Origin of the sequence: Paraburkholderia xenovorans (assembly GCF_046030735.1) — a bacterium.
GTDB lineage: Bacteria > Pseudomonadota > Gammaproteobacteria > Burkholderiales > Burkholderiaceae > Paraburkholderia > Paraburkholderia xenovorans_A.
Window position 1 is genome coordinate 1 of the sequence record NZ_JAQQBV010000044.1, and the last position, 49,392, is coordinate 49,392.

At 62.2% G+C, this 49,392-nt stretch carries 42 protein-coding genes and 3 pseudogenes; 16 read left to right on the forward strand and 29 right to left on the reverse strand.

The features are described from left to right. The 4 genes from PQQ51_RS30085 to PQQ51_RS30100 form a co-directional block, all read right to left on the reverse strand. Positions 1-1,005, reverse strand: a 1,005-nt coding sequence (locus PQQ51_RS30085; RefSeq protein ID WP_408500842.1) for an OTU domain-containing protein, incomplete at its 3' end; no start/stop codon positions are given. A 509-nt stretch (positions 1,006-1,514) separates the two neighbouring features. Then, the gene (locus PQQ51_RS30090; RefSeq protein WP_408500843.1) at positions 1,515-2,834 is read right to left on the reverse strand and encodes a cytotoxic necrotizing factor Rho-activating domain-containing protein; all 1,320 of its coding nucleotides are present in this window, start codon (positions 2,832-2,834) and stop codon (positions 1,515-1,517) included. A 487-nt stretch (positions 2,835-3,321) separates the two neighbouring features. After that, the gene (locus tag PQQ51_RS30095; RefSeq protein ID WP_459252353.1) at positions 3,322-4,200 is read right to left on the reverse strand and encodes a lipid A biosynthesis lauroyl acyltransferase; all 879 of its coding nucleotides are present in this window, start codon (positions 4,198-4,200) and stop codon (positions 3,322-3,324) included. A gap of 362 nt (positions 4,201-4,562) precedes the next feature. Continuing rightward, a complete protein-coding gene (locus PQQ51_RS30100) occupies positions 4,563-7,064 on the reverse strand; it encodes a penicillin-binding protein 1A (protein ID WP_408500844.1) in 2,502 nt (833 codons plus the stop codon). A gap of 484 nt (positions 7,065-7,548) precedes the next feature. Between PQQ51_RS30100 and PQQ51_RS30105 the strand changes: the two genes are divergently transcribed. The 3 genes from PQQ51_RS30105 (at position 7,549) to PQQ51_RS30115 (ending at position 10,579) form a co-directional block, all read left to right on the forward strand. Next, positions 7,549-8,196 carry a hypothetical protein gene (locus tag PQQ51_RS30105; protein WP_408500845.1) on the forward strand — a complete coding sequence of 216 codons (648 nt, stop codon included), beginning with the start codon at positions 7,549-7,551 and terminating at the stop codon, positions 8,194-8,196. 426 nt (positions 8,197-8,622) lie between these two features. Continuing rightward, on the forward strand, positions 8,623-9,303 hold the full coding sequence (locus tag PQQ51_RS30110; RefSeq protein ID WP_408500846.1) for a PspA/IM30 family protein: 681 nt from the start codon (positions 8,623-8,625) through the stop codon (positions 9,301-9,303). A gap of 79 nt (positions 9,304-9,382) precedes the next feature. Then, complete coding sequence (locus PQQ51_RS30115) at positions 9,383-10,579, forward strand: tetratricopeptide repeat protein (RefSeq protein ID WP_408500847.1); 1,197 nt, start codon at positions 9,383-9,385, stop codon at positions 10,577-10,579. Between the two features lie 125 nt (positions 10,580-10,704). On the opposite strand, the gene PQQ51_RS30120 is transcribed toward PQQ51_RS30115, so the two are convergent. Further along, positions 10,705-11,364: a TetR family transcriptional regulator gene (locus PQQ51_RS30120; RefSeq protein ID WP_408500848.1), complete on the reverse strand. Its 660-nt coding sequence runs from the start codon at positions 11,362-11,364 to the stop codon at positions 10,705-10,707. Positions 11,365-11,517: 153 nt separating this feature from the next. Between PQQ51_RS30120 and PQQ51_RS30125 the strand changes: the two genes are divergently transcribed. The 4 genes from PQQ51_RS30125 to PQQ51_RS30140 all read left to right on the forward strand — a co-directional run bounded on the left by PQQ51_RS30125 (position 11,518) and on the right by PQQ51_RS30140 (position 17,123). Continuing rightward, positions 11,518-13,026 carry a flavin-containing monooxygenase gene (locus PQQ51_RS30125; protein ID WP_408500849.1) on the forward strand — a complete coding sequence of 503 codons (1,509 nt, stop codon included), beginning with the start codon at positions 11,518-11,520 and terminating at the stop codon, positions 13,024-13,026. A gap of 47 nt (positions 13,027-13,073) precedes the next feature. Continuing rightward, positions 13,074-14,024: an alpha/beta fold hydrolase gene (locus PQQ51_RS30130; RefSeq protein ID WP_408500850.1), complete on the forward strand. Its 951-nt coding sequence runs from the start codon at positions 13,074-13,076 to the stop codon at positions 14,022-14,024. Positions 14,025-14,361: 337 nt separating this feature from the next. Continuing rightward, on the forward strand, positions 14,362-15,765 hold the full coding sequence (locus PQQ51_RS30135; protein WP_408500851.1) for a methyl-accepting chemotaxis protein: 1,404 nt from the start codon (positions 14,362-14,364) through the stop codon (positions 15,763-15,765). Continuing rightward, positions 15,762-17,123: a DUF3443 family protein gene (locus tag PQQ51_RS30140; RefSeq protein WP_408500852.1), complete on the forward strand. Its 1,362-nt coding sequence runs from the start codon at positions 15,762-15,764 to the stop codon at positions 17,121-17,123. Before PQQ51_RS30135 ends, PQQ51_RS30140 begins: the two co-directional genes overlap by 4 nt. 51 nt (positions 17,124-17,174) lie before the next feature. Here PQQ51_RS30140 and PQQ51_RS30145 read toward each other — a convergent pair whose 3' ends face one another. The 4 genes from PQQ51_RS30145 to PQQ51_RS30160 form a co-directional block, all read right to left on the reverse strand. After that, positions 17,175-17,993, reverse strand: a complete 819-nt coding sequence (locus PQQ51_RS30145; RefSeq protein WP_408500853.1) for an ABC transporter permease subunit — start codon at positions 17,991-17,993, stop codon at positions 17,175-17,177. After that, positions 17,990-18,922 carry an ABC transporter permease subunit gene (locus tag PQQ51_RS30150; RefSeq protein WP_408500854.1) on the reverse strand — a complete coding sequence of 311 codons (933 nt, stop codon included), beginning with the start codon at positions 18,920-18,922 and terminating at the stop codon, positions 17,990-17,992. Before PQQ51_RS30150 ends, PQQ51_RS30145 begins: the two co-directional genes overlap by 4 nt. Further along, the gene (locus PQQ51_RS30155) at positions 18,919-20,085 is read right to left on the reverse strand and encodes an ABC transporter ATP-binding protein (RefSeq protein ID WP_408500855.1); all 1,167 of its coding nucleotides are present in this window, start codon (positions 20,083-20,085) and stop codon (positions 18,919-18,921) included. The genes PQQ51_RS30150 and PQQ51_RS30155 overlap by 4 nt, the downstream gene beginning before the upstream one ends. A gap of 92 nt (positions 20,086-20,177) precedes the next feature. Then, positions 20,178-21,278, reverse strand: a complete 1,101-nt coding sequence (locus PQQ51_RS30160; RefSeq protein WP_408500856.1) for a polyamine ABC transporter substrate-binding protein — start codon at positions 21,276-21,278, stop codon at positions 20,178-20,180. A gap of 240 nt (positions 21,279-21,518) precedes the next feature. Here PQQ51_RS30160 and PQQ51_RS30165 point away from each other — a divergent pair, with 240 nt between their 5' ends. From PQQ51_RS30165 to PQQ51_RS30175, 3 genes are all read left to right on the forward strand, one after another. Next, positions 21,519-21,680: a hypothetical protein gene (locus tag PQQ51_RS30165; protein WP_408500881.1), complete on the forward strand. Its 162-nt coding sequence runs from the start codon at positions 21,519-21,521 to the stop codon at positions 21,678-21,680. A gap of 251 nt (positions 21,681-21,931) precedes the next feature. Then, a complete protein-coding gene (locus PQQ51_RS30170; RefSeq protein WP_408500857.1) occupies positions 21,932-23,257 on the forward strand; it encodes a phospholipase A in 1,326 nt (441 codons plus the stop codon). Between the two features lie 144 nt (positions 23,258-23,401). Further along, the gene (locus tag PQQ51_RS30175; RefSeq protein WP_408500858.1) at positions 23,402-23,605 is read left to right on the forward strand and encodes a DUF1289 domain-containing protein; all 204 of its coding nucleotides are present in this window, start codon (positions 23,402-23,404) and stop codon (positions 23,603-23,605) included. A 91-nt stretch (positions 23,606-23,696) separates the two neighbouring features. Here the strand turns inward: PQQ51_RS30175 and PQQ51_RS30180 are convergent, their stop codons facing one another. The 4 genes from PQQ51_RS30180 to PQQ51_RS30195 form a co-directional block, all read right to left on the reverse strand. Next, a complete protein-coding gene (locus PQQ51_RS30180) occupies positions 23,697-24,350 on the reverse strand; it encodes an OmpW/AlkL family protein (RefSeq protein WP_408500859.1) in 654 nt (217 codons plus the stop codon). Between the two features lie 70 nt (positions 24,351-24,420). Continuing rightward, positions 24,421-25,611, reverse strand: a complete 1,191-nt coding sequence (locus PQQ51_RS30185) for an NAD(P)H-dependent flavin oxidoreductase (RefSeq protein WP_408500860.1) — start codon at positions 25,609-25,611, stop codon at positions 24,421-24,423. A gap of 242 nt (positions 25,612-25,853) precedes the next feature. After that, a complete protein-coding gene (locus tag PQQ51_RS30190; protein WP_408500861.1) occupies positions 25,854-27,446 on the reverse strand; it encodes an ABC-F family ATPase in 1,593 nt (530 codons plus the stop codon). Between the two features lie 92 nt (positions 27,447-27,538). Further along, positions 27,539-28,513, reverse strand: coding sequence for an NAD(P)-dependent oxidoreductase (locus PQQ51_RS30195; protein ID WP_408500862.1), 975 nt, complete (start codon positions 28,511-28,513; stop codon positions 27,539-27,541). Between the two features lie 231 nt (positions 28,514-28,744). Here PQQ51_RS30195 and PQQ51_RS30200 point away from each other — a divergent pair, with 231 nt between their 5' ends. Continuing rightward, positions 28,745-28,951, forward strand: a complete 207-nt coding sequence (locus tag PQQ51_RS30200; RefSeq protein ID WP_408500863.1) for a dodecin — start codon at positions 28,745-28,747, stop codon at positions 28,949-28,951. A 64-nt stretch (positions 28,952-29,015) separates the two neighbouring features. Here the strand turns inward: PQQ51_RS30200 and PQQ51_RS30205 are convergent, their stop codons facing one another. The 4 genes from PQQ51_RS30205 to PQQ51_RS30220 are packed head-to-tail and all read right to left on the reverse strand — an operon-like array spanning position 29,016 to position 33,876. Next, positions 29,016-30,110, reverse strand: coding sequence for a BMP family ABC transporter substrate-binding protein (locus tag PQQ51_RS30205; protein WP_408500864.1), 1,095 nt, complete (start codon positions 30,108-30,110; stop codon positions 29,016-29,018). A 57-nt stretch (positions 30,111-30,167) separates the two neighbouring features. Next, positions 30,168-31,097, reverse strand: a complete 930-nt coding sequence (locus tag PQQ51_RS30210; RefSeq protein WP_408500865.1) for an ABC transporter permease — start codon at positions 31,095-31,097, stop codon at positions 30,168-30,170. A gap of 19 nt (positions 31,098-31,116) precedes the next feature. Then, positions 31,117-32,223, reverse strand: coding sequence for an ABC transporter permease (locus tag PQQ51_RS30215; protein WP_408500866.1), 1,107 nt, complete (start codon positions 32,221-32,223; stop codon positions 31,117-31,119). Positions 32,224-32,265: 42 nt separating this feature from the next. Next, on the reverse strand, positions 32,266-33,876 hold the full coding sequence (locus PQQ51_RS30220; protein ID WP_408500867.1) for an ABC transporter ATP-binding protein: 1,611 nt from the start codon (positions 33,874-33,876) through the stop codon (positions 32,266-32,268). Between the two features lie 250 nt (positions 33,877-34,126). On the opposite strand from PQQ51_RS30220, the gene PQQ51_RS30225 reads away from it, so the two are divergent. Continuing rightward, complete coding sequence (locus tag PQQ51_RS30225) at positions 34,127-35,059, forward strand: LysR substrate-binding domain-containing protein (protein WP_006051768.1); 933 nt, start codon at positions 34,127-34,129, stop codon at positions 35,057-35,059. Between the two features lie 67 nt (positions 35,060-35,126). Here the strand turns inward: PQQ51_RS30225 and PQQ51_RS30230 are convergent, their stop codons facing one another. Further along, positions 35,127-36,530: an 8-oxoguanine deaminase gene (locus PQQ51_RS30230; RefSeq protein WP_408500868.1), complete on the reverse strand. Its 1,404-nt coding sequence runs from the start codon at positions 36,528-36,530 to the stop codon at positions 35,127-35,129. A gap of 538 nt (positions 36,531-37,068) precedes the next feature. On the opposite strand from PQQ51_RS30230, the gene uraH reads away from it, so the two are divergent. The 3 genes and pseudogenes from uraH to PQQ51_RS30245 all read left to right on the forward strand — a co-directional run. Further along, positions 37,069-37,422, forward strand: coding sequence for a hydroxyisourate hydrolase (gene uraH / locus PQQ51_RS30235; RefSeq protein WP_012433320.1), 354 nt, complete (start codon positions 37,069-37,071; stop codon positions 37,420-37,422). 296 nt (positions 37,423-37,718) lie between these two features. After that, entirely contained in the window at positions 37,719-38,912 is a 1,194-nt protein-coding gene (locus tag PQQ51_RS30240) for a urate hydroxylase PuuD (protein WP_408500869.1), read from the forward strand. Between the two features lie 130 nt (positions 38,913-39,042). Continuing rightward, positions 39,043-39,174: pseudogene (locus PQQ51_RS30245) on the forward strand (transcriptional regulator); the annotation flags it as partial. A 145-nt stretch (positions 39,175-39,319) separates the two neighbouring features. Here PQQ51_RS30245 and PQQ51_RS30250 read toward each other — a convergent pair. The 11 genes and pseudogenes from PQQ51_RS30250 to PQQ51_RS30300 form a co-directional block, all read right to left on the reverse strand. Further along, a complete protein-coding gene (locus PQQ51_RS30250; RefSeq protein ID WP_408500870.1) occupies positions 39,320-39,832 on the reverse strand; it encodes an ureidoglycolate lyase in 513 nt (170 codons plus the stop codon). Next, positions 39,829-40,842: an allantoicase gene (alc, locus tag PQQ51_RS30255; RefSeq protein ID WP_408500871.1), complete on the reverse strand. Its 1,014-nt coding sequence runs from the start codon at positions 40,840-40,842 to the stop codon at positions 39,829-39,831. Before alc ends, PQQ51_RS30250 begins: the two co-directional genes overlap by 4 nt. Positions 40,843-40,919: 77 nt before the next feature. After that, positions 40,920-41,441, reverse strand: a complete 522-nt coding sequence (gene uraD, locus PQQ51_RS30260; protein ID WP_408500872.1) for a 2-oxo-4-hydroxy-4-carboxy-5-ureidoimidazoline decarboxylase — start codon at positions 41,439-41,441, stop codon at positions 40,920-40,922. Further along, positions 41,438-42,388: an allantoinase PuuE gene (gene puuE / locus PQQ51_RS30265; protein ID WP_408500873.1), complete on the reverse strand. Its 951-nt coding sequence runs from the start codon at positions 42,386-42,388 to the stop codon at positions 41,438-41,440. Before puuE ends, uraD begins: the two co-directional genes overlap by 4 nt. A 101-nt stretch (positions 42,389-42,489) precedes the next feature. Then, positions 42,490-43,362: an aspartate/glutamate racemase family protein gene (locus PQQ51_RS30270; RefSeq protein WP_408500874.1), complete on the reverse strand. Its 873-nt coding sequence runs from the start codon at positions 43,360-43,362 to the stop codon at positions 42,490-42,492. 26 nt (positions 43,363-43,388) lie between these two features. Beyond that, a pseudogene (locus PQQ51_RS30275) lies at positions 43,389-44,871 on the reverse strand (NCS1 family nucleobase:cation symporter-1). Between the two features lie 361 nt (positions 44,872-45,232). Further along, positions 45,233-45,961: a GntR family transcriptional regulator gene (locus PQQ51_RS30280; protein ID WP_408500875.1), complete on the reverse strand. Its 729-nt coding sequence runs from the start codon at positions 45,959-45,961 to the stop codon at positions 45,233-45,235. Between the two features lie 317 nt (positions 45,962-46,278). Then, complete coding sequence (ldcA, locus tag PQQ51_RS30285) at positions 46,279-47,205, reverse strand: muramoyltetrapeptide carboxypeptidase (RefSeq protein ID WP_408500876.1); 927 nt, start codon at positions 47,203-47,205, stop codon at positions 46,279-46,281. A gap of 36 nt (positions 47,206-47,241) precedes the next feature. Beyond that, positions 47,242-47,901 carry a tRNA adenosine(34) deaminase TadA gene (gene tadA / locus PQQ51_RS30290; RefSeq protein ID WP_408500877.1) on the reverse strand — a complete coding sequence of 220 codons (660 nt, stop codon included), beginning with the start codon at positions 47,899-47,901 and terminating at the stop codon, positions 47,242-47,244. Next, positions 47,898-48,299: a DnaJ family domain-containing protein gene (locus PQQ51_RS30295; protein WP_408500880.1), complete on the reverse strand. Its 402-nt coding sequence runs from the start codon at positions 48,297-48,299 to the stop codon at positions 47,898-47,900. The genes tadA and PQQ51_RS30295 overlap by 4 nt, the downstream gene beginning before the upstream one ends. A gap of 95 nt (positions 48,300-48,394) precedes the next feature. Beyond that, positions 48,395-48,994 carry a 2'-5' RNA ligase family protein gene (locus PQQ51_RS30300; protein ID WP_408500878.1) on the reverse strand — a complete coding sequence of 200 codons (600 nt, stop codon included), beginning with the start codon at positions 48,992-48,994 and terminating at the stop codon, positions 48,395-48,397. Positions 48,995-49,185: 191 nt separating this feature from the next. On the opposite strand from PQQ51_RS30300, the pseudogene PQQ51_RS30305 reads away from it, so the two are divergent. After that, a pseudogene (locus tag PQQ51_RS30305) lies at positions 49,186-49,392 on the forward strand (putative DNA modification/repair radical SAM protein); the annotation flags it as partial.

Consider the following 49,392-nt stretch of genomic DNA (forward strand, 5'->3'; position numbering starts at 1 on the left):
AGATTCGACCAGGGAAGCATTCCATCGAACGGTTTTCCGCGCGCGGGGACTTTCGCTGGCACACAGGGTGGGACGTTTGTACAGAATGGAGCGACGGTTGACGCCTGACATAGGGGTCTGACTATTTTCCGGCGTCAGAAGCCCGCCCTCTGGACCGGCTGCATGTACCGCTGGCCGCCCAGCCTGGACTAGCCATTCGGCGGTGTCCGGTGCGTCAAAAAATTCATCGATATCCGTTTCGTCCAGATCGCCTGGTACTCCGGATGTCTCCACCACCGGCGCACGATTGCGAATAAGGGAGTGGGCCGGAAGCGCTTTACCATTTACCACTGGGCTGTACCGGTTGTTTTTCAATCTGATTCTGATAGCACTGCCGGCAACATCTCCCACTTTCGACGATTTGCACTCCGGCTGAGCGTCTGGCTGGCGCAAACCGGGTGGGCTTCGCCGCGCACGCCAGGGATCGGCCGGACCGTCGGCGTCACCCAACAGTATCGCCTCGAGCTCCGGATGATCGAACGCGTAGCGCCGGATCTCGCGACGGAAGTAATCGGAGGCCTCCCGCTCGTTGGCCGGCACGTTGCCCCGGAAAATCCGCCTGACCGCATCCATATCCCCGCAAGCCTGCAGCGACTTCCAGATGGCGTTGAAAAAGCAGTTGCCGTCTGCTGGAATCCAGACTTTTTCTCCATTGATCAGTGCCCAGTAGTGCCCCCCCGCCACTTCGATATACACATTGCCGGCGCTACGCGTCGATTCGCCGAAAGACGTATGATTTCCACCGTTCCAGACGTAAAGCGCCAAGCCGCCTTCCTTCCAGCAAGGAAGTTCCGAAATCAGAAAAGGCATGGAATCGGCCAGTTCGAAGTTCCACTCGCCATTGCGACCGATGCGCTCCGCCTGGTCGAACCACCTCGATTCCGCAATATCGTGCTGCCCCTCCAATTCATCATCCCGACGTCGCTTCGTTTTGCTCGTCGAATCCTTTTCTGCGTAACTGCGCATAAACCACCTCGGAATCGGATAGTTGTTTTTGAGCAGAACCGTGCGGTGCCCGGTCGCAACGTGCGCCGTTCTTGCAACAGCACCACTATGCAATGACGCTTTTCATAACGGACCCGGTTCTATCAGGAAAATTAGGCACAAGCGATTTCGGGCTTATGCCGGCTAACCGCTCGTTGGCGAGGACGCACCTGCCGGTGCTTTGTATGGGCCGCACCTAAGCTTCGACGTCGTCGAAAACAGGGGGATTTGAGTTGAAATATAGCCAGTGCAAAGGACCGGCTACATGATGGCCGCATGACAATTCCGTCACGATTGCTGCGCGACCGGCCCGACATTCAGACCGGATCGACGCGTCTTTATCGCAACCGCTGTTTCGCGGCGGCGCGCTGTTTGCGCAGCAGCGCGCGGCGGTCGACATGTATGACGCCGCCCTATGTAGTACCCGGCGCAAGCATTGAGGCACCATCGACAAAGCGCGCCACGCCGCTTTACGTTCGCCACAAGGCCAGTCAAAAGTCTTTAAGAACGAACTCGGATTTGTCGAGTGTCCTGATTTTGCATTTATCCTCTTTAATCCTGATCGACATATCCTCGGAGTACGTTATCACTCGCACTTTTCCATTTTTTCTAACAAGTACCGCATAAGCAATACCCACCCTGGGGTCGCAAGACGCTGGATTAATCCGGTTATAATCAAAAATATTTACATTTTTCTTTACTCTCACTGCCCTCGTATTCACACCGCCAGCCCCCGTTTTCCCAAAATAATTCATGGTCCCCCGGCGGTACGTCGACACCATATCGACAAGGGTGTCATTACCGTGCAATGGCGTCCCAGACTTATCCATCAATATTCCATTGCTTACCTCGACATCGGGCAATGACTTTCCCGAAAGGGAAAGGTGAGCGTTATAAGCGCTTGCCGCACCCTCGCGACTGGTTAACCATTGCTCGTCTCCATCCTTCTTTCCCGCGTGGTATGCGTAAAAGTTATCGTCATCGACGGCGTAAATCATCGAACAGCCACTCAACTCACCGGCCGATACAATAAGAGGTTTGCCCTCCAGTAATTGATTTAAATTTATTTTAATCCCGACCGTCCCTGATAGGCCGTTCGATATCTCGAAGATTCTCACGTCCTCGTCCAGTACATTCTTCCCTCCCCACACGCCGATGACTGTCCCATTTCGGGATCTAGATGTAACCTTGTTGCCGGCTGACGTGTCGAAGACTCCTTGCAGCCGGCCTCCTTGAGCAACTTCAGCCCCAGAAAATTTTTGTGGCGGCAACCCGGATGTATCGACAACCGAGTCAGTTCGCACAAAATCAAACTCGATATCGGGCTCGTCGGCCACTGCACCGAAGATCAAGCCCCTTCCCTTAAGTTGCCGCACCTCACCATCTTTCAACAGATCTCCGGCAAACAGTGCTTTCATCGACAGCGCGCGGTCGTCCACCCAATCGCCGACCCGACTTCCGACATTGTGGAAGGTGTGGGAAATTTCTCTCGAAATTGGGCGCTTCTGACCCTCTGCAGGTCCTGTAACTGGTGTCGGATAGTCCTGTTCCGGCGGCAGGCCGCCGCTGTCCGGCCCGGCGGAGTGTCCCGACATGTCCCTTGACAGGTGCTCGTCTCGCGCGACGTAGTCAGCCACCGCATTCCGCGAGTAATCCTCAGCCTCTTGCCAGGTTAACGGTTTATATAATAATGCTTGTGCGGCAGTCTCATCGGCGTCATCCTGTAATGCGTCTTGCGCCAGGATATCGCTGCGCCCTTTTCCGATATTCCTTTGACAATCCAAGAATTTAGGAATTATATAAAATGGCATAGCAAATCTCCAGATCGCAATCCAGTTTCATATTCAGAGATATCCCGCGTTCTCACCGCGACAAGATTATTCTCACGAGGTTTAACAGGATTTTTCCGAACACCGCAGCACAACACCGCATCTTTTTCGGCACGACGAAATCAAGAACTGGTTAGCATCAACGATTGACAACCGCATTCACGGTTAAACCATTTCGCATGACTTAAATTTATCCGAAGCAGTTTAAATTAAGTCTAGCAGGATCGACCTTCAGCAGAATGACGGCCAGATGACAACTTTTTCATGCGACAACGCCCCGCTTCACGACAATGCCGGGATGCATCACGCGTAGGCGGATAAAATATTGATGGATTTTTATGGGAAGCATGATCCACCGTGCCGGTGGAGAAACCTGTTGCTGACGCCGGAACAAAAATCATAAGTCATCGGACCCGATCATAATTCGGGCCCTGCAAAAAGACGGGACAGACGCAATGCGTCCGATACGTCAATAAACCCCCGCCTCCCCCACAGGCCGATTCTTAAACCTCTTATGCACCCAATAATACTGATCAGGAATCCGACGCACCTGCGTCTCCAGAAACTCGGTAATCCGCCGGGCATCGACAGAAACATCATCCGAAGGAAAATCCGCTAAAGCGTCAAAAATAGTGAGCTTATACCCCCGATACCCCGGCAAAACCTCAGTCACAAACGGCACAACCCGCGCATTCCCCGCCCGCGCCATCCGCGAAACCGAGGTCAACGTGCACGCCGGCACGCCAAAAAACGGCACAAATACCGAATCCCGCAGACCAAAATCCATATCGGCCGCCAGCATCACCGGCTTGCCCTCCCGCAGCACCCGCAACGCGCGCCTCACACTATCGTTGCGCGGAATCATCTCGGTGCCGAAGCGCCCGCGCTGGCGCTTGGCCATCGCGTCGAGCAGCAGATTCGACATCGGCGTGTACAACGAAGCCACCGGATGCCGCGTCGAATACATCATGCAACCCGCCTCGATGCCGACGAAATGGAAGCCGACAAAAATCGTCGGATGTGTCTCCATGTCGCTCAGATCGATCGCGCTCTCCACCTCGACCAGTCGTGCCAACGCCTGCGCATTGCCGAACCATTGCGGACCACGCTCCACGTAACTGCGAATCACATGGCAGAAATGCGCGCGTGCAAGACGCTCGCGCGCGTCGTCGCTCATATCGGGAAAACACAGCTTCAGATTGGTATGCACGACGCGCCGGCGCGTACTCGGGATCCGGTACAGCAACGCACCGATCCCCGTCCCGATACGCGCAACAACGCCATACGGCAGGAATGCGAACGCGCGCAACAAACCTGTCATCAGACAGATGAGAATTCGACTTTTCACGAGGCGGGAAACCCGTTGGGTGCTGTGTGGCAAACACGCCGCCCGCGCAATCTCAGTTGCAAACGGACGGGGTGACGTGCACGCGCGTCAAACCGGGAGTCGCGCGGCGCAGGGGTGAAGATCGACGCCTCGCTCGTGGCAAGACGTACGGTGCTGGAAGCCGAAACGGCCGGGAATCGGAGGCCCCTGTCGGACCCCCATGCAAGCAACGCGGGTGTGATTAAAACACACCGCGACAGCCGGGAACAAAATCTGCTAAACGGGCCACCGTGATAGCCGTCTGAAAGCCACGCCAGGCAGCGCTTGCGACTTTTCAGAAAACGCGTGGGCGTGGGCGCCGCGCCCACGCACGTCGACTTGCATCAAGGCTTGTTCGACTCGAACAGGTCCATGATCTGTTTCTTTTCGTTCGACGACACGCTCGGCGGCGGCACCGCAGGCGGCGTCATTCCAGCAGGGCCGACGCCGCCCACCGCATCGCTCGCGCCGGCAGTCGGATTCGCCGAATCCAGACCGATGCTGGCGACAAAGCCGTTGCCCGGCGTCATGTCCGTGTAGAACAGTTCGCCGTCGACCGCGGTCACGCCGTCGGGCTGCCCGGGCTCGGCTTGCGGCACGCCACGCAACGCGCGCTGCATGTACTCGACCCAGATCGGCAACGCAAGCTGCGCGCCGAATTCGCGGCTGCCGAGCGTCTTTGGCTGGTCGTAACCCATCCACGCGACCGCCACCAGCGACTGCTGATAACCGGCGAACCAGCCGTCCTTTGCGTCGTTCGTCGTGCCGGTTTTGCCCTGCAAGTCCGAACGGTGCAGCACATTGGTGCCCGCCCCCGTGCCGGCCGTCGCGACCGAGTGCAGCAGGCTGTTCATGATGTACGCGTTACGCGGCTCGAGCGTGCGCGGCGCGTCGCGGCCGGCGGTCAGCGGCTGCGCCTTCGACAGCGGCTCGCCGCGCGCGTCCGTCACTTCATTGATCAGATACGGATTGATCCGGTAGCCGCCGTTCGCGAACACCGAATACGCACCCGCCGACTGCAACGGCGTGACGAGCCCCGCGCCGAGCGCCATCGGCAAATACGGCGGCGTCTTGTCGGCATCGAAACCGAAACGCTGCGTAACGAAATCCTGCGCGTACTTGGTGCCGATGAACGACAGGATCCGGATCGACACCAGGTTCTTCGACTTCTGCAACGCGAGGCGCATCGGCATCGGCCCTTCCGGCTGATCGTCGTCTTTCGGCTCCCACGCGTCGCCGCCCGGCGTGCTCGGCGGGAAATACAACGGCGCGTCGTTGATGATCGTCGCCGGTCCGAGGCCCTTGTCGAGCGCGGCCGAATAGATGAACGGCTTGAAGCTCGAACCCGGCTGGCGCCACGCCTGCGTGACGTGGTTGAACTTGTTCTTGTTGAAGTCGAAGCCGCCCACCAGCGCGCGAATGGCGCCGTCCTGCGGCGTGAGCGATACCAGCGCGCCTTCCACCTGCGGCAGTTGCGTGATCTGCCAGTTGCCCTTGTCGTCCGCGAGAACGCGCACGATCGAGCCGACCTTGATCTTCGTCGCGGCCGTGGCGCGCGCGCTCAATCCGCCCGCGACGAAACGCAAACCGTCGCCGGTAATCGTGAGTTGCGTACCGTCGACCAGTTGCGCCTTCACCTCTTTCGGGCTCACGTCGGTCACCACGGCGGCGATGATCTCGCCGTTGTCCGGATGATCGGTGAGCGCGTCGTCGATCGTCTGATCGCGGTCGTCGCCCGGCGCGGGCAATTGCACGAAGCCTTCCGGCCCGCGATAGCCGTGGCGCCGCTCGTAGTCCATCACGCCCTTGCGCACCGCGCGGTAGGCGGCGTCCTGGTCGGCGGAATCGATCGTGGTGGTGACGTTCAGGCCGCGCGTGTAGGTCTCGTCCTTGTATTGCGCGTACATCATCTGCCGGACCATTTCGGCGATGTACTCGGCATGCACGCTGTATTCGTTACCCGGATTCTTCGTGTGGATCTCTTCCTTCACCGCCTGGTCGTACTGCTCCTGGCTGATGTACTTCAACTCGAGCATGCGCTTCAGGATGTATTCCTGACGGATCTTCGCGCGCTTCGGATTGACCACCGGGTTGTACGCGGACGGCGCCTTCGGCAGGCCGGCCAGCATCGCGGCCTCGGCCAGCGTGATGTCTTTCAGATCCTTGCCGAAGTACACGCGCGCGGCCGCGGCAAAACCGTACGAGCGCTCGCCCAGATAGATCTGGTTCATGTAGACCTCGAGGATCTGATCCTTGGTCAGCGCGCGCTCGATCTTGTACGCCAGCATCATTTCGTAGATCTTGCGCGTGTAGGTCTTCTCGCTCGACAGAAAGAAGTTGCGCGCCACCTGCATCGTGATCGTGCTCGCGCCTTGCGACGCGCCGCCGTGCGTGATGTCGGACACGCCCGCACGCAGAATGCCGACGAAGTCGACGCCGCCATGCTCGTAGAAGCGATAGTCCTCGATCGCGAGCACGGCTTTCTTCATCTGGTCGGGAATGTCCTGAAAGCGCACGATGCTGCGCCGCTCTTCGCCGAATTCGCCGATCAGCACGTGATCGGCGGTGTACACGCGCAGCGGCACTTTCGGCCGGTAGTCGGTCAGCGCGTCGAGCGACGGCAGTTGCGGCCCCATCACCACCAGCGCGTAACCGATGATCAACGCACCCACGACGGCAAGCGTGCCGATCAGGCTGGCGAACCAGATCACCAGCGTGGCGCCGAACGAGCGGCGGCGTTCCTGTGCGTCGCGCGAATCAGCGTTGCGGCCTGGAGTGCGGTGGTAGGAGTCGCGGTCTTCACCGGACGGGGAATTGGACGAATGCGGTCGTTTGATGATTGGCATGACTGGAATAGTGGGCGCGTGACTGAACGCCTTCTACGCACGCTCCGGCGTGCGTAGGGATCATGGACTGCATGAGGCGTACAACGCGGCGCGGCCCTATGCCCCGAGTGGCCGCACAGCGCGCCCTGGGCAGTATCCGGCGCAACGTAACAGCGCATTCTAAAGAAATCAGGCGCGGTCCAAGATAGTTTTTTTGTAAGAATTCCCTTCGCGCGGGGCCGACAAGGTATATCCCGGCAAACACACGAGTACGGCGCTCCAGGCCACCAGAGTTATCAACAGAAACTGTTCACAGACCTGTGGACAAGCTCGCCGGAAACGCTACAACTCGTTGATGTCACGGGATTTTCATGTCGCGCCCGTTCCGCATCGGGGCAACTCGTCATATGATGGACTCGGCGCGCAACCGGCCAGCCATGCGCGCTACGCTGCACGTCAAATGCGAGTCCGAGATCGCCAATGCCAACAAGTATGCGAGCCGATTATGAACAAGCCCAGCGAACGCATCGTCGTTTTCGTCACGACCGCGCAGAAACGCGCGATCGCTGCCACCGCCGAGAACCTGGGCATTAGCGTCAGCGAGCTGATGCGGCGCGCGGTGTTGAGCTTCGGCGCGACCAGCGAACAGGTGAAAGCGGCGAGCATCGTCGACCGCCTGCGTGCGCCGCGCGCACCGGATGCGCTCGACGCCGCGTTACAGCGCGTGGCGCGCGGCACCCGCCACGCGCGCGCCGCGCAACCCCCGCTTTTACAGACTCGCGACGAAGCCGAAAATCCGGCCTCCACAGACAACCACTCAGCCGCGGCGCGCGCACAGCAAAAACCTGCTGCCGGCGCAGCAACGCATAACCCGCTACCGCGCGCGGCCGCGACCGATCCCGCGCCCTTGCTGCCCGCCGACGTGCTCGCCGCGCTAGCCGCCGACGCCGACGAAGAAGCCGTGGCGGCAGCCGAAGCCGTCGCTCGCGTCGCGGCCGCGAAAGCCGCCGCCGTGGCGCAATCCTCGCCTGAGCAGACAGAAAACGAAACGCCGTTGCGCAGCAGCGTGTTCAAGCGCCCACGCCTCGACAGCGCACAGGACGAAGACGGCGCGCAAAGCGATCCGAGCGCCGAAGGCGGCCGCTTCGCGTGATGAGAAATCAGTCGTCACTCGCGAGCGTGCCGGCCTTTCGCTATCCGGCCGGCACAAGCAGCCATCCCTGCTGGAGATCGCCGTCTCGTATGCACGTTTGCGCACTTGCCGTTCATCCGCGCGACACGCATTACGCGCACAGTTCGCACGTCGCTCATGCTGCCCTTTAAGGCGTTTTTAAGAGACTGCGTGGTGTAATATCCGCGATCTGCTGAATGGCGCGTAAGTGTTTTGACAGCCGGAGCCGTTTGCATCGCTCGCTTGCGAAAACGAACAATTTGCAGGGCCGGTATTGCAATCGGCGTATGCGCCCCGAACTCCGGACCGCCACTGCGCAGCTTTGCGCGGGGCGGCGTACAGTAGCAGTGGAACTCAGTTGAGCGCGCGGGGATTCTTCAGCGCCGATTACATTCTTTGGAGGTTTTCATGTCGCTTTTTGACAGCATTTCGCGGACGCTTAAAGGTCTCCTGAACGATGCAGCCGATTCGGTGCAAGACCCGTCGCGCGACTCGCGCCAGATCGTGCGCGAACTCGACGAGAGCATCGCCAAAGCGGAAAACTCGCTGATCGAGATTCAGGCACAAGTCGCCACGCAGCAAAGCAAGCGCGACGTCGCCGCGGACAAGGCGAAGAAATACGAAGACGGCGCACGGCGCGCGCTGCAATCGGGCGACGAAACGCTGGCCCGCGAAGCACTCGGCGCGCAAGCTACCGCCGAAGCCGAACGCGATGCACTCGCGAAGGAACTGACTACGCTGGAGCCGTCGGTTGCGCAGTTGAAGAGCCAGATCGAAGACATGCGTACGCGCCGTAACGACCTGAACGCACGCTCGAACATCCTGCAAGCCAAACAGCAGATCGCGCAGGCGAAGGACGTGGCGGCCACGGCGCTGGGCGGCATCGGCGGCAAGAATCTGTCCGAAGACTTCCAGAAGCTGGAAGACAAGGTTGCGCTGTCGAATGCACGTTCCGACGCACGCCTGAACTCGGCGGACGTGAAGAGCGGCAAGGCACTCGACGACAAGCTCGCCGATCTGAACCGCGGCCCGTCTGTCGACGATCGACTCGAAGCGCTGAAGAAGCAGATCAATACGCCGGCGTCGTAATTGCGCAAGCAAGTCGCGTTCATTCACTGAGCGCCGGAATCGATTGCCAAGGAGACGGGCGCTCGCGCCCGGTCCGTATATGAAAAAATTTCTCGCAAGCGCATTCGCTTCCCTGCTGTTCGTGTCGGCCGCGGCGTTCGCCGTGCCGACCGTGCAGCAAATCGAATCCGCGATGTCGCAGGGTAACTGGCAGCAGGCCGATGCCGGTTTGAGCGAAGTCCTGCAGGCCCATCCGAACAACGCTCGCGCGCACTACCTGTACAGCCAGGTGCTCGATCGCGAGGGCCGTTATGCCGACGCGCTCGCGCAGGTCCAACAGGCGAAGACGCTCGATCCGCAAATCCGCTTCACCGACCCCACCCGCTTCGCGCAGACCGAAGCGCGCATCCGCAAGGACGCGGAACGGGCCGGCGGCGCAGGCGGCAATACCACGAGCCGCGCGCCCAATCCGTTCGTGCAGCAGAATGCGCCGGCCGTTCAGCAGCAATCGGCAATGGTCTCGCAGGCACCGCAGCGGCATGGTCCTGGCATCGGCTTGTGGATCGGCATCATCCTCGTGATCGGCGTGGTTGCGCTGGTGTTGCGCTGGACGCTGCGCCGCGCCCGCTCGCAAGACGACACGCGCGTCGACGATGAACGGCGCACGCAACTCAAGCGCGCAACCGACATGCTCAACGCGGTGCGTTCGCTGAAACTCGACGTGAAGTTGTCCACCGCGCAAGGTCATGAAGCGCTCGAAAAAGAAGTCGAAGCGACCGAAGACAAAGTACGCGGGCTGATGGAAACGCTCACGAACAGCAAGAACCCGGTGCCGCCCTATTCGCTCGACGAACTGGAGCAGCGGATCGCCAGCCTGCGCGCTCGCGCCGACGGCAGGCCCGATCCGTATGCGGCCGCGGCGCCCGCCTCGCAACAGTCGCCGTATGCGCAGGAAGCCGAGCGTTTCGGCAATCCGCCGCTAGCGCCTTATCCGCAACAGGGACCGTATCAGCAGCAGCCTCAGGTGATCGTCCAGCAAGGCGGCGGTGGATTCGGCGGCGGCATGGGCGGCCTGCTGACCGGCGTGCTGCTCGGCGAAGCGTTGAATTCGGGGCGTGAGCGCGTGGTCGAACGCGACGTGATCGTCGACGATGAAACGCGCCGCCGCGGCAACGACGGTGGAAACGACAGCGGCGGACTCGACTTCGGCCAGGGCTCGAATGACTGGAACGACAACAGCGGCGGCGGCGTCGATATGGGCAGCAACGACGACTCCGGCGGCTGGAGCGACACCTGACGCGCGAGGCACGCGATGCACGGCCACGGCTTACGGCGCACCTGATCGATACGTGAGCCGCACCACGAAAACAGGCTCCTTTCACGCAAAGGAGCCTGTTTTTTTATGCTGTCGCAACGTTGCCGCTACCTGAGCGCCGTCGCCGCTTCAGTTTGCGCAAGCAACGACGCCCCCGCAAACAGCCTGACGACAAAACGCTCCGCATAACCGATCAGCGCATCGCGCCGCTCGGCTTCGCCGTCGACATACTCAGCCGCGAGATGAAACAGTTGCAGCACGATCTGCGTGCAGATTTCGTCGACGGTTGCGCGGGCGAGCGTCGGCATCAATTGCAGTTGCACGACGTCGTCCGCCATTTCCGCCGACACCTCGTGCAGATTCGCGCGCACCGCGTCGCGCAGCGCCGGCGACGTGCCGTGATACTCGGCCAGCCCGCTCATGAAAGCCGCACGATTTTCCAGCGCGAACGCGAAGAACGCCACGCACGCGCGGCGCGGCACGCTTTGCGGTTCGTCGTGCGCGGCCAGCCAGCGCTCACGCCGCAGCATCGGCCGCAGGCGGCGACTCACCGATTCGACCGCTTCACGCGCGAGATCGTCGAGCGTGTCGAAATGGCGGTAGAACGTGTTCGGATTCAAGCCGGCCTCGCGCGCCAGTTCGCGCAAACCGAGGCTCGCAAAACTACGGCCGCCCGCCGTCAAACGCAGCGCGGCTTCGATCAGCTTGCGCTTGCCGGGCGGCAATTCGACGATGGCATCGGGTATCGGCTCGGAGGCGGGGTTCATGGAGTTTCAGCGTCTTGAATCGGAGCGCGGTGTGAGCGTTTAATAGCCGTACTCTAAACGATCTTGACGTGAAGTGTACAGTTGTCTACCCTGCGCGTTATGCGTCAGTAGACATATGTAGACAGTCCATCACGCCTTATCCGGAGACCCGTAGTGACGCCGACCTCGTTCGCCGATTCAGCCGATTCAGCCGCTTCATTTGCGCCGCGCATTGCCATCATCGGCAGCGGTTTTGCGGGCATCGGCATGGCTATCCGTCTTCTGCGGATGGGCATCACGTCGTTCACGGTGTACGAGGCAGCCGGCGATATCGGCGGCACCTGGCGCGACAACACGTACCCAGGCGCCGCTTGCGACGTGCCCTCTCACCTCTATTCGTTTTCGTTCGAGCCGAATCCCACGTGGTCGCGCGCGTTCGGCGGACAGGCTGAGATCTTCGCGTACCTGAAGCATTGCGCGCGCAAGTACGGCGTCGAGCGTTTCATTCGCTGCAATGCGAAAGTGGTGGCCGCGCGTTTCGACGAAACGCGGCAGTTCTGGCAGGTCGAAATCGACGCGAACGGCACGCGCGAGCCTATCGAGGCCGACGTGGTGATTGCCGCGAGCGGCCCGCTATCGCGGCCGGCGATGCCGCAGATCGCCGGGCTCGAACGCTTCGAAGGCAAGCTGTTTCATTCCGCGCGCTGGGACCATGCGTATCCGCTCGAAGGCAAACGTGTTGCGGTGATCGGCACCGGCGCGAGCGCGATCCAGTTCGTGCCGCAAATCCAGCCGCGCGTCGCGCATCTCGATCTGTTCCAGCGCACCGCGCCGTGGATCATGCCGAAGCCCGACAAGCCGGTCGGTCCGCGCGCGCAGTGGCTGTTCCGCCATCTGCCGTTCACGCAGCGCTTCGTGCGCAACGCGATCTACTGGCAACTCGAAGCGCGCGCGATCGCGTTCGTCGTCAATCCGAAGCTGATGAAGCTGCCGATGAAGTTCGGCCTGAGCTACCTCGAGCGGCGCGTAAAAGACCCGGCACTGCGCGCGACGCTAACGCCGAACCACCGGCTCGGCTGCAAGCGCGTGCTGCTGTCGAGCGACTACTACCCGGCTCTCAGCCAGCCGAATGTCGACGTGGTGACCACAGGCATCCGCGAAATCGTCGCGGACGGCATCGTGACGGAAGACGGCGCGCATCATGCCGCCGACACGATCATTTGCGGCACCGGCTTCCAGGTCAACGACGTGCGCGCACCGTTCGAGGTGACCGGCATCGCGGGCGCGGATCTCGGCGAAATGTGGCTGCGCGACGGTCCCGAGGCGTATCTCGGCACCAGCGTCGCCGACTTCCCGAACTTCTTCATGATCGTCGGCCCGAACACCGGACTCGGCCACAACTCGATGATCTACATGATCGAGTCGCAGGTGCAGTACATCGGCGATTGTCTACGCGAACTGCGCCGCCGCAAAGCGCGCACGATGAATCTGCGCGCCGACGTCCAGCGCGAGTTCAACGCGCGTTTGCAGAAAGACATGCAGCACTCGGTGTGGGTCAGCGGCTGCCATAGCTGGTATCAGACGAAGAGCGGCAAGGTCACCGCATTGTGGCCGGGCTTCACGTTCAGCTTTCGCAAGCGCACCCGGCGCGTGCGGGCGCGCGAGTATCGTTTCGCGCGTTGACGCGCGAGGCGGCTGAGGCAAGAAAAAAACCAAAGGAGACAAACACGATGACAAGCATCGAATCCACCTCACTCGCGTCTCACGCGCCGTTGCCGCCGCGCTCGCTCGCCGCGCGCCTCGGCATCACCAGCGTCGCGCGTGCGGACTTGCAGCGGCGTTACACGCAGGCCGGCTCGAAGTTCGTCAGGATCATGGGCGCCGACGTGCATTACGTCGACGAAGGCCAGGGCGACACGATCGTGATGATTCACGGCTTTGCATCGTCGCTGCATACGTGGAACCGGGTCGCCGACGAACTCAAGCGCGAGCATCGCGTGATTCGTCTCGATCTGCCGCCGTTCGGCGTGACCGGACCGTTGCGCTCGGTGTCCGGCGCAATCGAAACGATGAACCTGCCCACGTACCGCCGTTTTATCGACACCTTCATGCAGGCGCTCGGCATCGCGCGCGCGACGTTGATCGGCAATTCGCTCGGCGGACTGATCTCCTGGGACTACGCGGTGCGTCATCGCGAGGCCGTCGAACGGCTGGTGCTGATCGACTCGGCGGGCTTTCCGATGAAGCTGCCGATCTACATCGGCCTCTTCAACAGCGCGCTGGTGCGCATGAGTTCGCCGTGGTGGCTGCCGGAGGCCATCATCAAAAGCGCGGTGCGCAACGTGTATGGCGATCCGCGCAAGATCGACGCGGTGACGCTCAGGCGCTACGTCGAGTTCTTCCACGGCGAAGGCACACGCGAGGCAATCGGCAAGATGGTGCCGACGCTCGACTTCAAGGAAGTCGACACCGACGTGCTGACAACGCTTACCGTGCCCTCGCTCGTGCTGTGGGGCGCGAAAGACCACTGGATACCGACCGCGCACGCGGCCGAGTTCGCAAGCCGCATTCCGGGTGCGACTTCGGTGATGTATCCGGGACTCGGCCACATTCCAATGGAGGAAGCGCCCGAGCGCGTGATGACGGATCTGCGCGCGTTTCTGGGCTCAGCCGCCGCCTAGCAGCCGCAGCAATCCCCACAGAAACTTGCCGAGCATCACGATCAGCTCCCACAGGTGATAGAGCTGTTGCCAGCTCGAAACGCGCGCGAAGGAGTCGATCATGGAATGCCGGCGATGAAGGGGTTGACTGCGGGAACCGACGCTACGGTTTGCATCTGCGGTTTGCATCTGCGGCCCGCAAACCGAGCGCACATGATAACCACCTGCCGCAGTAGAACGCGCGTTCTACTCCGGGATACCCCGCATCAAGTCTTCTGCAAGCTTGCCGTAAACGCATCGATAAGACGCGGCATCCAGGCCGGATGACCGCGCCAATCGCGCTTTCAAGGAGACGTCGATGACGCGCTTCAGCTTTCGCCGGGCCGGCCGTACGCAGACGGTCGTCGGCGATATTGCCGCGCAAGCGGGCAAACTGGGTATCGAGATCTGCGACGTATCGGGCCACGTCGAAGAAGTCGCCGCACGCGTGCAACATCAGGCACAGGTATGCCGCGCGTTGCGCGAATCGGCCGCGCAGACGCTCGCCGGCAATCACCGGATCGCCGCAGCCGCGCGCGAAATGCGCAGCGTCTCGGCCGAAGCCGCGACCGGCGTGCAGGACTCGCAGCACACACTGGAAGCGTCGCTCGCCGACATCCACGGGCTGGTGGAAGGCGTGACCGTGATCGAGAGCCAGATCGCCGCGCTGCGCAGCGCGTTGACGCATGTGAGCAATGTCTCCGGGGAAATCTCGCTGATCGCCCGGCAGACGCATCTGCTAGCGCTCAACGCCGCGATCGAAGCCGCGCGCGCGGGCGATTCCGGCAAAAGTTTCGCGGTGGTCGCCGCCGAGGTGAAGAACCTGTCGGCGAAAACCGCGCAGGCCACCGGCCAGATCGAGACGACGCTCGCACAACTGACCCGGCAGACTGAACAATTGATCAGCGAAGGTTCGTTGAACACCGCGCGTGCGCATCGGGTCCGCGAGGGCACGCGCAAGATCGGCGACGTCGTACACGCGACGGGCGACGCGATCGCGCAACTCAACAACGAAGCGGGCCAGATCGCGGCGTTGACCGGCGAAATCGAAACGCAGTGCGACGGACTGGAAGCGCAGGTGCTGGAAATAGCGAGCGGCGTCGAGAGTTCGAGCGAGAACTTCGTGCAGGCCAAGGATCGATTGGGCAACCTGCTCGGCGTATCGGAAACGCTGATCGAACTGACAGCGGCGACGGGCGTCGAAACCGCGGATACCCGCTTCATCGACGCGGTGCAAAGAACGGCCGCGGCGGTCAGCAAGGTATTCGAAGCGGCGGTGGCGCGAGGCGAGATGTCACTCGACGATCTATTCGATCAGCAGTACGTGGCAGTTGCCGGCAGCAATCCGGCGCAGTTCGTGACCCGCTTTACCGCTTTCACAGATCGTGTGTTGCCGGCCATTCAGGAACCGCTGCTCGATCTCGATCCACGCGTCGCTTTTTGTGCCGCTGTCGATACACGGGGTTATCTGCCGACTCACAACCTCAAGTTCTCGTTGCCGCAGCGCGACGACGTTGCGTGGAACACGGCGAATTGCCGCAACCGGCGCATCTTCGGCGACCGCACCGGGATCGCCGCGGCGTCGCACACCAAGCGCTTTCTGTTGCAGACGTACCGGCGCGATATGGGCGGCGGCCAGTTCGTGTTGATGAAGGACGCGTCCGCGCCGGTCTTTGTCGGTGGCCGGCATTGGGGTGCGGTCCGGCTGGCTTATAAGGTTTGAATGATTCGGATACCTTAGACAAATTATCGACAATTCAAAAGATAAATCGACAGTTCGAAGAGCCGACGAAAGATAGCATTGGTTTTCCGCCACAATTTTCGCTGGAACCAATGAAGAAGATCATCGGGTTTTACCTTCTGGTTGTGTGCATCGCCACCGCGCTCTACGGGTGTGGAGGCAGCATCGACAAGAACGCCGGCACATCGCCCGCGTCGTCGACACCATCACTCGCACCACTCGCGCTCGATAACTCGATCCCCGTCGTAGTCGACAAAGGGCCGCTGGGAAACGCAACCAATGTGCCCTACGTGAGCGTTACGATCTGCCAGCCAGATTCGACGAATTGCGAAACGATCGATCATGTGCTGCTCGACTCAAGGTCGACCGGGCTACGTCTGTTTGCCTCGGCGCTCAAAGACCCGAGCATTTACGATACGGCAAAAGACCCGACCGGAGCCAACGTAGCCGAGTGCGCCGGATTCGGATCCGGCTATACGTGGGGTGCAATCCGCAAAATGGACATCAAACTCGGTATCGAGCGCGCCCGTAACGCCACGGTCCATATAATCAACGACGCAGCGGTGCCGAACGTTCCCGCATCATGTTCAAGCCAGGGTGTTGCCGTAACTCGAAGTGTGGCCCAAGCCAATGGCATTCTGGGTATCACCGGATCGGCTGACTGCGCTGATTGCGCCAGTCCTGCAACCGCTCCTACCGGAGTCTATTTTTCATGCGCCGGCACAGCTTGCAGCGGCATCACTCAGCCGATTGCGGAGCAGATTCACAATCCAGTCAGCGTGTTCGATACGGATAACAACGGAATACTGATCTCACTCCCCCAAGCTCAAGAGGGGGCTGCGACCCTTACGGGAAAGCTGGTTTTTGGAATCGGCACCAGAAGCAATAATCAGCTCGGCAGTGCCATTGTTCATCCGTTGGACGAGAACAGTTCTGTACTCGCTGTCGTCAACGGCCAGCCCGTCTATATGGGCTTCGACACAGGCTCTACCGGCGTGTTCTACAACGGCGGTGGAAATCTCGCTGAGTGCGACGTGCCCGGACTGAGCGATAAATATTATTGCAGCGCCTCGAGCGCGACCATTCAGTTAGTCAATGCGTCAGGCAATGCTAAATCGGGCGCCCCGTTCACAATGAATTTTCAGGACCCGAACCAATACAAGGCGACTTACCCCAATTCGGCGGTCAATCTTTTTCTATCCGGACCTCCCGGCGGAACAAATACTCCCGACCCCGGTGTCACTTTGTTAGGCTTGCCATTCTTCATGGGCCGCCCGGTTTTCTTCGCACTGGACGGAGCCCAAACACCTGCCGGCACCGGTCCTTATATTGCGTTCTGACTCCAGGACTTGCAGCCGCTCAATGGAACCCGACGGCTCCATTGAGCGGAACTAAACAGCCGACGCCACCCTCTTCCTCTCGTTCCTCTGCATCACGTAATTCGCCACCACCACGCCCACCGTCACCACGGCAATAAACAGCGTCGCCAACGCATTCATCTCGGGATTCAAACCCAGCCGAACGCGCGAGAACACCACCAGCGGCAACGTCGTCGATCCAGGCCCGGACAGGAACGCCGACAGCACCAGATCGTCGATCGACAGCGTGAACGACAGCAACCATCCCGATACGAGCGCTTGCGAAATCAACGGCAGCGTGATGAAGAAGAACACCCGCAGCGGCGTCGCGCCGAGATCGAGCGCGGCCTCTTCCAGCGAAGGATGCAACTCCTTCACCCGCGACTGCACGATGATCGCCACGTAGGAAATGCACAGCATCACGTGCCCGATCCAGATCGTGAAAATGCCACGACCGGCAGGCCAGCCGAGCAACTTCGCCATTTCGATAAAGAGCAGCAGCAGCGAAATGCCCTGAATCACTTCGGGAATCACCAGCGGCGCGTTGATCATGCCGGTATACAGCGTGAAGCCGCGAAAACGGCCCATGCGTGCGAGCACGAAACCGGCCCACGTGCCGATGATCACAGACGCGAACGCGGTCAGCAACGCCACCCGCAACGACAGCCACGCCGCAGCGATCAGTTCGTCGTCCTGCAGCAGCGCCGCATACCAGCGCGTCGAGAAGCGCGTCCACACCGTCACCAGTTGCGATTCGTTGAACGAATACACAATCAGGCTCACGATCGGAATGTAGAGAAACAGGAAGCCGATGCCCAACGCCACGAACTGCAAAATCCGGTTCGGTTTCATTGACGCCCTTCCTCCATCGCCTTCGCCTGCGCGCGCTGGAAAAACGCCATCGGCACCAGCAGCAGCAACACCATCGCACACGTGACGGCGGACGCCATCGGCCAATCGGCGTTGTCGAAGAACTCGTTCCACATCACGCGGCCGATCATCAGCGTGTTCGCGCCGCCGAGCAGTTCAGGAATCACGTATTCGCCCACCGCCGGAATGAACACCAGCAGACAGCCGGCGATGATGCCGTTCTTCGACAGCGGCAACGTGATCTGCCAGAACGCCTTCCACGGTTTTGCGCCGAGGTCGTACGCGGCTTCCAGCAGCGTCATGTCCATCTTCACCAGATGCGCGTACAGCGGCATCACGAGAAACGGCAGGTACGAATACACCATGCCGATATAAACCGCGGTATTGGTGTGATACAGCTCGATCGGCGAATGGATCAGCCCGATCGACATCAGGAAATTATTCAGCAGACCGTTGTTTTTCAGAATCCCGATCCACGCATACACGCGAATCAGGAACGAGGTCCAGAAAGGCAGCATGACCGCCATCATCAGCAGATTACGGCTCGCGGGATTCGAGCGCGCGATGTAATACGCCATCGGATAACCGATCAGCAGACACAGTAACGTGGAGATCGCGGCCACCACCACCGAATTCACGTAGGTCGCGAAATACAGGCTGTCGGTCAGCAGAAAAGCGTAATGCGACAGATCGAGCGTGATGTGAATCGCGCCGTCGGCGAAACGGGTGAGCTCCGTATAAGGCGGAATGCCGAGCTGCAAATCGGCGAAGCTGATCTTCACGACCAGCAGGAACGGCACGAGGAAAAACAGCAGCAGCCAGACGAACGGGCCGGCCACCACCGCGGTGCGACCGGTCAGGTTGAAACGGCGCACCGGCCACGACGCGAAAGAACCGAGCGAGCGCTTCATGACGTCAGCACCATGCCGGCCGATGCGCTCCAGCGCACGTACACTTCGTCGCCCCAGGTGGGCGGATCGATCTCGGTCAACGCGAGGCTCGTCACGTTCGCGATCACCGTCTTGCCGGCGTCGAGCTTCACGTGATACAGCGAATAGCCGCCCATGTACGCGATATTCGTGACGACGCCCTTGCCCCAGTTGTATGTGCCTTCAGGCGGCTTGCGCGTGAGCGCGATACGTTCGGGCCGCACCGAGATCGTCACCGGCATGCCGAGCGGCCCGGTAATGCCGTGATTCACATACAAACGCACCGGCAGATCCGGCGTTTCGATGAACACGTGATCGGGCTCGTCTTCGACCGTATGACCTTCGAACAGATTGGTCGAGCCGATGAACTCCGCCGAGAAGCGGCTGTTCGGATATTCGTACACTTCGTGCGGCGTGCCGAGCTGAACGATCTCGCCCTCGCTCATCACCGCGAGGCGCCCCGCCATCGTCATCGCTTCTTCCTGGTCGTGCGTGACCATGATGCAGGTCACGCCGACCTTGTCGAGAATGTTGACGAGTTCGATCTGCGTGCGCTGACGGATCTGCTTGTCGAGCGCGGACATCGGTTCGTCGAGCAGCAGCAGTTTGGGCCGCTTGACCAGAGAGCGCGCGAGTGCCACCCGCTGCTGCTGCCCGCCTGACAACTGGTTCGGCTTGCGCTTCGCGAAGCGCGCCATCTGCACGAGTTCGAGCGTGTGATGCACGCGCTCCTGCAACTCGGCCTTCGCGACGCCCTCCTGCTTCAGGCCAAACGCGACGTTGGCCTCGACCGTCATGTGCGGAAATAGCGCATACGACTGGAACATCATGTTGGTGGGGCGGCGATACGGCGGCAACTGCGCGAGGTCTTCGCCGTCGATCAGGATCTTGCCCGAGGTCACGGATTCGAGCCCCGCGAGCATGCGCAGCAGCGTCGACTTGCCGCAGCCGGAACTGCCGAGCAGCGCGAACAGCTCGCCCTTCTTCACCGAAAGATTCACGCCCTTGACCGCTGCGGTGTCGCCGAACTTCTTCACGACGTCGACGATCTGCACGAAATTGTCCGCGGCGTCGCCCGCCACGGCGTTCTGGTCCGCGGACGGCGCGGCGGCGCCTGTCAGCGCGCCCGACTGGTCACTACTCATCACAATGCATTACTCCGGCGTTTGACGAACAAAGCCCCCGGTGGACACCGAGGGCTTCATGATGATGCTGACCCGTTCACTCTGGCCGCGGATCAGCGGCCGGACTTGAATTCAGTCCACAGCCGCGTTTGCAGCCGCTGGATTTCCGGCGGCAGCGGCTTCAGCAGGAACAGCGTCTTGATGACTTCAGGCGGCGGATAGACGGCCGGGTCGTTCGCCACGTCCTTGTCCACGTACTTGCGCGCTTCGAGGTTCGCGCTCGGGTAGTAGACGGCGTTGGTGATCGCGGCGTGAACCTGCGGCGTTTCGATGTAGTTGATCCACTCGAGCGCGGCTTCCTTGTTCTTCGCGTCTTTCGGAATCGCCATCACGTCGAACCATACCGGGGCGCCGCCCTTCGGAATGTAGTACTCGACCTTGTACGGCTTCTTCGCTTCGAGCGTGCGATGCTTGGCGATCACGACGTCGCCAGACCAGCCGTACGCGAAGCACACGTCGCCGCCGACCAGGTCGTTGATGTAGCCCGACGAGTTGAACTGCGTGATGTACGGGCGGATCTTCTTCATCATGTCGAGCGCGGCGCGGTAGTCGGCCGGGTTCGTGCTCATCGGATCGCGACCGATGTAGTGCAGCGCGGCGGCGAACATCTGGTCCGGTGCGTCGAGCACGGACACGCCGCACGCTTTCAGCTTCGAGATGTTTTCCGGCTTGAAGAGGACGTCCCAGCTATCGAGCGGCACGTTCTTGCCGAGGATCTGTTGCGCCTTGGTGACGTTGTAGCCGAGCCCGGTCGTGCCGTAGGCCCAGGGCACCGAAAACTTGTTGCCCGGATCGGCGCCGGCCACGAGCGCCATCAGCGACGGGTCGAGGTACTTCAGGTTCGGCAGCTTCGATTTGTCGAGCGGCGCGAAGATGCCGGCGGCGATCTGCTTGCCGGCGTAGTTGCTGGTCGGCACGACGATGTCGTAGCCGGAGTTGCCGGTGAGGAGTTTGGCTTGCAGCGTGTCGTCGCTGTCGTAGTTGTCGTATTTGACCTGAACGCCGGTCTGCCTGGTGAAGTTCGGAATGGTGTCCTTGGCGATGTAATCGGACCAGTTGTACACGTTCAACTGCGTATCTTTCGCCGCGGCCGTCAACCAGGGCGTCGCGCACAAAACCAGCGCCGCTACCCGCACTACTACCTGTTTTTTCATCCCGTTCTCCGAACCAGACCGACCCGAGCCGGCTATCGTCACCTACGCCGCCGCACGCTGCGCACGGCTCCCCTGAAAAATCCGAAAACTACCACTAAATATTGCGCGCTCCAAAAAAAATGCCCGGATGTCGCGCCAACGGTACAGCTCAAGCCGTACCGCTACAAAATTGGCCGCAATTTTAGCGGGTTATCAGCCCGTGTCTACCCGAAAAAAACACGGGTAGCGCAAGGCTCGACGTTGAGCACCGTTCGCCGTGCCCGCTATCGGGCACATCGTTTGCGAACACGTGCGCTGGCGATCGGCCCGGCGCTCTTCGCGGCCGCGCTGTTCGGCCAGCATGGCTCGAACCAGCTGCTGGGCGCGAGCGAGATGGTGCGGCAACGGGTGTCCAGCGGCTGATGCGGTATGGATGCGATCTGGAGATGAAGTGATTTTGTAAGTATTCTCTGAGACTTGCGGCGGCGCTTTGTGGGACGCGCTGCCAGCGGCAATCCAGCGTTCGCGGCTGCCTCGCGTCATCGTTCGGCAGCCGTTTTTGTGCCATTTTTTGCAATTTTTGCGTTCGATCCGGTACGCCGGTGCGTGCGTCCTACGCGACGCCCGCCGTGCCGTTCCGCCCGCTTCCCTGCTACCTGGATAGACACTCGCCCATGCGCTTTCACGCTTCGCTTGCCCGCTTCACCAGTCCTCCGACCTCATCCCATCACAAGCCACTGCGCGCCGCGCGCGCGGCCCAACTGGCCACGTTAGTCGCGATCTCGGTGTTGCACGGCGAAGCTTATGCGACCACCGCGATGCTGCAACCGCCGCGCGTCGCCGCCGCCAACGAGCCGCTGCAGATCACGATCCTCTATTCCGCCGACGACGCCAAACCGCTCACCATCACCGTGCCGCCGAGCCTGCACGTGAGCCTGAGCAGCGGCGAGCAGGCCGCGCAGCCGCTCGAGCTCATACGCGAAGCCGGTGTGCCGAACACCTTGCATCTGCGACCGGGTCAATTCCGCAAAGTGCGCTTCTCGGCACCGTGGCCGGAATCGGCGCGCGGCGAGGTGCGAATCGACCCGGTCGGTTTCGATGCATCGCCGGCGCTGGTGGCGATCAACCGCGGCAAACAGCAGGACGCGGTGGTTCAGGCCGAGCATGCCGAAAGCCAGGCCACGACGCCCGCGCAGGTGGCCGCGGCGAGTACCGTCGTCAACGGTCCGACCGGGGACGCGATGGCGCCGCCCGGCGACTCGCTCGCCACCACCGGACGCGGCGTGCTGTCGCATCTGTCCTACTACGAGCCGATGTATATCGCCGCCGGCCGCAACGGCGACACGAATGCGCGGCTGCAACTGAGCTTCAAATACCGGCTGCGGATTCCGGACGATCTGCGCTCGAAGGGTTTCGTCGACAACCTCTACTTCGCGTACACGCAAACCTCGATCTGGGATCTGTCCGCCGATTCGCGGCCGTTCCGCGACACGACCTACAGTCCGCAACTGTTCTATTACGTGCCGGACACCGGCTGGACCAGCCCGTTTTTCACGCGGATGGGATTCGCCGCGGGCGTCGCGCATGAATCGAACGGCAAAGGCGGCACGGACTCGCGCAGCATCAACATGCCGTTTATCCGTCCGACGTGGGAGTTCGGCGATCTGACGGCCAACCACCTGACCGTGTCGCCGAAAATCTATTACTACCTGGGTACGAGCAACAACCCCGATATCGCGGACTATCGCGGCTACGTCGATCTGCTCGTCAAGTACGGCAGCCCCGACGGCTGGCAACTCGCGACCACAGTACGCAAAGGCACCAAGCACTGGTACGGCAGCGTGGACACACAGTTCACCTATCCGCTCGCCAAAATTCTCGGCAGCGCGTGGGGCGGCTATCTCTGGGTCGGCTATTTCAACGGCTATGGCGAGGATCTGCTCGACTACAACAACCGGCAGCACTGGATGGCGCGGATCGGCTACAGCATCTCACGCTGAGGTCGTCGAGTTTGGGCACGGTGGACGATGTCGCGAATCCTGCCAACCATCCGTCGAACCAGGCCCGCGAGCGCGCCACGGCGCGGCGCGCTCGCCGCATCGGCTAACATAGCGGAACTCCGCTTCTCCGCCCCAAGGTTTCCGATGGCTTCGAATCTCCACGATCTCCCCGACAGCCCGTGCATCGGCGTCTGTTCCACGCTGTTCGACGACGTCTGCAAAGGCTGCGGCCGCACCGCTGCCGAAGTGTCCAACTGGGTCTTCCTGAGCGAAGAGGAAAAGCGCGCCGTGTGGGTTCGCATCGAGCAGGACGGCACCGCGATGCGCTTCAAGTACGACAAGCTGTAGTCGCTGCGCTTCGTTGCATAAAAAAACGCCGGCATGTCCGGCGTTTTGCGTTGCTGGCGCGTTACCGCAGCGTTGCTTCAGAACCGCTGCTTCAGAACCGCATACCGACGCCCAACCCCACCACCACCGGATCGATGCTCAGCCGCCCGAGCGGCGCTCCACCAAGCGACGCGTCCGTGTGCATCCAGATCTTCTTGATATCCGCGTTGACGAACAGCGATTTGGTGACCTGCACGTCGACACCCGCCTGCAACGCCGGGCCGAAACTGTGATTGGTGATCCCGATCGGCTGGCCGCCTGCGTTCAGACCGTTGTTATAAAACAGCGTGTAGTTGATACCCGCGCCGACATACGGACGAATCCGCCCCGCGTGATTGAAGTGATACTGCAGCAGCAGCGTGGGCGGCAACACGTTCACGCCGCCGAGATTGCCGAGGCTCGACGTAAGCTGATGACGCGACGTGCCGAGAATCAGCTCGACGCCGAGGTAGTCGCGGATCATGTAGGTGAGATCCAGTTCCGGCACGATCGCGTTGTTCACGCCCACGTTCAACGCCGACAATGAATGAGTGGTGTCCACGTTCGGCATGATGCTGATCGCGCGCAAACGCACCAGCACGTCGCCGGCGTGAATGCCGTTCAGGTCGTCGCCGGCGGCATGCGCCTGCTGCGCAAAAGCGCCCGCGCCCAGCAGGCTCACCGCGACGACAGCGGCCTTGATCGTGTTTGCTAGCGAATGCTTCATCTGCTTCCCCGAGTGTTTGTTGACGTGCGGGGATTGTCGAAGGTCTCGCGCGCCGCCGCGTTGACCCGCGTCAACCGAGCGACAACGCCCATCGCCCTGCGACAGCAGGTCGCGTCGCGCCGGTCAGCAGCAACTCGAGCAGATCGTGCACGCTGCGAATCGCGGTGCCGAACGGCAACGCTTCACGGCCGCGGAAGAACAGGCCGTTGGCCACGTCGCCGCGCAACGCGGCGGCGAGCCGCGTGTCGATGCAGAAGTGACCGAACTTTTCGATGCCGTCGCGCAGGCCGCACGCGCTCAGACATTCGAGCGCGCTCGGACAAGCCTGCTTGAGCGCGCCGATTTTTGCGCGGATCCGGCTCTCGTGGCGTAGATAGCGCGTGAGCCACGGGGTTTTCACCGCGCGCGCGGGCAAGCCTGTCACGCTGACGAATTCGACGATGTCGTCGGCCGTCGCGTCGGCAAGCACACGCTTGAAGTTCGGATGCGCATCGCCCTCTTCGGTGACGGCAAACGGTGTGCCGAGTTGCACGCCGTTCGCGCCCGCGCCCAGCCACTCACACACTGCCGCATGACTGTTGATGCCGCCCGCGACGATCAGCGGCACGTCTTGGCGGCTCAAGCCGAGCGACGTGAACACGGCGTCGAGTTCTTCGAGCACGCGGGGAAAATCGAAACGTCCGTCGTGCATGTCGGCAAGGTTGCTCACGCCGAGATGGCCGCCCGCATGCGCCGGATGTTCGATCACGATCGCGTCCGGCAAACGGTTCTTCTTCAGCCACTTTTTCAGCACCAGCGAAACGCCGCGGCTATCGGACAAAATGGGAATCAGCGCGATGTCGTGGTCGCGGGTCATGTCCGGCAGATCGAGCGGCAGCCCCGCGCCCATCACGATCGCCGCCGCGCCGCTTTCACAGGCGACGCGTACATAGTCCGCTTGCGCGTTGACGGCTTTCATCACGTTGACTGCGATCATCCCGCGGCCTTCGCTGAGCTTTTTGGCGGCGTCGATTTCACGGGCCAACGCAATCAGATTGGCCTGTTCGAGCGTGGCGCGATCCGGCGTATGGCGGCAGCGCTCGATCAGGTCCGGATGATGGTGACGCAGATCGATGCTCGCGATCGTACCGAGCGCGCCTTCGCGGGCGACGCTGCCGGCAAGCCGATGCGCAGAGACGCCGACGCCCATCCCGCCCTGAACGATCGGCAATAGCGAGCGGCCGCGGATAACCAGCGGCGCGAAAGTGTGAGAGGTAAGCATGAGCAACCCGATGGATGGAATGGCGAAGCGCTGATCATCCGGGCTCGGGTGGCGTTGGGGTTGCGCTGGGTCAATGAACGAACCCGGTGGCAGTGAGGCCGCCTCGTCTGTTGACGCGCGTCATCAGGTTGGCGTGTTGACGTGCAGCGAATCGCCGCACCCTGCGTGATGAAAAAAGCCCGCTTCGAAGAAGCGGGCTTTGCGTGGCTTGCGCGGCGCGATACCGCGAAACCCGATGCGGCTTACTGCACGCCCTGGCTCAACAGGAAGTCCTCATAATTCCCACCGAAATCGTTCAACGTGCCATCCGTGCGCACTTCGATGATCCGGTTCGCCAGCCCGCTCACGAACTCGCGGTCGTGGGACACGAAAATCAGCGTGCCGTCGTACTTGTCGAGCGCGATCTGCAGCGATTCGATCGACTCCATGTCCATGTGGTTGGTCGGCTCGTCCATCAGCATCACGTTGTGGCGGCCCAGCATCAGCTTGCCCCAGATCATGCGGCCCTTCTCGCCGCCCGACAGCACCTTCACGGACTTGCGGATGTCGTCCGCATTGAACAGCAGACGGCCGAGCGTGCCACGCACCATCTGCTCGTCGTCGCCTTCCTGACGATAGCCGTCGATCCAGTCCATCAGCGTGACGTCGTCCGGAAACTCTTCGTAGGTATCCTGCGGCATGTAGCCGACATTCGCGTTCTCGGCCCACTTCACCGCGCCGTGATCCAGCGCGAGCTTGCCCAGCAGCGAGCGCAGCAGCGTGGTCTTGCCCGCGCCGTTTTCGCCGATGATCGCGATGCGCTCGCCCGGCTGCACGCTGATGCTGAAGTCGTTGAAAATCTGGCGCTCGTACTTCTTCGAGATATTCTCGGCCACCACCGCGATGTTGTGCAGCTTCTTCTCGTACTCGAAGCGAATGAACGGGTTCTGACGCGACGACGGCTTGAATTCCTCGATCTTGATCTTGTCGATCATCTTCAGACGGCTGGTTGCCTGACGCGCCTTCGACTTGTTCGCCGAGAAGCGGCGCACGAAGTCCTGCAGGTCGGCCACGCGTTCCTTCGCCTTCGCGTTGGCGTTCTGCTGACGCTCGCGCGCCTGCGTGCTCGCCAGCATGTAGTCGTCGTAATTGCCCGGATAGACCTTCAGCGTGCCGAAGTCCATGTCGGCCATGTGCGTGCAGACCTGATTCAGGAAGTGTCGATCGTGCGAGATGATGATCATCGTCGAGTTGTACTGGTTGAGCACGTCTTCCAGCCAACGGATCGAGTTGATGTCCAGGTTGTTGGTCGGTTCGTCCAGCAGCAGCACGTCCGGCTTCGAGAACAGCGCCTGCGCGAGCAGCACGCGCAGTTTCCAGCCCGGCGCCACGTTGCTCATCGGGCCGTTGTGATCCTCGATCGCGATGCCGATACCGAGCAGCAGTTCGCCCGCGCGCGCTTCGGCCGTGTAGCCGTCGTACTCGGCGAACTTCGCTTCGAGTTCGGCGGCGTGCATGTAGTCGTCGTCGGTGGCGTCCGGGTTCGCGTAGATCGCGTCGCGCTCGGTCATCGCGGCCCACATTTCGGCGTGGCCCATCATTACGACGTCGAGCACGCGCACCTCTTCGTACGCGAACTGATCCTGACGCAGCTTGCCGAGGCGCACGTTCGGTTCGAGCATCACGTTGCCGGAGCTCGGTTCCAGATCGCTGCCGAGGATCTTCATAAAGGTGGATTTGCCGCAGCCGTTTGCACCGATCAGACCATAGCGGTTCCCTCCCCCGAATTTGACCGAGATATTCTCGAAGAGGGGCTTTGGCCCGAATTGCATGGTGATATTGGCGGTAGACAGCACGGCGCGTCCCTTTGAATGTGATATCGGCGAAAAACCCAATATTTTAGCAGGTTATCGCGAATTCAACCCACGCGGGCGGTGAGGCCGGCGTTTTAGCGGCCGCGCGGCGTCTGCAACACGTCGATGAACGCGGACAGATCGGCGTCGGCGAGTCCCATCGCCGCGCCGAGCCGCAACAGCTGCTGCACCGTCGACGAAACCGGCATCGGCGTGCCGGTCTCGTACGCGGTCGCGGCGACCGTGTCGACATCTTTCTGGAAGGTGCGAAACGCGCCGATCGGCGCGAGGCCGCCTTGCGTCATGCGCGGCACGAAGACCTGCAGCAGCACCGAATCGGCCCAGCCGCCGGCGAGCCCTTCGGTCAGTTTCGACGCATCGATGCCGCTGCGCTGCGCGAGGCTGACGGCCTCGGCGATCGCCGCCACCGTCGCGGTGACGATGGTCTGGTTGCACAGCTTGGTGGTTTGCCCCGCGCCGACCTCGCCCATATGCGTGACGCGGGCCGCGTAGGCCTTGAGCAACGGCGTAAGCGCATCGACGTCCGCCGCGGCGCCGCCCGCCATGATCGCGAGCGTGCCGGCCGTGGCGCCCGCTACGCCGCCGGAAACCGGTGCGTCGATCCAGCCGACGCCGGCCGGGTTTTCGGTTTCGCGCGCCGCGGCATCCTGCGTGATGGTCGCATCTCTGGCAGCGTTTGCGACCGTCGCGGCGCCGCCGCCCGCCGCCTTCACCGCCGCCGCGCGCTGCGCAAACGCACGCGTCGCAGCCGGCGGAATGCTGGAATGATCGACGATCCACCGCACGCTACCGGACGTAGCGCCGCTCAGCAGCCCTGCTTCGCCGAACACGGTTTCCTCGACGGCCGCCGCATCCGCGACGCACAACAACACGGCCTCGCAACGCGCGGCGAGTTCACGCGGCGTGTCGACCACCCGCGCGCCGTCGGCCAGCAACGCGTCGGCTTTGGCGCGCGTGCGGTTCCAGACATGCACGGTATGCCCCGCGCGCAGCAGATGCCGGATCATCGGCGCGCCCATCAGGCCGGGGCCGCAAAAACCAATTTCCACTTTCGAACCTCGTCGGATGTCGGATTGAGTTGCGCGCACATGATAACGGCCGCGATCCACCGTCGCACGTCGGGCACGCGACGTGCGTGTCGACTCGTTCATGCGCGAGATGCAGCGTGAGATACAGCACGAGACGCAGCGCGACATCCGGCGTGAGACTCGCGACGAATCTCCGCACCGATCCATTGCCTATACTTTTTGCACACCACCGAAGATCAAAGGAGGAAGTTCATGTCAGACCACGTCTACAAGCAGATCGAACTGACCGGTTCGTCGACCCAATCGATCGACGACGCCGTGCGCACCGCGATCGCCAAAGCATCGAAAACGCTGCGTAATCTGCACTGGTTCGAAGTGACGGAAACGCGAGGCCAGATTGAGGACGACAAGGTCGCCTACTGGCAGGTGACCATCAAGGTAGGTTTGCGCATCGAATAGCGCACGTCGGCCGAACGGCGCAGGCGCGACACGCCTGCGCCACTCACCTGCGCCCCTCACCGCGTTACTTCGGCAGCGTCCCGTCCACGCCTTCCACGTACCAGTTCAGGCGCTGCAGTTCCGGATCGGTCAGCGTCTTGCCGGCAGGCACCTTCACCGCGCCGCCCTGGTCCTTGATCGGACCCGAGAACACGTCCCACTTGCCGCCCGCGAGTTCGTCGCGTTTCGCCGCGACCTTCGCCTGCGCATCGGCCGGAATCACCGACGTATTCAGGTCTTCCAGGTTGACGGCCTTCTGCGGAATGCCCCACCACACCGGATCGTTCTTCCACTTGCCGTCCAGCACCTGCTGGATCGCCGCGTTGTAATACACGCCCCAATGCGCGACCACCGAACCGAGGTGCGCATCAGGACCGAACTTCTTCATGTCCGAATCCCAGCCGAACGCATGCACGTGCTTTTCCGATGCAGTAGCGAGCGTCGCGCTCGAATCGGTGTTCTGCAACAGCACGTCGGCGCCCTGTCCGATCAGCGTTTCAGCGGCCTGCTTTTCCTTGCCCGGATCGAACCAGCTGTTGATCCAGATGACCTTCGTGTGAACCTTCGGATTCACCGAGCGCGCGCCTAGCGTGTACGCATTGATGTTGCGGATCACTTCCGGAATCGGCACCGACGCGACGAAGCCCAGCGTGTTCGTCTTCGTCACATAGCCTGCGGCGACGCCGGCCAGATACGCGCCCTGATACATGCGCACGTCGTACGTGCCGAAGTTCGGCGCCTTCTTGTAGCCGGTGGCGTGCAGGAACACGGTGTCCGGGAAATCCTTTGCGACCTTCAGTTCGAAGTCCTGATAGCCGAAGCTCGAACCGATGATGATCTTGTTGCCTTTATTGGCCAGATCGCGGAATACGCGTTCGGAGTCGGCCGATTCGGGCACGTTCTCGATGCGGGTGATCTTGATCTTGTTGCCGAACTTCGCTTCGGCTTCCTTCGAACCCTGGTCGTGCGCGAAGGTCCAGCCGGCATCGCCCGGATTGCCGAGGTAGACGAACGCGACGCCCGGCGCATCGGCGGCCTGTGCGCTTTGTGCGAGCGGCGCGGCGAGCGCGAGCGAGGCCGCGCCCCACGCGAAAGCGGTCAGCAGATTTCTTCTCTTCATGTTTTCTCCTGTCGTGTTTATCGGGTGATTGGAAAGTGTGAGTCGGCTATAGGTCAGTTAGCCCGCAGAGAAAAACGGCTTGCCGAGCGATGCCGGCGCGTTCAGGCGAATCGTGTTCGGATTGCGCGAGATCAGCACCAGCACGACGACCGTGGCGAGATACGGCAGCATCGCGAGGAATTGCGTCGGCACCGGCACGCCGATCGCCTGAGCGTAGAACTGCAATCCGGTCACCGCGCCGAACAGCAACGCGCCGATCAGCAGACGCCCCGGCCGCCACGTTGCGAACACCACCAGCGCGAGCGCGATCCAGCCGCGGCCGGACGTCAGTTGCTCCTGCCACAAATGCAGATTGACGATCGAGTAATAGCCGCCGGCGAGACCCGCCATCCCGCCGCCGAAGGCCACCGCGCCGTAACGCACGCCGACCACCGGAAAGCCGACCGAGTGCGCGACCTGCGGCGATTCGCCGACCGAGCGCAGCACGAGACCCGCGCGCGTGCGGTACAGGAACCAGCCGATCACCGCGAACATGATGAACGCGAGATAGTCGAGCGGCGTGAGACTGAAGAATGCCGGGCCGATCACGGGAATTGTCGACAGACCGGGAATGGTCCACGTGTCGATCGTCGCGCGCACGGCGGCCGACGTGTAGGGCTTGCCGACATACGCGGACAGGCCGATGCCGAAGATCGTCAGCGAGAGACCGGTGGCGACCTGATTGGCGAGCATGGTCAGCGTGAGGAACGCGAACAGCAGCGACATCGCGAGACCCGCGCCGATCGCGGCGAGCACGCCGAGCCACGGGCTGCCCGTCACGGCGGTGACCGCGTAGCCGGTTACGGCGCCCATCAGCATCATGCCTTCGACGCCCAGGTTGAGCACACCCGATTTTTCGGTAACGAGTTCGCCCGCGCCCGCGAACATCAGCGGAATCGCGGCGGTAACGGCGCTCGACGTGAGCGCGCTGGCTTGTTGAATATCCATGGAGATCCGGCGGCGAAAATCAGTGGGCTTGCGCGGCAACGGAGCGCCGGCGCACGCGGTAATTCACGAACAGGTCGGCGCCCAGCAGGCAGAACAGCAACAGCCCCTGGAATACGCCGGAGAGCGCCTGCGGCAATTGCATCGAGGTCTGCACCGCTTCGCCGCCGAGGTACAGCAACGCCATCAGCAGACTTGCGAGCACGATGCCGACCGGATGCAGCCGCCCGACGAACACGACGATGATCGCGGTAAAGCCGTAGCCCGGCGACCAGGTGGCCTGCAACTGCCCGATCGGACCGGCGATCTCGCCCATCCCGGCGAGCCCCGCGAGACCGCCGCTGATCAGCAGCGAGGTCCAGATGGTTTTCTTGTCGGAGAAACCGGCGTAGCGCGCGGCAAGCGGCGCGAGTCCGCCGACGTTCATCCGGTAACCCGCGAAGCTCTTGCGAATGAACAGCCACACGCACGGAATCGCGATCAGCGTGACGAACACCGATGCGTTCAGACGCGTGCCGCGCAGCCATTTCCAGTGCCAGTCGCCGGAAAAGGTCGGATAGAGCGCGTCGCCGCTGAACATTTCGGAGAGCGGAAAATTCATCCCCTGCGGATCGCGCCACGGGCCGCTCACCAGATAGATCAGCAGTTGCGTCGCCACGTAGGTGAGCATCAGGCTGACCAGAATCTCGTTGGTGTTGAAGCGGCTTTTCAGCAGCGCGGGAATCGCGGCCCACGCCATGCCGCCGAGCACGCCGGCGATCATCATCGTCGGCAGGATCCACCAGCCGGTGGCCTGGTCGAAATAGATCGCGACGCCGCTTGCGGCGATCCCGCCGAGCAGCATCTGCCCTTCCGCGCCGATGTTCCACACGTTGGCGCGATAGCCGATCGCGAGGCCGAGGCCGATCAGGCACAACGGCGACGCCTTCAGCAGCAGTTCGGACCAGCCGTTCACGCTCGACAGCGGCTCGATGAAAAAGGCGTGCATCGCCTGCAACGGATCGCGGCCGACCAGGCTGAAGATCAGAAAGCCGATCGCGAGCGTGAGCAACGCGGCGATCAGCGGCACGGCGAGCTGCATCGTGCGCGAGGGCGTGGTGCGGGCTTCGAGTCGATACGGAAGAATCATGGGTAGCGGGTCTTTTATCGGGTTCTGGTGTGATGCGTCGGCTCAGGCATGCGCCGGCTGTTCCGCCGACGGCGCCGCGCCCTCCCGGTCGCCGAACAGGCCGGCCATCCAGCGGCCGATTTCCTCGGCGTTGGTCGCGCCCGTCGCACGCACCGGCGAGAGTTTGCCGCGTGCGAGCACCGCGATGCGATCGCAGATGTCGAACAATTCTTCCAGTTCTTCGGAGATCACCAGAATCGCCACGCCGCGTGCGGACAAATCGAGCAACTGCTGACGGATGAACGCAGCCGCGCCGACGTCGACGCCCCACGTAGGCTGCGCGACCACCAGCACCTTGGGCGCCTGCAGAATCTCGCGGCCCATGATGTATTTCTGCAGATTGCCGCCCGACAGACTTTGCGCCAGCGCTTCAGCGCCGCCGCAGCGCACGTCGAATGCGTCGATGCAGCGCTTCGCGAACGCGCGCATCGCGCCGGCCTTGATCCAGCCCGCGTTCACCATCTGCTGACGATGCGCGGTGAGCAACGCGTTTTCCGACAACGTCATGGCCGGCACCGCACCGCGGCCGAGCCGCTCTTCCGGCACGAAACCGAAGCCGAGCGTGCGCCGGCCGCCCGCGCCCAGACGCCCCGCCGGCTTGCCGCAGATCGTTACCGCATCGGCACGGCCACCACGTGCGCCGCGCTTTTCGCCGGACAACGCCGACAGCAATTCCGCCTGCCCATTGCCCGACACGCCCGCGATGCCGAAGATCTCACCGGCATGCACGCCGAACGACACGTTATCGAGCGACGTGCCGAACGGATCGTCGCTCTCAACCGACAACTGCTTCACGTCGAGCAGCACGTCGCCGGGCTTGTGCTCACGGCGCGTGTAATCGGGCAGCGAATGACCGACCATCAACTGCGCAAGCGACGCGTGCGTTTCTTCCTTCGGCTTCACATGACCGGTCACGCGGCCGCCGCGCATCACCGTCGCGGTGTCGCACAACGCCTGGATTTCGTCGAGCTTGTGGCTGATGTAGAGAATGCTGCAGCCTTCCGCCGCGAGCCGCCGCAGCATCTCGAAGAGCTTGCGCACCGCTTGCGGCGTGAGTACCGAAGTCGGCTCGTCCATGATCAGGAGGCGCGGGTTCTGCAGCAGACAGCGCACGATCTCCACGCGTTGCCGCTCGCCCACCGTCAGGCTGTGCACGTGACGTTGCGGGTCGATGTCGAGGCCGTAGTCGGCGGAGACTTCGCGGATGCGTTTGGACAGTGTCTTCAGGTCGAACGGTTCGTCGAGTGCGAGCGCGATGTTTTCGCCGACCGTGAGCGTCTCGAACAGCGAGAAATGCTGGAACACCATGCCGATGCCGAGCTTGCGCGCCGCCGCGGGACTCGCGATCTCGAGCGCCTCGCCTTCCCAGCGGATCTCGCCCGCATCGGGCCGCACCGCGCCGTAGATGATCTTCATCAGCGTGCTTTTGCCGGCACCGTTTTCGCCGAGCACCGCATGGATTTCGCCCGGCGCGACGATCAACGTGACGTCGTCGTTCGCGCGTACGGCCGGGTACTGCTTGGTGATGCCCGCGAGCATCAACCGGGGCGCCGCCTGTTCCGGCCTCGGTGCCGGCTGCGCGGCGGCGCCGTCGCTATAAGAAGAGTCGCTCATGTGATTCCGTAGTGCGTCAGAGACTGCCGGTTCCAGCGCGTCCGCCCGCCTTGCCGGCCTGCGATCCGTCACCACAACCGGATGACAATACCTAATTCGACCCACTCAGTCGAGCCGTCAAAATTCCCGCAAACCCGCGCCGCAGCGTGCTCTGCGGGTATCCCTCCCTTGACGCGGTTTTGTGTTCATATTAAAAGCCATATATCCCCATGCCCCATCGATCAGCCAGAACATATATTTCGGAGAAGTCATGAGTCAGCAACGCGAGGCGATCGATACATATCTATTACGCGTCTTGCATACCCTTCTGATGGAGCGCAGCGTTACGCGCGCGGCCGTCAAACTTAACCAGTCTCAACCCGCGATCAGCGCGGCGCTGCGCCGTTTGCGCGACATCACCGGCGACCCGCTGCTGGTGCGCGGCAAATCCGGCATGGTGCCGACCGAATACGGGCTGCGCCTGCTCGAACCGGTGCAGAACGCGCTGCGTGAAATCGAACGCATCAAGTTCCAGCAACACAACTTCGATCCCGCCACGTCGATCCGCTGCTACCGGATCGGCTGCCCGGACTACCTGAACGTGCTGTTCGTGCCGACCGTGGTCGAACGTTTTCGCCAGGCCGCGCCGAATGCAACGCTCGAGTTTCATTCGCTCGGCCCTGCGTTCGACTACGAGCTCGCGCTCGAGGACGGCAAGCTCGACATCGTGGTCGGCAACTGGCCGGAACCGCCTGAGCAACTGCATCTGTCGAATCTGTTCGTCGATCAGATCGTGTGCCTGATGAGCAACACGCATCCGTTCGCCAAACGCGGCGGGCTCACGCTCGACCAGTACCTGAACGCACCGCATCTCGCGCCCACTCCGTATTCGGTGGGCCAGCGCGGCGCGATCGACGTGCATCTCGCGCGCGAGCGCCTGAAACGCCATGTGGTCGTCACGCTGCCGTACTTCAATCTGGCGCCCTACGTGCTGATCAAGTCCGATCTGATCTTCACCACCACGCGCCTGTTTGCCGACTACTACGCGAAGTTCTTGCCGCTGACCGTGGTGCCCGCGCCGCTCGATTTTCCGCCGATGCAGTACTACCAGTTGTGGCACGAACGCGTGCATTACTCCGACGAAGTGCGCTGGCTGCGCAGCCTGGTCGCGGAGGCGACCAGAACGTTGATCGACAAGCCTTAATTGACAAGCTTATTGTTTCGCGCCTATCGGCATCCGCGATGCCGATAGGGTTCACATTCGCCTCGGGTTACGCCGCGGCTTCGTAAAGCGACTTCGCGAGCCGGTTATGCTGCTCGATCACCGGGCCCAGTTCCAGCGTGGTCAGCCGGCCTTCCTTCACCACCACGTTGCCGCCGATCACGCTATGGCTCACCTGCGACGACGCACAGAACACCAGCGCCGCCACCGGGTCGTGCAACGCGCCCGCGAACAACGGCTGACGCAGATCGAACGATACGAAATCCGCCGCCATGCCCGGCGCCAGCGCGCCGATATCGTCGCGGTTCAGCACCTTCGCGCCGCCTAGCGTCGCGATCTCCAACGCTTCACGCGCGGTCATCGCATCCGGTCCGAAGCCGACCCGCTGCAACAGCAGCGCCTGGCGCACTTCCGCGACCATCTGCGCGCCGTCGTTCGACGCCGAACCGTCGACACCCAGCCCGACCGGCACGCCCGCGAGACGCATCCGCCTGACCGGCGCAATGCCCGACGCAAGCCGCATGTTCGAGCACGGGCAATGCGCGACGCCGGTGCCGGTGCGCGCGAACAGTTCGATGCCCGCGTCGTCCAGTTGCACGCAGTGCGCATGCCAGACGTCGTGACCGACCCAGCCGAGGTCTTCCGCGTACTCGGCCGGCGTCATCCCGAACTTCTCGCGGCTGTACGCGATATCGTTGACGTTCTCGGCGAGGTGCGTGTGCAGCGACACGCCGTAGTGCCGCGCCAGCGTCGCCGATTCGCGCATCAGATCGCGGCTCACCGAGAACGGCGAACATGGCGCAACCACCACGCGCAGCATCGCGTAGCGCCCTTCGTCGTGATACGTCTCGATCAGGCGCTGCGTGTCCTTCAGGATCGCGCTTTCTTTTTCGACCACCGAATCCGGCGGCAAACCGCCGTCTTTCTGCCCCACGCTCATGCTGCCGCGTGCCGCGTGAAAACGCATGCCGATCCGGCGCGCCGCGACGATGCTGTCGTCCAGCCGGCTGCCGTTCGGGTAGATATACAAATGGTCGCTCGACGTCGTGCAACCGGACAGCAGCAATTCGGCCATCGCCGTCAATGTCGAGACTTCGATCATCTCCGGCGTGAGGTTCGCCCATACCTTGTACAGACTGGTCAGCCAGCCGAACAGCTCGGCGTCCTGCGCGGCGGGAATGGCGCGCGTCAGGCTCTGATACATGTGGTGATGCGTGTTGACGAGGCCCGGAATCACCAGATGGCCGCGCATATCCAGCACTTCGTCTGCCGTTTGCGGCAACTCCGCCGTCGGGCCGACCGCGACGATGCGGTTGTCTTCGATATACAGGCCGCCGTCGCGCAACTCGCGCCGGGCGCCGTCCATCGTGACCAGCACGTCCGCGTGCTTCACCAGCATCGTTTTCTTCGGTTTGTCCTGCTTCGGCCGATTGGCCGTTTGCTCCATCGTCATTCGATTCTCCGCTTCATTCTTCCGTGAAAGCCGTTCGAACGCGATGTGACGGCACGTCAACCGTGCCGCCGCGTCCCGTCGAACGCCGTTGGCCCGGTTACCCAGCGCGTTTGCGCCGTCTTCGGGGCGCGCCGCGGCTAAAACCTCGCAGTTGAAACCCGTTTGCCGCGGCACGCAGACGTAACCTTCGACGGCCAAAATAACGCTGACAACTCACGCCCACGCGATACCCAACTTCAGGCTGCCGATATAGTGGGCCTTTTTGGCGCCGGTACGATCCGCCGATGTATCGAATGCGACGCAATTGCCGAAAGAACCGGCTCGCCAGCGCTTTCAACAACCTGTCTGTCATGCGCCAGCTATTATCTTTCCTATCTCGCGCGCGCCGACAGGAACAACCTTTTTACAATGGCTGCCACGGCGCTCGCTTCAATTCGCCGACGGGTATGTAGCCACTGACGTGGAGCCTCGATCCGCCGCAAACGTATCTGGATCGGGCCGCCGCCGAAACCTCGCATTCACATAAGGAAAATTGCGAATGGGAAAGCTCACTACCCATGTGCTCGACACCGCGAACGGGCGTCCCGGCGCGGGCATCAAAGTCGAACTCTTCGCGCTCTCAGGCGATACGCGCCGCGCGCTCAAAACCACCACGACCAATGACGACGGCCGTTGCGACCAGCCGCTGCTCGAAGGCGATGCGCTAGTCGCGGGCGAATACGAACTCGTGTTCGGCGCAGGCGACTATTTCGCATCGATCGGCACGAAGGTGCCCGAGCCGCGTTTCGTCGATCGCGTCGTGTTGCGCTTCGGCGTGGCCGATGCCGGCGCGCATTATCACGTGCCGCTGCTGGTGTCGCCGTGGTCGTACAGCACGTATCGGGGCAGTTGAGGCGGCCCGATTCTCACGCATTGGATGGAGACGAGGTCGATGTCGCGTTGTATTTCCGGGCGCGGCCGATTGCATTGCGCCGAACCGTGGAGCGCTCCGCGCAACGCAATCGAACGCGCGCGACTCGACCCATGAGTTCCGATAAAAAATGGCGTCGTGCGAACTGAGCGCACCGCGCCTCCCCGCAGTCAGTGCAGCGGACACGGCATGCGGCGCCCCTTCAGCCGGGCCGTCGAACACGTCACGAAAGCAGCCGTGTCGTTGCACGTACAACGAATCAGAAGTGGAGGAGTGTCATGGAAGGCTTTATCACCGACTGGCTGAATCTGGCGATTCGCTGGTTCCACGTCGTCGCCGCGATCGCATGGATCGGCGAGTCGTTCTATTTCGTCGCGCTGGACAACAGCCTGAAACCGCCAACCGACCCTAACCAGCGCAAACGTGGCGTGTTCGGCGAACTGTGGCACGTGCACGGCGGCGGCTTCTACAACATGCAGAAGTACACCGTTGCGCCGCCGGAGATGCCGGACGATCTGCACTGGTCGAAGTGGCCGTCGTACACCACGTGGCTGTCGGGTTTCGGGCTGTTCACGGTGCTGTATCTGTTCTCGCCGACGACGTATCTGATCGACAAGAACGTGCTCGACATGGGTCCGGTCGTAGCTGTCGCTTCGGCACTCGGTTTTCTCGCCGCGGGCTGGATCGTGTACGACTCGCTGTGCCGGATTCTCGGCAATAAAGACAAGGTGCTCGGCATTTGCGTCGGCGCGTATGTGCTGATCGCGGCATGGCTCGCGTGCCACATCTTCGCGGGCCGCGCCGCGTATCTGATCATGGGCGCGATGCTGGCCACGATCATGTCGGCGAACGTGTTCTTCGTGATCATTCCCGGTCAACGCAAGATGGTCGACGCGATGCTCAAGGGCGACACGCCGAATCCGATCTACGGCAAACGCGGCAAGCAGCGCTCGGTGCACAACACGTATTTCACGCTGCCGGTGGTGTTCGCGATGCTGTCGAACCACTACGCGATGACTTACACGCATCCGTACAACTGGGCCGTGCTCGTGATCATCATGCTGGCCGGCGCGCTGATTCGTCAGTTCTTCGTGATGCGTCATCGTGGCCAGGTGCTGTGGTATCTGCCGCTGGTCGGCATCGTACTGATGTTCGGCGCCCTCTTCTGGACGATGCCGAAGCCGGTCGTGCCGCAGGCAGAAGCCGCGAATGCACCGGTGGTGCGCGTGGCCGACATTGCGCCGGTGTTGCAGCAACGTTGCGTCGCATGCCACTCCGCGCATCCGACGATGATGGGCAGTGCGCCCGCGGGCGTGCTGCTCGATACGCCGGATGAAATCTCGCAGAACGCACAGCGGATTTATCAGCAGGCGGTGACATTGAAGGCAATGCCGCTCGGCAACGTCACTCACATGACCGACGACGAGCGTATGAAGATCGCCGCATGGTTTCAGGGCGGCGCGGTGAAGTAACCGATAGGGTCGGGCCGTAGGCCTGACTCTGAGTCTGAGTCTGAGTCAAGTGGAAGCGGGTTTTTCGCGTGAGCGGGAAGCCCGTTTTTTGTTGCCGGCCTCCGATATGTCGACGTATAAGTCGTCCTAAAACGACATGAGCGTATCGGCACTCGTGCGCCTGCTCGAGGCGGCCGGCTACGACCTCAAATTCGTTCCACATGGACACAGCCGCACGCTCGAGGACATCCTCGCGGAGCAACGCGCGGCGGATTCGAACTGATGAGGCTCGACGGAGAGGCAGCATAGCCGCCGTCTTCGGGTAAAAAAAAGCCCACGGTGTGAACTGCACACCGTGGGCTTTTTTTCGCCGACTCACTCGACGCAATCACTCGACGCAATACACCTGATGCCTAAACACCTGATGCCTAAACCGCCACCGCATTCAACACATCTTCAGTCAGCCAGAACGACTCGGCCAGATCCTGCTCGTTGAGGTTCAACCCCTCCCCGCCACGATCGACGACGATAAAGTCGCTCACCTCACCCAATGCGATCAGCGGATGGTGCCACACGCCCTTCGCGTAGTTCACGCCCTGCCAGCCGCTCGTCACGAACGCGCGGATCCGCTGCGGATCCAGCTCGCCCGCCGGCGCGACCACGACCAGATACGGCTTGTCGTTCAGCGGCACAAAAGCCTGACTGCCAAGCGGATGACGTTCGAGCATCGTCACCTCGAACGGCAGCGTACGCGGCTGCCCGCGAAACAGATTGACGAGCGTGCGGCCGCTCTCGTCGGTCACGTCCACTTTCGCGAGATCGTGATAGCGGATCGTGGTGCCGAGATTGATCGGAATCTGCTTCGCGCCTTCGAGTTCGATCACGTCGCCGAACGGCGCGAACGCTTCTTTCGTCAACGGTTCGATGGCGAGCGTCTTCATGATGCGAGCGTGCCCCACAGACGCAGACGCGACACGCCGCCGTCCGGAATGATGTTGAAGCGCACGTGCGTGACCGGACCCAAGGCCGCGATCTCGCTTTCGAAATAGTGCTGGTTGTCCATCTTCAGCTTCTGTTCGCCCAGCAGCACTGGCCAGAACATCGCTTGCGTGACCAGCGAGCTGTCGGTGCCGCCCGTCACGTACGCGGCCTGGATCGAGCAGCGGTCCGGGAAGTTGCCCTTGAAGTGCGCGGTGTCCACTTCGATCTTTTTGATCACGCCCGGCTGCGCCAACGCGACGATTGCCCAGTCGTTACCCGGTTCGCGACGGCGGCGCGTTTCCCAGCCGTCGCCCATGTTCACGCCGCGGCCCGGCATCAGAATCGTCGACGCGGCGCCGAAATGCTGATTGTTCGCCGCGACCAGATACGCGCCGTTTTCCATCGCGGCCAGATCGAACTGCTCGGTGCGGCTCGCGCGCGCCCAGTCGACTTGCGGCTGGCCGTACACACGCAGACGCGCGATTCCGCCGTCCGGATAGATGTTCACGCGCAGGTGCGTATAAGCGTTCGTGTCACCGACTTCGTGATAGTGATGGCTGTTGCCTTGCAACGTGGTCGACGGAACGATTTCAGTCCATTGCGTGGACTGGTTCGGTGCGCCGTCCACCACGCGCGCGGCCTCCACCGACGCTGCCGGCGGGAAGTTGCCCGTGAAGTGACTCGTGTCGAGATCGAGGCCCTTGATCACGCCGGGGCGCGCCAGCTTGACGACGCACCAGTCGTAGCCGGTCGCGCGCTTGCGGCGCGTTTCCCAGCCGTCCATCCATTTGCCGTTGTCGTCGTACTTGCCCGGAATGAAGACGGCCGGCTCCGGATTCAGCATGCGTTCCTTCGGTGCGAAGAAATCGTCGCTGGCCTCGAGCGCCTGCGCGCCCAGACGCGGGTCCGCCAGGTTCACATAGCGACGCGTGAATTCCGGTGCGTTGGGGTCGAGAATCGGGAGTGCCATCGTTGTCTTCCTTAGTCTTTGTTAGTGCTGAAAAGCGTTTCGGTATGCGATACGAGATCCGCGACGCGTAAGGAACTTCACGCGTCGATCAGCTCGTCGAGCCTGAAACGTGCGATGCGATAGATCTGATCGAGGCTCGCGCGCAGTTCGTCGGCGCGGCTGTTGTTCACACGCGCCTCGAAGTTCGCGATGATGCCGTGGCGGTCATAACCGCGCACTGCGAGGATGAAGGGGAAACCGAACTTCTCGCGATACGCGCTGTTGAGCGCAAGCAGCTTGTCGAATTCTTCCTGCGTGCATTGCGCGAGGCCCGCGCCGCTTTGTTCACGCGTCGATTCGGCAGTCAACTCGCCGCGCACCGCGGCCTTGCCGGCGAGTTCCGGGTGGGCATTGATCAACGCCAACTGCTTTTCTTCGCCGGCCGTCTCGACGATAGTCGACATCGTGCGATGCAATTCGTCGATGCTCGCAAAAGGTCTCTGATTCGCGGCGACTTCCGCGACCCACGGCGAGTGCTCGAAAATACCCGACAGCGCCGCGACAAACGCGTCGGTCGAAGTGCTGTTGAGATGGTTCAGAGTGTATTGCATCGCCTTCATGCCGCAGCCCCGCGGTTATTGTGTTGGTAAGGATGATGTTCGCGCCAGTGCCGCGCGATGTCGACGCGCCGCGTTACCCACACACGATCGTGCTGTTCGATGTGATCGAGAAAACGTTGCAGCGCGCGGAAGCGCCCTGGGCGGCCGAGCAAACGGCAATGCATGCCGATCGACAGCATCTTCGGCGCTTCGTCGCCTTCTTCGTAGAGCACGTCGAACGCGTCGCGCAGATAGGTGAAGAAGTGGTCAGCCGTGTTGAAGCCTTGCGGGCTCGCAAAGCGCATGTCGTTGGTGTCGAGCGTGTACGGCACGATCAGTTGCGGGCTCGTGGCGCCGCCCGTCACTTCGACGTCCATCCAGAACGGCAGATCGTCGCCGTAATAATCCGAGTCGTACAGGAAGCCGCCGTATTCCGCGACCAGCCGATGCGTATTCGGACTGTCGCGGCCGGTGTACCAGCCGAGCGGCCGCTCGCCTGTGACCCGCTCGATCGCTGCCATGCCGAGGCGCATGTGCTCCGCTTCTTTTTCCGGCGACACGTCCTGATAGTGAATCCAGCGATAACCGTGGCAAGCAATCTCATGACCCAGTTCGACAAACGCGCGCGCGAGGTCCGGATGCCGCTCGATCGCCATGCCGACGCCGAATACCGTCAGCGGCAAGCTGCGCTTTTCGAACTCGCGCAGAATGCGCCAGACGCCCGCGCGCGAGCCGTATTCGTAGATCGATTCCATGCTCATGTGACGAGCCGGATAAGCGGCCGCGCCGACAATCTCCGACAGAAACTGCTCCGAGCCCGGATCGCCGTGCAGCACGCAGTTTTCGCCGCCCTCTTCGTAGTTCAGAACGAATTGCACCGCGACGCGCGCCCGATTCGGCCAGTTCGCCTGCACCGGGTGGCGGCCGTAGCCGATCAGATCGCGTGGATAGTTCGAGTCGAGTGGCATGGTTTGGCGGATGAATGCGTGGTGACGGTACTGGAATTCGCGTTGGGCCAGTGTAGCGAAAACGCCCGGGTGCGCCCATACACCCGGGCAGATAGTGCGTGTCAGACTGAATGTATGTGCGAGCCCGGTGCGGCGGGGTGATCAGTGGTGTTTACCCGCAGCAAACCTGCGGGGTCCGCGCCTTCCGTCGAGCTTGTGGTCGGGTTCGCTGCGCGCGGCGCGGCGGGGTTCGGATCGACATCGGTCGGACTGAATGCCTCCAGCGCGCCGTCGTAACGCTTCGCGAGCGGCCTCGCATAGTCGCCGCGCTTGGCCGTCGCCAGTCGCAACGCGACCAGCGCCTCGGTCCATTTGAGCGCGGCTGTCACGCCTTCGATCACCGGTGCGCCCAGCGCGTCCTCGATTTCCCTGCACAACTCGGCCATCCCGGCGCAACCCAATACGATCGCGTCGGAACCGTCTTCGGCGAGCGCTCTGCGGCATTCGTCGAGAATGATGCGGCGCGCCGCCGAGCCGGGCTTGTCGAGATCGAGCACCGCGACGTCGGTTGCGCGCACGTTACGGCAGAAGCGCTTCATCCCGTAACGCTCCGCAAGGTGCCATGCCATCCCGCAGGTGCGCGCCAGCGTGGTCACCACCGAAAAGCCCGGTGCCAGCACGCTCGCCGCGTGCATCGCCGCCTCCGCGATGCCGATCACCGGACCGCGCGCCAGTTCGCGCGCCGCGTACAGACCCGGGTCGCCGAAGCAGGCGATCACGTAACCGTCGCAACCTTCGCGCTCGCCGGCCAATACTTCGGCTAGCAAGCCGGGCGTCGCGAGCGCCTCGTCGTAATAGCCTTCGATCGACGGCGGCCCCATCGTCGGATTCACCGCGATCACTTCCGTGCCGGGCGACGCGACCTCGCGCGCGCAGCGGCCCATCGCCTCCGTCATGCGTTGCGTCGTATTCGGATTGATCAGTTTGATGCGCATATCGACTCCTGTTGCGGCCCGCACGCTCAGCGTGCAAGCACGCGATAGAACACGGCACCCAAGGCGGCGCCGATGAACCACGAAAAATTCGCCATGCCGTCGAGGGCCGGCACCATCACGCAGATCACCGCGATCAGCGCGGCCGGCAGCAGCGCCGCCACGGCCCGGTAGTTGACGCCATTCCTGTACCAGTACGTGCCGTCAGGCGACACCGTATAGAGATCGTCGAGCACGATCTTCTGACGCTTCACGAGGTAGTAGTCGACGATCAGGACACCGTACAAAGGTCCGATGAAGGCACCGAGCACGTCGAGCGTGTAGTGGATGACCGCCGGATTGTTGAACAGATTCCACGGCGTGATGAAAATCGACGCCACCGCCGCGAGCATCCCACCCGCGCGCCAGCTGATCAGCCGCGGCGCAACGTTAGAAAAGTCGAAGGCCGGCGACACGAAGTTCGCGACGATATTGATACCGATGGTCGCAATGGTGAAGGTCAACGCGCCGAGAATCACTGCGGTCGGATAGTCGATACGGCCTACGGTCTCGACCGGATCCGTGATCAGTTCGCCGAACACCGGCAGCGTCGCTGCGGTGGTGACCACCGTCACCAGCGAGAACGCGAGGAAGTTGACCGGCAGACCCCAGAAATTGCCGCGCTGCACGCTGCGAAAGCTTTTGCCGTAGCGGGAAAAGTCGCCGAAATTGAGCATCGGCCCGGAGAAGTACGAGACCACCAGCGAAGTCGCGGTGATCATCACCGGCAGCACCTGCATGCCGTGATACTTCACGCCGCCCAGGTTGATGCCGATGTTTCGCCATCCTGCGCGATACACCATGTAGCCCGCAAGAATGAACATCACTACGTAGACGGCCGGCCCGGCGAAGTCGATGAACTTCTTGATGGTCTCCATGCCGTGCCAGAACACCAGCGCCTGCAGAACCCACAGCAACATGAAACCGGCCCAGCCGAGCGTGGAGAGTCCCATTAAGCCATGACGATGCACGTCCGCGTAGGGCAGCAGTTGCGGCACGAATTTCAGCACCACGATCACCAGCGCGCTCGACGCCAGATAGGTCTGGATGCCGTACCAGGCCACCGCGATCAGGCCGCGAATCACGGCGGGAATATTGGCGCCGAGCACACCGAAAGTCGCGCGGCAAGCCACCGGATACGGCACGCCGTTCGCCTGACTCGGCCGTGCGATCAGATTTGCACAGCACATTGACGATCGTAATGCCGACGAGCAGCGCAATCAGCACCTGCCAGCTCGTCAGCCCGAGCGCGAACAGACTGCCCGCGAACACGTAGCCGCCGACGCTGTGCACGTCCGACATCCAGAACGCGAAGATGTTGTACGCGCCCCAGGTTTGATTGCGCAACGGCGCGAGGTCTTCGTTGTAGAGACGCTCGCTGTAACCTGCGGGTATCGACGGATCGCCGGACCCGCCACCTTCGCCGTAGGTGGGAATGGCGGGATTGACGGGTGCTGCACTGAACTGGGCCATGATTCCTCCTTGGGATAGGGACCATCGATAGCGAATCGAGGGACTTGCATCGGCTATGCCAGAAGCGCCCTCCTCGCTCAATCGGAGCGGAGGATGGGAACGCCGTTAGGCAGGCCGCGCCGCGGATGTTTTGTCTCGACGAATTCGTCGTATTGGTCGTCGAATTCATCGTTGCCGCACGCCGGCTGCCGCGGATTCCCGGCGGTGCGTTACTGCTCCCAGGCTGTCGCCCGGCGACGGCCACGCGTGCGCAAGCCGGCAGCGCTCACGCCGAGCCGCCTTGCAACGCTTTTATCCCGTTCAGTTCAGTTCAATTCAGTGCGGCGCGCACCGGCATGGAACTCGCGCCGGCCGTGGGGCTTTAACCCGACGCGGTCTTGTTTTTCGGTGCGCCGTTATGCACACCAAACACTTCGTGCAGATCGGCCGCGCCACGTGCGGGGCGGTCCAGCATCTTCAACTCGACGCTTTGCAGATGGCGCGACATCAACGCCGCCGCCTCTTTTGCATCGCCGGCGTCGAGCGCGGCGAGAATTGCTTCGTGGTCCTCGAACGAGCACGGGCTGCGTCCAAGCGATTCATAGAGTGCCGAAATCAGCGTGGAGCGCGCCACCAGTCCGTTCAGGCAATCGCACAGCACGGTGTTGCCGGTGAGCCCGGCAAGTTCCGTGTGAAACTCGCCCGACAGACGAATCCACGCCGGAAAATCACGCGTTTCGAACGCCTTGCGTTCGCGGCCGATCATATTGCCGATGCTCTTCAGACGCCGCATACCGTGGCCGCTGCAAATCTTTTCAACCACGGCCAGTTCGACGATGCGACGCATCTCGAACACCTCGTGCACTTCCTGCAGCGACGGACTCGCGACGAACGCGCCGCGATTCGGTTCGAGGTCGACCAGATGGTCTGTAGCCAATTGCGCGAGCGCCTGACGAATCGGTCCGCGCTTCACGCCGAATACTTCGCACAACTGCGCTTCTGTGAGTTTCGCGCCCGGCGCCAGCCGATGCTCGAGGATCGCGGCACGGATGCGCTCGGCGATCGCTTCGGGTTTGGAACTGTTCGCGGCAGCGGTTTCTGTGTCGGACATGATGTTCGTCTCGGTATGTTGGCCATCATAGGATGGACATAATGATTGTCAACAATTTTTGTTTTTAATCGCGACAATCCTGAAGTGGTGAAGGCTTGTGGTCGGAGGTGATAGTTAATTCAGGCCTCGTGTGCGTTGATCATCAGCTTAATTAACTGCGATCCCCCTCGTTTGTTGATGGCTGGATTTTGTCAACAAAACAGGAAGACCTTCACGGGACGATGTGCATGCTGCTGCGCTTCAAACACAGGCCGTTAGTTGCATTTTTGACTCGAAAAAAAAACGGGCAAACGCCCGCTTCCCCTATGTTGCGAACCTCAGGACAAGTACGGATAACCCGACAACGTCAACCTGAACCCATGGGCATTGGCGACCAGATGCGCGTCCGCGCCGACCGGCAGCGTCAGCATATTGGCCACATGCCCGAACTGCAGCCCCGTGACGACCGGAATACCGATCACCGAGCGCACCTGTTCGATCATCGCGTGCAGATCGTAGCCATTGTCGTAGTCGTACGATTTGCCGCCGGAGAAATCGCCGAGCACCAGCGCCTGCTGCCGCGCGAGGATACCCGACAGGTGCAACTGATAAATCATCCGCTCGAGCCGGAACGGCTGTTCGTTGACGTCTTCGAGAAACAGGATGCCGCCCTCCACCGGCGGCATATACGGCGTGCCGATCAGCGACACCAACACCGCCAGATTGCCACCCCACAGCATGCCGGACACGTCGACGCTTTGCGGTTGCGGCGCGTTGCTGCTGACTACCGTTGTCGGTCTGGTGAGCGCCGACCAGAAATGCTGCATCGTGAACTCGCTCAACTCTTCTGCGCCGAAGTCGCTCGTCAACATCGGGCCGCCGAACGTCTTCACGCCGGCGCGCGCGAGCAGCGCAAGCTGGACGGCCGTGAAATCGCTATGGCCGACCAGCGCGACCGGCTGATCGGCGAGACGCCTTTGCAGACCTTCGTAATCGAGCCCGTGGAGGATTCGCACAGCGCCGTAGCCGCCGCGCACGGCCAGTACGATATCGGGCAGTTCGCGCGACGGGTCGGCGAGGCGGTTCAGATCCGCGGCACGTTCGCCGTCGGTGCCGGCGAAACGCTGATAGCGGCGACGAGCCGACTCCAGCCCTTGGACGCGGTGCCCCTGCGCCTGCAAGCGCTGCACCGCGCGATGCACCACGGCAGGATCATGCGGGTAGCCCGAAGGCGCAATCAGTTCGATGGTGCGATGGACGGCCATGGGCAAGACCTGTTGAAGTTGTTCTGGTGGAGCGGCTCAATGGTGACCGGGTTCGCCGGGTGGCTCGGTGCGAACGCCGGCGCAGGTGTCAGGAAGTGCGTTTTCGGCCTGCGCCTCGCCGCGGGCCGCCGCACGCGCTTCACGGCTCGCGCGCCGCCGTTCGGCAAAGAACGATTTCAGCGCTGCGCCGCATTCATCTTCCAGTATGCCGCCGGTTACCGTGGTGTGATGATTCAGTTGCGGATTCGCAAATGCATCGACGACGCTGCCGCACGCCCCCGTTTTCGGATCGCGCGCGCCGAATACGACACGCGCAATGCGCGCGTGCATGATCGCACCGGCGCACATCAGACAGGGCTCGAGCGTCACGTACAGCTCGCAGCCCGGCAGCCGGTAATTTTCGACAGACTGAGCGGCGGCTCGCAAAGCGATCATTTCCGCATGCGCCGATGGGTCGTGCGCGCCGATCGGATGATTGAAACCCGTGGCGATGACTTCGTCGCCCCGCACCAGCACCGCGCCGACCGGCACCTCGCCGGCGGCGCGCGCTTCTTCGGCAGCGGCCAGGGCCTGGGCCATGAAGCGGCGATCGCGCACGGAAACGGCCGGCGCTGCAGACGCAGGCGGACCAGCGAGTGCCGCCGATTCGGTGGAATCCGAGTCGGGCACATTGGAATAGGCAAGCGGCTCGCTCACTGCGAACCCGCGTCAGATGAATTGGGGTTGCCCGCGCGTTCGGACAGCCGCTCCGCAATCCGCCGGCAGTATTCGCGCGGCAGCACCAGCGGCCCTCCGCGCAACGATTCGAGCGCCATATACAGCGCCAGCATGCGAGCCTGGAGACGACAGCGTGCAGCCTTGTCGCTTACGGCATTCAGCTCCGCTTGCAAGTCGCGTAGCGCGCGCAGCTGTTCGACAGCCGGCGGCACGAAACCAGCGTTCTTCAGGATCCGGTTAGCGACGTGCACTTCCTCGGGGACGAGCGCATCGTCTTCCAAGGGCAACGGCGCGCCTGCGCCCGGCAAAGCATCGAACTCGCCGCGCGCGGCAGCGGCGGCAATACGTTGTTCGACTAACGCATCAAGCAATTTCATCGGCAATCCACTACGTTGCGGCCCGAGCATTCTATCAGGGAGCGCACGACGGTTCCGACCGCCTGACGGCAAGACAACGGGACGGGCGCGAACGTTCACCCGGCCGCCAACGGCCAACGTGCAAGCGCGATATGGCGCGTGCGCCCGAGCAGACTATGCACCAGCGCGAACTCGCGTACATTCCAGCTGACTGCTTCGACAGCGCGCTCCGCAATCCACGGTACGCCATAAGCCAGCGTGACGTGCGGCGTGTACGACACACCTGTTGCCGCCGCTCGTGCCTCGAAGCCTGCGCCCTGCAAGGCCGACCCGAGCGCGTCGTGAAGCGTATGAAGTCCGACGACGCCCTCGCCACCTGTCAAAACCAACGGCCCCGGTCGCGGCTTTGACGCGAAACTGGTCGCGCGATCAAACTCCACACTAAAAGGCGCCATGCTGATGGACGCAGCCGCTCGCATTGCCGCATCGACCCGCTCCGGCGGCAACCCGCCCACAAAATTGCCCAGATGATGCAGCGTAACGTGCAGGCGCTTCGCCGCGAGCGGCTTACTCCGCGTGCGAGTCTCGGCGCACAGTTGACGCGCAAGCTTGCCGATGCTCTCTGCCGTATTCGAGTTCGGAAAAACCGCGAAAAAGAGACCATCTGTTGGGGTTGGCGGCGCCTCCAGTCCTGGCAACCACATTTGTTCAGGCATCACACGCCTGACAGAGTGACGCAAACATGGGGATGAATCTCCGTTCATTGATGCGGGACGCCCCGCTCGTCCGACAACCTTGAATGTTCGCCTGCAGAAGTTTCACAACACTGCGCTCCCGGTTCAAAAACGCTTGAATTCGCTGCCTGCCTACGTACAATACTGTACATCCATACAGTATCGGCGACAACATGGAAACACTCAGAAAGCTGGAAATATTGGCCGACGCGGCAAAGTACGACGCGTCCTGCGCGAGCAGCGGCGCGCCCAAACGCGGTTCGCGCGGCGCCGAGGGCCTCGGCGCCAGCACAGGCGCGGGCATATGTCATAGCTTTACGCCCGACGGGCGTTGCGTGTCGCTGCTGAAAATCCTGCTGACCAACTTCTGTTTGTACGAC

What these genes read in the sequence shown, in the direction of transcription:
- PQQ51_RS30090 (WP_408500843.1), bottom strand. Translation starts at nt 2,834, where the DNA reads ATGCCATTTTATATAATTCCTAAATTCTTGGATTGTCAAAGGAATATC.
- PQQ51_RS30100 (WP_408500844.1), bottom strand. Translation starts at nt 7,064, where the DNA reads ATGCCAATCATCAAACGACCGCATTCGTCCAATTCCCCGTCCGGTGAA.
- PQQ51_RS30105 (WP_408500845.1), top strand. Translation starts at nt 7,549, where the DNA reads ATGAACAAGCCCAGCGAACGCATCGTCGTTTTCGTCACGACCGCGCAG.
- PQQ51_RS30110 (WP_408500846.1), top strand. Translation starts at nt 8,623, where the DNA reads ATGTCGCTTTTTGACAGCATTTCGCGGACGCTTAAAGGTCTCCTGAAC.
- PQQ51_RS30115 (WP_408500847.1), top strand. Translation starts at nt 9,383, where the DNA reads ATGAAAAAATTTCTCGCAAGCGCATTCGCTTCCCTGCTGTTCGTGTCG.
- PQQ51_RS30120 (WP_408500848.1), bottom strand. Translation starts at nt 11,364, where the DNA reads ATGAACCCCGCCTCCGAGCCGATACCCGATGCCATCGTCGAATTGCCG.
- PQQ51_RS30130 (WP_408500850.1), top strand. Translation starts at nt 13,074, where the DNA reads ATGACAAGCATCGAATCCACCTCACTCGCGTCTCACGCGCCGTTGCCG.
- PQQ51_RS30135 (WP_408500851.1), top strand. Translation starts at nt 14,362, where the DNA reads ATGACGCGCTTCAGCTTTCGCCGGGCCGGCCGTACGCAGACGGTCGTC.
- PQQ51_RS30145 (WP_408500853.1), bottom strand. Translation starts at nt 17,993, where the DNA reads ATGAAACCGAACCGGATTTTGCAGTTCGTGGCGTTGGGCATCGGCTTC.
- PQQ51_RS30150 (WP_408500854.1), bottom strand. Translation starts at nt 18,922, where the DNA reads ATGAAGCGCTCGCTCGGTTCTTTCGCGTCGTGGCCGGTGCGCCGTTTC.
- PQQ51_RS30155 (WP_408500855.1), bottom strand. Translation starts at nt 20,085, where the DNA reads ATGAGTAGTGACCAGTCGGGCGCGCTGACAGGCGCCGCCGCGCCGTCC.
- PQQ51_RS30160 (WP_408500856.1), bottom strand. Translation starts at nt 21,278, where the DNA reads ATGAAAAAACAGGTAGTAGTGCGGGTAGCGGCGCTGGTTTTGTGCGCG.
- PQQ51_RS30170 (WP_408500857.1), top strand. Translation starts at nt 21,932, where the DNA reads ATGCGCTTTCACGCTTCGCTTGCCCGCTTCACCAGTCCTCCGACCTCA.
- PQQ51_RS30175 (WP_408500858.1), top strand. Translation starts at nt 23,402, where the DNA reads ATGGCTTCGAATCTCCACGATCTCCCCGACAGCCCGTGCATCGGCGTC.
- PQQ51_RS30180 (WP_408500859.1), bottom strand. Translation starts at nt 24,350, where the DNA reads ATGAAGCATTCGCTAGCAAACACGATCAAGGCCGCTGTCGTCGCGGTG.
- PQQ51_RS30185 (WP_408500860.1), bottom strand. Translation starts at nt 25,611, where the DNA reads ATGCTTACCTCTCACACTTTCGCGCCGCTGGTTATCCGCGGCCGCTCG.
- PQQ51_RS30200 (WP_408500863.1), top strand. Translation starts at nt 28,745, where the DNA reads ATGTCAGACCACGTCTACAAGCAGATCGAACTGACCGGTTCGTCGACC.
- PQQ51_RS30205 (WP_408500864.1), bottom strand. Translation starts at nt 30,110, where the DNA reads ATGAAGAGAAGAAATCTGCTGACCGCTTTCGCGTGGGGCGCGGCCTCG.
- PQQ51_RS30210 (WP_408500865.1), bottom strand. Translation starts at nt 31,097, where the DNA reads ATGGATATTCAACAAGCCAGCGCGCTCACGTCGAGCGCCGTTACCGCC.
- PQQ51_RS30215 (WP_408500866.1), bottom strand. Translation starts at nt 32,223, where the DNA reads ATGATTCTTCCGTATCGACTCGAAGCCCGCACCACGCCCTCGCGCACG.
- PQQ51_RS30220 (WP_408500867.1), bottom strand. Translation starts at nt 33,876, where the DNA reads ATGAGCGACTCTTCTTATAGCGACGGCGCCGCCGCGCAGCCGGCACCG.
- PQQ51_RS30225 (WP_006051768.1), top strand. Translation starts at nt 34,127, where the DNA reads ATGAGTCAGCAACGCGAGGCGATCGATACATATCTATTACGCGTCTTG.
- PQQ51_RS30230 (WP_408500868.1), bottom strand. Translation starts at nt 36,530, where the DNA reads ATGACGATGGAGCAAACGGCCAATCGGCCGAAGCAGGACAAACCGAAG.
- uraH (WP_012433320.1), top strand. Translation starts at nt 37,069, where the DNA reads ATGGGAAAGCTCACTACCCATGTGCTCGACACCGCGAACGGGCGTCCC.
- PQQ51_RS30240 (WP_408500869.1), top strand. Translation starts at nt 37,719, where the DNA reads ATGGAAGGCTTTATCACCGACTGGCTGAATCTGGCGATTCGCTGGTTC.
- PQQ51_RS30250 (WP_408500870.1), bottom strand. Translation starts at nt 39,832, where the DNA reads ATGAAGACGCTCGCCATCGAACCGTTGACGAAAGAAGCGTTCGCGCCG.
- alc (WP_408500871.1), bottom strand. Translation starts at nt 40,842, where the DNA reads ATGGCACTCCCGATTCTCGACCCCAACGCACCGGAATTCACGCGTCGC.
- uraD (WP_408500872.1), bottom strand. Translation starts at nt 41,441, where the DNA reads ATGAAGGCGATGCAATACACTCTGAACCATCTCAACAGCACTTCGACC.
- puuE (WP_408500873.1), bottom strand. Translation starts at nt 42,388, where the DNA reads ATGCCACTCGACTCGAACTATCCACGCGATCTGATCGGCTACGGCCGC.
- PQQ51_RS30270 (WP_408500874.1), bottom strand. Translation starts at nt 43,362, where the DNA reads ATGCGCATCAAACTGATCAATCCGAATACGACGCAACGCATGACGGAG.
- PQQ51_RS30280 (WP_408500875.1), bottom strand. Translation starts at nt 45,961, where the DNA reads ATGTCCGACACAGAAACCGCTGCCGCGAACAGTTCCAAACCCGAAGCG.
- ldcA (WP_408500876.1), bottom strand. Translation starts at nt 47,205, where the DNA reads ATGGCCGTCCATCGCACCATCGAACTGATTGCGCCTTCGGGCTACCCG.
- PQQ51_RS30295 (WP_408500880.1), bottom strand. Translation starts at nt 48,299, where the DNA reads ATGAAATTGCTTGATGCGTTAGTCGAACAACGTATTGCCGCCGCTGCC.
- PQQ51_RS30300 (WP_408500878.1), bottom strand. Translation starts at nt 48,994, where the DNA reads ATGCCTGAACAAATGTGGTTGCCAGGACTGGAGGCGCCGCCAACCCCA.